We start from the raw sequence: 55,873 nt of genomic DNA, 5'->3' as shown, positions 1-55,873 counted from the left end.
CGAGGAGAAATCTTTCGGGTAGAAGTAGATGACTTTCCACTTGCCAGGGAAAGTGCTTTCGGTGATGTCTTCGAAGGCGGAGACGCCGTTTTCTTCTGCCAGGGTAAAGCCAGGCTTGACGCCGGTAATGCGGAACGAGTCGAGTTTGTCGCCGATGGTTTTCATCAAAATCTCCCAGGAGTCCCTGAGCGCCAGAATGGCGCTCTCTGGAAGCATTCTACGCGAAGCCGGGCAGGTCTCAGGCTTGTGGGGGACGCGGCAATTCAATACGAACCAGCAGGCCCGAAGGGGTGTTCTGCAGCAGGTTCAGGCGGCCGCCGATCTGGCTCAGCAGGCGCTCGACAATGGAAAGACCCAGGCCGGCGCCGCTGACACCGGTGCGGGCGCTTTCGCCACGGGAAAAGGGCCGCAGCATTTTGGCGCTGTCCGACACCGGAATGCCGGGGCCGTGGTCGGAGACGTCGATACGCAGCCATTTGCCATGGATGCCCGCGGACAGATGGATATGCGCGCGCTTATCCTCGGACAAGCCATAGCGTCTGGCATTTTCGATCAGATTGGTAATGATGCGCTTGAGATCGAAGTCTGAAATACGGGCGTAGAGGTCTGGGGCGATGTCGGCCTGCAGCGTGCCGCCCAGGGCTTCGGTGTGGCTGCGCTCACGCTGGTAGAGTTCCTGCAGGACATCGGAGACTGAGGTGACTTCCTGGCCGGATGTGCCCGCAGGCCGGGCGTAATCCATGAGCTGGCCGATGCAGCGCTCTATCTGGCCGAGATCCTGGTCGATGTTCTGCAGTGTGTCCTCGGACACGCCGCTCATCTCTATTTCCAGCCGCAGCCGCGCCAGCGGCGTGCGTAGATCATGCGACAGGCCCGCCAGCATCAATTCCCGGTCTTCTTCGCTTTGGCGCAGTTCGTAGGCCATGCGGTTGAAGCTGGCATTGATGCGCCGCAGTTCTTCCGGGCCGCCTTCCGGCAAGGGCAGGGGCGTCGAGCCCCGTGTCAGTTCCTGTACTGCCTTGGCGAGCCGGGAAAGTGGCCGGTTGACGAAGCCCACGCTGATGGCGGCGCCAATCAGTGACAGGATCAAGGCGGTAACGCCCCAGCCTATCCATTCCATGCCGCCGGTCAGGCCGAACTGGTCGCGTTCGAAGACCAGCCAGTAGTCCTCGCCGTCGATACGAAAACTGACCCAGATGCCGGGGATGTTGTTGACCGAGCTGGCCAGGCGGATGTCTTCGCCCTGGCGATTGCGGATCAGCGTGGCGACGCGGGTCCAGTAGTCATCATGGGGCAACGCCTGGATGTCATCCTGCTCGGTGCGTGGATAGACCTGCAGGCCTTCGTTGGTCGCCAGGTCAAGCAACAGGCGACTGCGCGAATCCGGGGCGGAGTAAATCAGCGCGGCGCGTGTGATATTGACGGAAGTCATGACCCGCTGCGCCATTTGATAGGCGCGGGGGCCGATTTCCATGCTGAAGAAGACTTGCAGCCAGGCCAGCAAGCTGGCGATCATCAGCGTACTGAGCAGCAGGAACGTGCGGCCGAACAGCCCGAGCCGGAACAGTCGCGTCCAGCGGGACTGTTCAGCGTCGCGGGCAGGTTGTCGGTTCGATGTGTGCGTGTCAGTTGCCGCCATCGGGGACGAAGACGTAGCCCAGGCCCCAAACTGTCTGGATGAAGACGGGTTTGGACGGGTTCGGTTCGATCAGCTTGCGCAGGCGTGAAATCTGCACATCCAGGCTGCGATCGAAGGCTTCGTATTCGCGGCCGCGGGCCAGTTCCATCAGCTTGTCGCGTGACAGCGGTACTTTCGGGTGGCGCGCGAACACTTTCAGAACCGAAAATTCGCCCGTGGTGATAGGCACGGTTTCACCGCTGCGCATCAGGGTACGGGTGGAAAGGTTCAGGGTGTAAGGGCCGAACGCGACGGATTCGTTCTCCTGGCTGGGAGCGCCGGGGTGTTCTTCCGCACCGCGGCGGCGCAGGATCGCATTGATGCGGGCCAGCAATTCGCGCGGGTTGAAAGGTTTGGACAGATAATCATCCGCTCCCATTTCCAGGCCCAGGATACGGTCGATTTCTTCCGCCTTGGCCGTCAGGATGATGATGGGCGTGTTGTCATGTGCACCACGCAGCCGGCGACAGATGGACAGGCCGTCTTCGCCGGGCAACATCAGGTCGAGTACCAGCAGATCGAAGTGTTCGCGTTGCCACAGACGCGCCATTTCCTTGGAATCTTCAGCCACGAATACATTGAAGCCTTGTTCCGAAAGGTAACGGCGCAACAGATCACGCAGGCGTGGGTCATCATCGACAACCAGCAGTTTGCGAGGAGTAGGAGGCGTTTGTGGTGTAGGCATGTCGTAAATGTAACAGCGGGCTAATAGGGGGCCAAAGGGGCTTACTTCAGGTTACATAAGTGTAAGTTTCGCCACAAATGGCTGCTGAGCATATCCCTATATAGAACGCCTGGCGCGCCAGTGGTTCCATATCTGCGCTTGTGTCGGGTGAACATCAAGGGCGTGGGCATGCCCGGCGGGGGCAATTCCATCTGCCCGTTTCCGGGCTGCATTCCTTACAATCCTGGCATGGACATCAATCTGATCAGTTTTGAAACCTCCGGGCCGCGCTGCAGCGTGGCATTGCTGCGCGCTTCTGCGGGGGCTATCCGTAGTATAGCGACGCGCAGCCATGATGGGGGCCAGGATCACGGCCAGCAGATCCTGCCGCTGGCCAGCAGCCTGCTGCGCGAAGAGGGGCTGACGGCGGCAAATCTGCATGGCGTGGCATTCGGCCAGGGGCCTGGCGGCTTCACGGGTTTGCGCGTGGCCTGCGGCGTGGCGCAGGGGGTGGCCTATACCTTGAATGTGCCGGTCTTGCCGGTGGTGTCCAATCTGGCCGTGGCCGCTGCCAGTGGCGCCATGCCCGGCCAGCTGGTCATGACGGCCCTGGATGCACGGATGGAAGAGGTCTATTTGGCAGTCTATCGGGCACCGCGCCAGGCTGGCGCGGCCTGGCAGGAATTGCTGGCGCCGCAGCTGGTGGCGGGCCGGGACGCCTTGCCTTGGGTGGAAAGCCTGCTGCCCGGCTGGCTGGCGGGCCAACCGGCAGATGCAAATGAATGCCTGCCGGTGTGGGCGGGCGATGGCTGGCTGCTGGCAGGGGAAGATGCGCGTTTTCAACCTGGGCAACTGGCGCTGCGCCCGGATGCGGATGTCGTGGCGCGCCTGGGGCTGGAGGCCTTGTTGCGAGGTGAGGGTCAGCCGGCACAGGAAGCGATGCCGTTGTATGTCCGGGATAAAGTGGCGTTCACCACCGCCGAGCGCGCCAAGGGCGATGGGGGCAACCCCAGGGCAGCGGCGCCCATTTATGTGCAGCTCATGAGTGCGGCGCATCTGGATAGCGTCGTGGATCTGGAAGCGCAGGTGCAGCAGCATCCCTGGACGCGCCGCAATTTCGAAGACGCTTTGGCGGCGGGTTATGACGCCTGGGTGCTGTGCGAAGGCGAGGCCGTGGTGGGGTTCTATATCGCCATGCTGGCGCCGGATGTGTCACATCTGCTGGCCGTTGCCGTCGCGCCCGAGCGTCAGAGGCAGGGGTGGGGCTGGCGTCTGCTGGAGCATTTTGCGCAGCGCGCCGCCGAAGCCGGGCTGGAGGGCCTGTTGCTGGAGGTCCGGCCTTCCAACACGGGGGCGCTGTCCTTGTACCGCCGTTTTGGTTTCGAGCAGATCGGCGTGCGCAAGGCCTATTACGAGGCGGGTGATCGACGCGAGGATGCCTGGGTGTTCCAGAAACAGTTGCCGGCGCAGCAGGCAGGGGGCGCAGCGTGATGACAGAGCAGGCAGTGCCGGTATCGGCCATGCAGCGGCTCTGGCTCAAGGAAATGGGCGTAGGCCGCTGGCTGTTGCCCGAGCCGCCGCGCCCTGTGGCGCCGGCAGTGAATGCCGGCATACCGGTAGCGCCGGAGACAGGAGGGCGGCTGCGTCCCGAGGCGGATCCCGCCTCGCCGCGCGGTGCGGTCAGCGATGCGTTGGCGGCGCTGGCGGCTGGCCGCGACACGCAAACGGGCGGAGCCCGGCCACAGCCGGCTGCGGCACAACCGAAAGCGCCATTGCATGAGGTGTCGGGGCAGGGGGCGGCAGGCAAGCCCGCCGCTGCGCCGCCGGGACGGGCGATGGGCGCCGCGTTGCGCGAGTCGGCACCGACAGAGGCCGCCGCACCCGCTGCGGCAGTGCTACGCGGGCCTTTGGCGCCGGATATGGCTGGTCTGCGCGAACAGGTCCTGGCTTGTACGGCATGTGATCTGTGCCAGACGCGCCGTCAGGCCGTGTTTGGCGATGGCGCGTTCCCCGCGCGCTGGATGGTTATTGGCGAAGCGCCTAGCGAACAGGAAGACCGGCAGGGTTCGCCTTTTGTCGGGCGTGCCGGACAGTTGCTGGATGCCATGCTGGCCGCCGTCAACCTGCAGCGCGGGCGTGAAGTGTTCATCGCCAATGTGATCAAGTGCCGACCGCCGGCCAACCGTAATCCCCGGCCGGAAGAAATCGCGGCCTGCAGTCCGTACCTGATGAAGCAGATCGAACTGATTCAGCCAGAGGGAATATTGGTGCTGGGCCGTTTTGCCGCCCACACGCTGTTGCAGACCGAGGCCTCTATCGGCAACCTGCGTGGTCGCGTTCATACCTGGCGTGATGGCAAGGGCAGAGAGATTCCGCTGGTGGTCAGCTATCACCCGGCCTATTTGTTGCGCAGCCCGCATGCCAAGGCGGCCGCCTGGCAGGATCTGCGCTTGGCTGCCGCCCAGGCGCAACCGGCCTGAGCATTGCACAGGCCGGCCGCCTGCCGGGCAGGCGGCCCTGGGCTTACTTCAGCGCCTGGCCGTGTCCGGTCTGGCCGATCTGGGATTCCAGGGTCGGATCACGGCGCAGCATCAGCCTGCAGGCCACGATAATCAGCGTCATCAGGCCGAAGACGGCCAGGCCGAAGATGGTGATGATGGTATTGATATGCAGCTGGAGCTTCAGCAGCAGCGTGTAGAGCGCCACCATGAACAGGATATTGATCTGTTCATTGAAGTTCTGCACGGCGATGGAGTGGCCGGCCGACAGCAGCACGTGGCCGCGATGCTGCAGCAGGGCATTCATGGGCACGACGAAATAGCCCGCCGCAGCGCCGATCAGGAACAGCAGGGTATAGACCGTGTAGGGCGAGCTGACCATCGGCATGCAAAGTACCAGCAGCCCCATGATGGCGCCCAGCGGCAGGACAACCAGTGATTTCTGCAGCGACAGGCGGCCTGCCAGAATGGCGCCGACCACGGTGCCGAAGGCGGAAACGCCCATCAGAATGGATGCCTGATCCAGACGCATGCCCAGGTGGGCCGCGCCCCATTCGATCACGATCAGTTGCAGCGTGGCGCCGGCGCCCCAGAACAGCGTGGTGATGGCCAGCGAAATCCGGCCCAGTTTGTCGCGCCAGAGAATCCCGACATAGCCAAAGAAGGTACGCATCAGGACTGAGACCTGGCGCGGCTGTTTGGGGTAGTAATAGCCGGTGTGCGGGATCAGCAGATTGCAAATCGCAGCGCCGATGTAAATGAAGACGATACAGAAAATAGCGGCTTCAGCGGGCGTGGAGAGGAAGGCGCCCAGCGGCGTTTTGGTCAGCAGCAGATTGGAAACATGCGGGGAAATCAGGGCGCCGCCCAATACCGTGCCGATGATGATGGAGGTGACGGTCAGCCCTTCGATCCAGCTATTGCCTTTGACCAGCAGCGAGGGCGGCAGCATTTCGGTGACGATGCCGTATTTGGCGGGCGAGTAGGCCGCGGCCCCGATGCCGACCAGCGCATAAGCGCCGCAAATCAGCCAGGTCTGTTGTACGGAAGAGAGGCCAAAACAGGTATAGGCCAGCATGATGACGCAGCCCAGTGTTTTCAGCGCATTGGTCATCAGCATGACCCTGCCCTTGGGAACCGAGTCCGCGAAGGCGCCGACGAATGCGGCCAGCAGGACATAGGCCAGCGCGAACCACCATTTCAGCATGGGCGCCATCCAGTCCGGGCCAGATAGCTCCTGAATCAGAGCGAGAGCGGCAATGAAAAGCGCGTTGTCGGCCAGCGATGACAAAGCCTGCGCGGCCATGACCAGATAAAAGCCTCTTTTCAAGCAACTGCTCCCGAATGTGTAAGGTAGTGGTGCCAATGAACGTCAAAGTGTAAACAAATGCAGGTTTGCTCGCTGCGTGTTTTTTATCTGGCGAGGTATTTTTCTGGGTTTGCCACAGGGCGAAAGTGTGCGCCGCAGGGCAAACCGAAGGCCTGGCATATGGAATTTCCCGTCCGTTCGGTAAAAGAGTATAGCCCCCATGAAGTGCATGGGTTTTAGGCCGGCTGGGCATGCGGCCGGGTCGGGTTGCATCGCGGGACGCTGGCGGCAGTGCTTTTACCCGGGATTTTTTCGATGGGTGGGGCCGGTGGGCGTGGTGCGGACGATGGCTGCGGGGGCGGGAGTCCTCATCCGGTAAAAGAGCGTAAATGTGCCGGGCAGGTATGGATTTGAAGCAGGTGCCGCAAGGGGCTGCGTTATCATTGCAGATTGATTCCATGACCTTGCCGCCGTTGGGCGGTGCAGGGCGCTGGAGAACACAATGACCTGCTTCTGGCTTTCATAACGTGCGTCTTACGCAGATCAAGCTTGCCGGCTTCAAATCCTTCGTTGACCCGACGGTGATTCCGGTCCCCAGTCAATTGGTGGGCGTCGTCGGGCCAAATGGCTGTGGCAAATCCAATATCATCGACGCCGTGCGTTGGGTGTTGGGCGAGACTCGTGCTTCTGAATTGCGTGGCGAGTCCATGCAGGACGTCATCTTCAATGGTTCGGGCCAGCGGCGCCCGGCCGGTCGGGCTTCGGTGGAGCTGGTGTTCAGCAATGACGCCGGCCGTGCCGTCGGCCAGTGGAGCACTTACGCCGAGATCGCCGTGCGTCGCGTCCTGACGCGTGATGGCACCAGTAGCTACTTCATCAATAACCAGCAGGTGCGCCGGCGGGATATTCATGACCTGTTCCTGGGAACCGGCCTGGGGGCGCGAGGTTACGCCATCATCGGCCAGGGCATGATCAACCGGCTGATCGAAGCCAAGCCCGAAGAACTGCGGGTCTATCTGGAAGAGGCGGCCGGGGTCTCGCGCTACAAGGAGCGCCGGCGGGAAACCGAAAATCGCCTGGCCGATACTCGCGAAAATCTGACTCGGGTGGAGGATATCCGCCGCGAACTGGATACCCAGCTGGAAAAGCTCGAAGCGCAGGCCGAGGTGGCGCGCCATTACCGCGCGTTGCAGGAAGAGGGGGAGCGCAAGCAGACCTTCCTCTGGTACGTACGCGAACAGGCGGCGCGTGACGAGCAGCGGGCCCGGGCGCACGAGACCGAACAGGCCCAGAATGAGTTGGAAGCGGCCATTGCCGCGCTACGTGCCGGGGAAACCGACCTCGAAAGCCGGCGTCAGGCCCATTATGCGGCCAGTGATGCCGTGCATGCCGCCCAGGGCAGGATGTATGAGGCCAATGCGCAGGTCAGCACGCTGGAAGCGGAAATTCGTCATGTGGTGGATTCCCGCAATCGCTTGCAGGCCCGGCAGGCGCAATTGCAGGCGCAAATGGAAGAATGGCAGGCGCAGCGTGAGCACTGCGAAGGCCAGATCGCAGCCACCGAAGAGGAACTGGAAACCGGTGCCGCCCTGACCGAAGAGGCGCAGATTGCCGCCGTCCAGGCTCAGGATGAACTGCCGGAGATCGAGCGTCAGGTGCGTGATGCGGCCTGCCGCCGTGATGGTTTGCGGGCCGAGTTGTCCAAATTGGAACAACAGCTGGCGCTATCGGCACAGGCGCAGCGTGATGCCGACCGTCAATTGCAGGATCTGGCCGTGCGCCGTGAGCGGCTGGAGCAGGAGTCGCGTGGCCTGGAGCGGCCCGATCCGCAACGCCTGGAGCAGCTGCGCGGCGAGTGCGAGGTTCTGGAAGGCAGCCTGGAGGAAGCGCAGGCCGTACTGGCGGAGCTGGAAGTGCGCCTGCCTGAGGCCGATGCTGCACGTATCCAGGCGCAGACGGGCGCACAGCATGAGGCGCAGGCCTTGGCACGCCTGGATGCCCGGCATGCTGCCTTGAGCAAACTGCAGGAAGATGTGGAAAAGCAGGGAGCGCTGGCACCCTGGCTGGCCAAGCATGAACTCGATCGCCTGCCGCGCTTGTGGCGCGAATTGAAAATCGCGCCGGGTTGGGAGACTGCATTGGAGGCCAGCCTGCGCGAGCGCATGGCCGCCTTGCCGGTCAGCCGCCTGGATTGGGTGCGGGCTTTCGTCAACGATCCGCCGCCTGCCCGGCTGGCGTTCTATCAGTTGCCGGCGTCTCCCTCGGTGCCTATGGCTGCCGAGGCTGGGCTCACGCCCCTGGCATCGCTGCTGCAGTTGTCCGATCCGATCTTGCGGGCGTTGGTGCAAGACTGGCTGCAGGGCGTGTACACGGCCGATGACATGGAACAGGCGTTGGCACGGCGTAGCGCCTTGCCGGCAGGCAGTGTGCTGGTGTTGCGCAGTGGCCATATGGTCGATGTCCATGGAGTGCGCTTTTATGCCGCAGACTCCGAACAGGCCGGTATGTTGGCGCGCCGTCAGGAACTGGAGAATCTGCAAAAGGAAGCCAGGGCCCAGCGCTTGCTGGCGGATGCGGCCAAGGATCGCGTGGCGCAGGCGGAGGCAGTCTGGCGCCAGGTGGGCGAATCCATGGCGCCCGCCCGCCAGCGGGTGGCCGAGGTGACTCGCCGGCTGCATGATGTGCAGCTCGAATACACACGGATGCAGCAGTTGGCAGCCCAATCGGGCGTCAGGGCTGCGCGCCTGCAGGAAGATCTGGCGGAGCTGGCGGCTTTGCAGGAAGAGTGGCGCGGTGCGCGGGCGCAGGCCGAGGAGCGCTTCGAAGGTCTGGACGAGGAACTGGCGGAGCAGCAGTCGCGCTATGCCGACCTGGAAATTGCCGATGAGGCGCTGGTCGCCCGGGCTGATGCAGCGCGCGCCCGGCTGCGCGATCTGGATCGGCGGGCCCAGGAAGCCCAGTTTGCCGAGAAAGGCCTGAAAGCTCGCCTGGAAGAGTTGCGCCGCAATCTGCACGTGGCCGCCGAGCAGGTGCGGCGCGCTGGCGTCGAGCAGGAGCAGTTGCAGCAGGACCTGGCGGTTCTGGATGCGTCGGCGGCGCAAGCCGGTTTGCAGGATGCGCTGGAAGCGCGCGCGGCCGCCGAAGAGGAACTGACCCGGGCGCGTATCGAACTGGATAATCTGGCCGGTATGTTGCGTTCGGCCGATGAGCAGCGCATGGTGCGTGAGCGGGCGCTGGACCCCTTGCGCCAGAAGATCACGGCACTGCAGTTGCAGGAACAGGCGGCGCGTCTGGCCGTCGAGCAGTTCGCTGAACAATTGGATGCGCGCCAACTGGTGCGTGAAGCCCTGGCGCGCGAGTTGGACGAATTGCCGCCGGATTGGCGCAAGGGCAGCTGGCTGCAAAGTGAAGTCCAGCGCATTTCGCGTCAGGTCGATAGCCTGGGAGCGGTCAACCTGGCGGCGCTGGAAGAATTGACCACGGCTCGCGAACGCAAAACTTTCCTGGATTCGCAGCATGCCGATCTGCTGGAAGCCATAGAGACTCTAGAGGATGCCATTCGCCGCATCGACCGTGAAACGCGGCAACTGCTGCAGGAAACTTTCAATATTGTGAATGGTCACTTTGGAGAGCTGTTCCCGCGCCTGTTCGGCGGTGGCGAAGCGAGGCTGACCATGACCGGCGACGAAATCCTGGATGCCGGCATTCAGGTGATGGCCCAGCCGCCGGGCAAGCGCAACAGCACCATTCATCTGTTGTCCGGGGGGGAGAAGGCGCTGACGGCGACAGCACTGGTATTTGCGCTTTTCAAGCTGAATCCGGCGCCGTTCTGCCTGCTCGATGAGGTGGATGCGCCCTTGGATGATGCCAACACCGAGCGCTATGCCAATCTCGTCAGCAGCATGAGCGATCAGACCCAGTTTCTTTTTATTTCACACAATAAGATCGCAATGCAGATGGCAAAGCAGTTGGTCGGCGTTACCATGCAGGAACAGGGGGTATCGCGTATCGTGGCGGTAGATATCGACCTGGCGGCCAAGTGGGCCGATGGGACGGCATAGCATGCAGGCACGGTCTGCCAGGGCGGGCGGCGGACAGGGCGGAAATGAACATCATCCGGCACGGGTGCCGGATGCAGGATAGACGCCGGAACAGGCGTGGAGTTTGGAATGAGTGATTTACAGATTGGTTTGATCATCCTGGGGCTGGTGCTGATCGGCGTGCTGTTGGCGTTCAATTGGTGGCAGGATCGCCGCGTGCGCCGTCGCATGCAGCAGCAGTTCCAGCCGCCTGCGCACGATCCGTTGCTGGACGCGGAGCAGGGTGCGCGGTCGCAGACCGAGCCCGTCCTGAGCCAATCTGCTGTTGCACCAGGCACCGAACGGCGTGAGCCCGGCATGGGCGGCGATACGCCTGCCGCGGAAGAGACGGCAGCGGCTGCACCCGTGGCCCCGGCAGCGCCGGCGGCGATGGTCACTGCACGCGGCGCGGCAGATGTCCCGGCCGATAGCGCCACCGAAGCCCTGATTTCCATCAGTTTTGCCGCACCGGTATCCGGCGCTGATCTGCTGGGCGCCGTGCATCCCTTGCGCCAACAGGCGCGCAAGTCGCTGCGTTTCTTTGCATTTTCGGCGCAAGGGACATTGCGCCAGCATCTGACCACCCAGGATTCCTACGCCTCACTGCATATTGCCGTGCAACTGGCCAACCGGGCCGGAGCCATCAGTCAGGCCGAGTGGCTGCAAATCTGGTCGCGGGCGCAGGATGTCGCCAAACGCTGCAATGGCAAGGTATCGGGCCCGGAACAGGCAGCGGTACTGGAGCAGGCAGTGCAGCTGGATCGCGTGGCCGCTGCGCTGGACGCGGAGCTGAGCGTGACGCTGGCGCTCACCGAGCCGCGCCCGGCAGCAGAGGTGCTGGCTGTGGCGCATGAACTGGGTTTCCAGTCTGCAGGCGGCGTATTGGCCTGGATGTCCGAGCAGGGATTGGTGCGCTTCACGCTGGCGCGTGGCGACGGCGCGTTGTTTGAAATGGGGCAGGCGCCGTTGGCTCATTTGAGCCTGCTGCTGGACGTGCCGCGCAGCCCGGCCGATGAACATGCCTTTGGCCGCATGGTCAAGGTAGGCAGGGATCTGGCTGCGCGCCTGGATGCGCACCTGATCGACGACAATGGCCGGCCGCTGGCGGACGGGGCCGAGAAGGTGATAGATCAGCAATTGGTGCGTCTGTATGCCCAGTTGGATAAAGCAGGTTTGACGGCAGGAAGCGCGCGGGCGCTGCGGGTGTTTTCGTGAGTTTGGATTTGAGTTTGGAAGCGGCCCGAGAACGGGCCGCAGTATTGCGCAGGGAAATCGAAGGCCATAATTACCGCTACTACGTCCTGGATGATCCCAGTGTGCCGGATGCCGTCTATGACGGCCAGATGCGCGAGCTGGAGGCCCTGGAGGCCAAGTGGGAAGTGCTCAGGACACCGGACTCCCCGACCCAGCGGGTCGGGGCTACGCCGTCTGCGGCCTTCGGCAGTGTGCGGCATGCCGTGCCCATGCTGTCGCTGGGCAATGCCTTCAACCAGGAAGAGGTCGAGGCTTTCGACCGCCGTGTCACGGATACGCTGCGCGATGCCGGTCAGCTGGGCCTGGCAGCAGAAACCGAATATTTCTGTGAGATGAAGTTCGATGGCCTGGCCATCAGCTTGCGTTACGAAAAGGGCGTGCTTACCCAGGCGGCAACACGCGGCGATGGCTATGAGGGCGAGGATGTGACGCATAACGTGCGCACTATCCGTGCCATCCCGCTGCGTTTGCGGGCGACGGACAAACCCGTGCCGGATGTCTTGGAAGTGCGCGGCGAAGTGCTGATGTTCCGTGCCGATTTCGAGCGCCTGAACCAGGCTCAACAGGCACGCAACGAAAAAGTCTTCGTCAACCCGCGCAATGCGGCTGCCGGCAGTTTGCGGCAGCTGGATTCCAGTATCACCGCCAAGCGCAATCTGCGTTTCTATGCCTATGGCTGGGGCGAGTATCGTGCTGCCAGCAGCACGGCTGCCGAGGCTGGCGCCCAAGGGCAGGCCGGTATCAGCGGCGATTTGTTTGGCGCCGTGTCGGAGACGATGGCAACGCCGTCCCAGGAGGCCCTGCCTGCCAGCACGCATAGCGGCATGCTGGCCTGGCTGGCTGAGCTGGGGCTGCCGGTCAATCAGCAGTACAACCGGACCACGCGCGGGGTCGCGGGCCTGATGGCGTTCTATGCCGAGATCGGCGCCGAGCGTGCCGGGCTCAAATACGATATTGACGGCGTGGTTTACAAGGTCGATAACCTGCGCAGCCAGCAGACGCTCGGTTTCGTGGCGCGTGCACCGCGTTTTGCGTTGGCGCACAAATTTCCGGCGGAAGAGGCGCAGACGCGCTTGCTGGATATCGAAGTGCAGGTGGGCCGTACCGGCGCCATCACTCCGGTGGCGCGTTTGGCGCCAGTTTTTGTCGGCGGGGTGACAGTGACCAATGCCACCCTGCACAATGAGGACGAAATTCGCCGCAAGGATGTGTTGATCGGCGATACAGTGATCGTGCGCCGTGCGGGAGATGTCATCCCCGAGGTGGTGCGGGCCTTGCCTGAATTGCGTCCGGCCGATGCCTGCGCCTTTGTCATGCCGACGCATTGCCCGATTTGCGGCTCGGCGATCGAACGGCCCGAGGATGAAACGATCGCTCGTTGTACCGGTGGCCTGTTCTGCGCGGCGCAGCGCAAGCAATCCCTCTGGCATGCGGCCAGCCGCAAGGCGCTGGATATCGGCGGCCTGGGGGAAAAACTGATCGAGCAACTGGTCGATGACGACCGCGTGCACTCGCTGGCGGATTTATTCAGCCTGCGCGCCGAATTGCTGGCGTCCTATGACCGCATGGGAGCGAAGTCCGCTGCGAATCTCGTGGCGGCGATCGAAGCGGCGCGGCATCCTACGCTGGGGCGCCTGATCTATGCGCTGGGCATCCGGCACGTGGGGGAAACCACGGCACGTGACCTGGCACGGCACTTCGGCAGCATGGAAGCCTTGGTGGCTGCAGATATGGAAGCCTTGCAGCGGGCGCCGGATGTCGGCCCGGTTGTGGCGGCTTCCGTGCGTCGTTTCTTCGATGAACCGCATAACCGTGAAGTGTTGGAAGCGCTCAAGCGCCATGGCGTCGAGCCGCAGCCGGAAGCCGCGCCTGTTTCGACGGGGCTAACGGGTAAAACATTTGTTCTGACCGGCACCTTCCCGCGCTGGACGCGGGAAGAGGCCTCGCAACGCATCATTGCCGCCGGAGGCAAGGTCAGTGGCTCGGTGTCACGCAAGACCAGTTATGTCGTGGCGGGCGTAGAGGCGGGCAGCAAGCTGACCAAAGCCAGGGAGCTGGGTGTGGCGGTGCTGGATGAAGACGAACTGCGCGCCATGTTGGGCGAGCCCTGAGACGCTTTGCATTTTTTGCAGGGTGCATGGGAAGTGGGGCGGCCCGGGCCGCCCCGGCGCAGGATTTAGCGAATATGATCACGATTCAGGGCCGGTCTCCGGCGCGCAAGGAGTAGAAATGAAACGCATCGCGGCTTTGTTTTCGGTGTTGTTGAGCGCGTTGTTGCTCAGCGGTTGCGGCTATAACGCCATCCAGGCAGCAGATGAAAAGGTCAATGCGGCATGGTCTGAAGTGCTCAACCAGTATCAGCGCCGCGCGGACTTGATTCCCAACCTGGTCAGCACCGTACAGGGGTATGCGACCCATGAGCGCCAGGTGTTGACGGAAGTGACGCAGGCGCGTTCGCGTGTCGGTTCCATGCAAATTACGCCGGAGATGCTGGAGGACCCTGAACAGATGGCGCGCTTCCAGGCGGCGCAGTCTGAACTGACGTCCTCGTTGTCGCGTCTGCTGGTGGTCGCTGAAAATTATCCGGAGTTGAAGGCCGACGCCGCATTCCGCGATTTGCAGGCCCAGCTCGACGGCACGGAAAACCGTATCGCCGTTGCGCGCAACCGGTATGTGCAGGCTATCCAGGACTACAACGTGCTGGTGCGCCAGTTCCCGGCGGTGATCACGGCCAAGCTGTTTGGCTACAACACCAAGGCCAATTTCAGCGTGGAAAATGAGGCGGATATCTCGCGCGCGCCGACGGTCAATTTCGGGACGGCCCCGGCGACCGCACCGAACCCGGGAGCAGCGCAGTGAAAATGCTGGCGCTTCCTGCGGCTGGCGGCCTGCTCCGGCGATTGATCGCCGTGTTGCTGCTGCTTTGCGGTGGGGCCTGGCCCTTGGCGGCTTCCTGGGCGGAAGATGTCGCGATTCCGGCGCTCAGCGGACGGGTGCTGGATCGTAGCTCGACCCTGAGCGGGGAGCAGCAGCGGGCCTTGACGGACAAGCTGGCGGCGCTGGAGCAGGAAAGCGGCGCACAGATGGCCGTGCTGATTGTTCCCACGACAGGGGATGACAGCATCGAACAATATGCGGTGCGGGCATTCGAAACCTGGAAGCTCGGCCGCAAGGATGTCGATGACGGCATACTGGTCGTGGTAGCCAAGGACGACCGCACAATGCGTATCGAAGTGGGCTATGGTCTGGAGGGCGTGGTCACCGACACCCGGGCCAGCCGCATCATCCGTGAGCAGATGGCGCCGCGCTTTGCGCAAGGCGATTTCGCCGGCGGTCTGCAAGGGGCGGCAGAGCAACTGGCCTTGCTGGTGCGTACCGGTGATCTGCCCGCGCCTGAGGCACAGGCAGATGCGGCGGATACCAGTGATAGCGATGCCGGATGGGGCGTGGGGCTGCTGGAAAGCCTGATCTTGCTGGTCATCCTGGTTTTCAAGGCAGTGCCGGGTCCGATTGCCGGCGTTGCCATTTATTTCCTGACGGGCAGTCTCTGGTGGGCGGTGGGCTCGGCCGTGCTGGTCATGGTGCTCAATCAAGTGCTGCATCGTTCGCAAGGTTCGGCCGTACGGCGCGGCAACGTCGCCCGTGGCGGTTTTTCCTCGGGCAGCTGGGGCCGGGGTTCCTCAGGCTCCAGTCGTGGTGGTGGATTTCGGGGCGGTGGTGGCCGCAGCGGAGGTGGCGGTGCATCCGGTCGTTGGTAAATTCCTGCGTACGACAGGCTGGAGCAATCTGCACGGCCGCTGGCTGTTGTCGCGCCATTTCACGCCTGCCGTACTCAAGCAGCTGGAAGAGCGGATCAGCGCCAGCGAAGCCCGTCACGCTGGCGAGCTGGTGCTGGCCGTGGAGCAGGCCTTGCCGGATTCCCAGCCTGACAGCGCGGCGCGTGCCCTGGAGGTTTTTGGTCGCTTGCGCGTCTGGGATACCCCCAGGCGGACAGGAGTGTTGCTGTACCTGTGCCTGGGCGATCACTGCATCGAGCTGGTGGCTGACCGTGGCGTGAACGTGGCCAAGGAAGACTGGAATATGTTGTGCGCGAGTCTCCAGGCGTATCTGGCGCGCGGGGATTTTATCGCTGGCCTGGAAATGGCGATTGCAGGGATAGAAACTCGATTGGAATACAGTTGCCCGGCGTCGGATCGTGAGGACCACGAGGGCCTGCCCAACGCGCCAGTCATGTTATGAGGCCGCCGGGGCCGGCAATGACAAAAAAACCGGTTGCGGCGAGCCGCAACCGGTTTTTCATTTGGACTGCAACCCGGCTCAGTTTTCCTGAATCTTGGCTTTTTCCACCAGGTTTTGCTGGTAGTTGGACAGCGCTTGCTGGCGCAGCATCTGTTCGATCTGCGGGCGCACCTGCTCCAGCGGCGGGAAGGCCACCGGGCGCACGTCTTCCAGTTCGATGATGTGCCAGCCGAAGTCGCTCTTGACCGGCGCAGCGCTCATCTGGCCCTTTTGCAGAGCGGTCACGGCGTCAGCGAAAGGCTTCACGTAGTTGGTCGCAGCACCCCAGCCGAGGTCGCCGCCGCGCTGGGCGCTGCCCGGGTCGCGCGAGTGCTTCTTGGCCAGATCGGCAAAGCTGCTTTTCTTGTCTTTCAGTTGCTTCAGGACGTCCTGGGCGGTCTTTTCGTCTTCGACGAGGATGTGACGCACCTTGTATTCCTGCTGGTTGCCCTGCTCGGCCTTGACCTTGTCGTACTCAGCCTGGATGGCCACATCGGTCACCGGGTTCTTTTCCAGGTAGTCGTCCATCAGGCCGCGGACCAGGATGCCTTGGCGGGCCAGTTCAATTTCGGTGATGATTTCCGGCTTGTTGCCGACCTTGGCATTTTCGGCTGCTTGCACCAGCACTTGGCGATTGATCAGTTCCTGCTTGACTTGGTCACGCAGTTGCGGGGAGTCCGTCGCGCCCTGGCCGACCAGCAAGGAGATGAATTGGTCGAAGTCTTGCTGGGAGATGGGTTTCCCGTTGACGGTCGCGATGTTCTGGGCGTAGATCGGCGCCGAAATGGCGGCTGCTGCGAGCAGTACGGCAAAGCGTTTCATGAAGATCCTTTCAGGAGGCCTGCGTTTCCAGCGCAAGCGCGTGGATAGGGTGCGGAATCAAATCGCGTAGGCGATCATACACGAGGCGATGGCGCGCCACGTGGGAAAGCCCGGCAAAACCTGCAGCTGCGATTTTTACCCGCAAATGCTTGGCGCCACCCTGCGCTCCGGCATGGCCGGCATGCAGATGCGACTCATCGAGTATGACCAGCGTGGAGGGGCTCAGTTCCTGCAAACGTTCCGTCAGCAGTGCCTGAAGTGTTTCAAAATCCGCCATATCAATAATTCTCGTCGTTGGCGGCACCTTTGCCGCTGCCCGTACCGGCTTTACCGCCGTTGCCCGGCGCGCCTTCCTGCATGTGGCGGCCCAGCCAGATGGATTGGATGACAACAAAGACCAGCATCAGGATCATCAGGCCGAAGACCTTGAAATTGACCCATTGGTCTTCGGAAAAATGTCCGGAAAACGCCACGTAGAGATTGAGTGCGCCAGCGATCAGGAAGAACAGGATCCAGCTGGCATTCATCTTTTCCCAGGCATGGTCGGGCATGGACACTTTTTCGCCCAGCAGCTTTTTCAGCAGGTTCTGCCCGCGTATCAGGCGTGCGCCCAGCAGGGCGGCAGCAAACAACCAGTAGAGCGCCGTCGGCTTCCACTTGATGAAGGCCGGGTCGTTCAGCCAGAGCGTTGCACCGCCGAAAATGACAATGATGCCCAGTGTGAGCCATTGCATCGTTTCAATGGGCTGGCGCCGCGCGCGCATCCAGAGAATCTGCAGGACGGCAGCAATGACCGCGACTGCTGTTGCTACCTGGATATCGGCAAAGCGATAGGCCACGAAAAACAGCAACAGGGGGAAGAGATCAAACAGGAATTTTTTCATGCTGGAGGGCGTGCGTTCAGGGCTCGCGAATTTCGGGTTCGAAGGTCAGGGCGAGGGAGTTGATGCAATAGCGCCTGCCGGTAGGGGGCGGGCCATCAGGGAAGACATGGCCCAGATGGGCATCGCAGATATTGCACAGGACTTCGGTGCGTATCATGCCATGGCTGGTATCGAGTTCTTCCCGCACATATTCCGGCACGATGGGGTCGAAATAGCTGGGCCAGCCACAGCCGGCATCAAATTTGGTATCCGACGCAAACAGCGCCGTGCCGCAGCAGACGCAGCGATAGATACCCGGTGTGGCGGTATCCCAGTAGCGCCCGGTAAAGGCACGTTCCGTTGCCTTGCGGCGGGTGACGGCGAATTCTTCAGGGCTGAGCTGCTCGCGCCACTCTTCCTCGGTTTTATGGACTTTCTGCATAAACAGTGAGTGATCGGCCAGGTAAATGAAAGCCGCATGAACGGCTTTGGGGAACGCATGGTGCATAATCGCCCACCATGTTAATCGAGTTTGAAAACGTCGGCGTCGAAACCCCCTCGGGCTGTGTGCTGGACGGTCTGGATATCGCCTTGTCGGAGCGCCGCATTGGCATTGCCGGCCCCAATGGCGCCGGCAAGAGTACCTTTGCGCGTCTGCTCAACGGCTTGCGCCTGCCGACGCGTGGCCAGGTTCGTATCGACGGATTCGATACCCGGCGCCAGACCGCTCAGGTGCGCCAGCGGGTAGGTTTCATGTTCCAGAATCCGGAAAACCAGATCGTGTTTCCGGTGGTCAGCGAGGATCTGGCATTCAGCCTGCGTGCCTCGGGGCTGGATGCGGCCCAGCGGCAGGCGCGCATCGAGGCGCAATTGGAAGATCTGGGCATTGCGCATTTGCTGGAGCGTCCGGCGCATGCGCTGTCTGGCGGTGAGCGGCAACTGGTGGCGCTGGCGGCGGTCTTGCTGATGCAGCCGGCGCTGGTGGTTTTCGATGAGCCGACCACGCAGCTGGATCTGCGGCACCGCAATCGGTTTGCCGCCTTGCTGGCGCGCTTGCCGCAGCAGGCGGTGGTCGTCAGCCATGATCTGGAACTGTTGGAAACCTGCGAACGGGTGTTGGTCATTGTGTCCGGCCGGATTGCGGCGGACGATACGTCCCGGGCTGCGCTGGCCTGGTACCGCCGGCATTGCGGGTGAGGCGGGGGCGAGTCATGCACAGGGACAGGCGTAACAGAAGCGGGCGGCGTCTCTCGGGGGTGGCGGCATGATGCTATCCCTGTATGTCCCGGGCGACAGCTGGCTGCATCGTTTGCCTGCGGGCTGGAAACTGGGCGGACTTTGCCTGGCGGGCCTGCTGGTCTATTTCATCCACCAGCCGGTCTGGCTGACGGTGGTATTGGCGCTGGCGGCAGGGTTGCTGTGGCGTTCGGGCGCGGGTTGGCTGCGTATCTGGCGCCAGGGCCGCGGCCTCCTGTTCCTGATTCTGCTGTTATGCGCTTTCATGGCAATTTTCGATAGCCCGGCACGGGCCGGGGGCGCCGCGCTGCGGGTTGCGACAGTCTGCATGCTGGGGATGGCCGTGACGTTCACGACACGCAGCGGCGACTTGCTGCGTGTCGTTGAGCAACTGTTGCAGCCCCTGCAACGCCGGGGCTGGGTCGATGCCGGCCGGGTCGCTCTGGCGATCGGGCTGGTGTTGCGTTTCGTACCGGAAATTCTGCGGCAATACGGCGAACTGCGCGAGGCGCAGCAGGCGCGGGGCCTCAAAGCCAATGCATTGGCCTTGCTGGTGCCATTGATCGTGCGCACACTGCGTCGCGCCGATGAAATTTCCGATGCCATAGATGCCAGGGATAGCGGAGGCCGGCAACCCTAGGCCAAGGCATGCGGCCCATGAGTCGCGGCCTGGCGTAGAACACCCGGCCTGCGGGTTCTTCACTAAAATGCACCAGCCGGCAGGCGCTTGCCGGGGATACGGAGAAACTGTTTTGCTGAAGACCAAAGATCTTGTGCTGGTGGCGCTCTTTGCCGCCATCATTATTGTGTTGGGCGTGATGCCGCCCATTGCCTTGCCACTGGTGCCCGTCCCGTTGACCCTGCAAACCCTCGGGGTGATGCTGGCAGGCCTGATGCTGGGGCCCTGGCGTGGCTTGATGGCCGTGGCGCTGTATCTGTTGCTGGCGGCTGCTGGTTTGCCTGTATTGACAGGCGGCCGTGGCGGGCTGGGGGCCTTTATGGGCCCCAGCGGCGGATTCCTGCTGGGCATGCTGGTGGGCAGCTGGGTGGTGGGTTATCTGGCCGTGCGGGCTGCCTATCATCAGAAAGAACTGTTGCATGCTGTCTCGGGCTATGCGCTGTCGGCCTTCATCGGCGGCGTGCTGGTGGTCTATCTGTTCGGCGTGCCGGGCATGGCGCTGACGCTGGGCATGAGCTTGCAGCAGGCCTTGATGGCAGCCCTGATGTTCCTGCCAGGCGATATCATCAAGGTATTGATCGCGGCCTGGCTGACTTTCCGCGTACGGCGCATCTATCCGCTCTGAACAAGGCAATGCGGCTGGCAGCGGAATCATGCCGCGGCCAGCCCGTGACACGATCCTGGGCTAGACGCCCAGGCGCTGTATGAGCGCTGTTTCGCGGGCGCCGAGTTCTGCCGCCGAGAAATGATCGACAATGGCGCCGTTTTCCATCACGTAGAAGCGGTCTGCCAGCGCGGCGGCGAAAGGAAAATTTTGCTCGATCAGCAGCATGCTGTATCCCCGCGTTTTCAAGGCGGCGATGCTGGCAGCCATGGCTTCGATGATGACGGGGGCCAGCCCTTCAGAGACTTCATCGAGCAACAGCAGGTTGGCCTGGGTGCGCAGGATGCGGGCCAGCGCCAGCATCTGTTGTTCGCCACCGGAGAGCCGGGTGCCTGGCGTCTGGCGTCGTGCTTCCAGATTGGGGAACAGCTGGTAGATATCTGCCAGTGTCATGGCCTGCCCGCCGGGAACCGGCGTGTCAGGCGGCAGCAGCAGGTTTTCTTCGCAGCTCAGGCTGGCGAAGATGCCGCGTTCTTCCGGGCAATAGCCCGCTCCCAGGCGAGCAATGCGATGAGGGGGCAGCCCGATGGTTTCAGTGCCATTGACCTGTATCGAGCCGCTGCGCCGGACTCTCAGGCCCATGATGGCGCGCAGGGTGGTCGTACGGCCGGCACCGTTGCGGCCGAGCAGCGCGACGGCTTCCCCCCTGGGAACCGTCAAATTCACGCCGCGCAGCACATGGACATTGCCATACCAGGCATGCAGGTCTTTCAGAACAAGGGCGGGAGTGTCGGTCATGGCAATTCCTGGGCCGGCGGCAGATCCGGCGCGTCTGGCATCATAGACGGAAACCGGTGCTGCGCAGCGCCGGGGCTGGGCCTGCTCGTGCGATCCGGCTGCCGGAAGCCGTGCTAAGCCGCCGTCTTTTCCTTGAAGTCGCACAGGTCGGCGACACCGCACTGCGGGCATTTCGGCTTGCGTGCGACACAGATGTAGCGGCCATGCAGGATCAGCCAGTGATGGGCATCCTGTTTGTATTTACGCGGAACGACCCGTTCCAGCCGCTGCTCCACGGCGACGACATCTTTGCCTGGAGCCAGTCCGGTGCGGTTGGAGACGCGGAAGATATGCGTATCCACAGCGATGGTGGGCATGCCAAAAGCAGTGTTGAGTACCACATTGGCAGTTTTTCGCCCTACGCCAGGCAAGGATTCCAGGACGGCGCGATCCGGCGGCACTTCGCCGCCGAAGCGTTCCAGCAGGATGCGGCTGGTTGCCACGGCGTTCTTTGCCTTGGTTCGAAACAGGCCGATGGTCTTGATGTACTCGGCCAGGCCTTCTTCCCCCAGTGCCACCAGCCCGGCCGCTGTGCCATGGTCGGGGAAAAAGCGCCGGGTGGCGATATTGACGGATTTATCCGTTGCCTGCGCGGACAGCAGAACGGCGATCAGCAACTGGAAATTGCTGCCGTATTCAAGTTCGGTCGTGGGGTGCGGATTGGCTGCCTGGAAACGGGCGAACATTTCCTCACGCTGGGCCTGGTTCATGGCGTGTCGCCGCTTTGCGTGGCGGGCGCGCCGCGGCGGGCGCGGGCTCGCGCCAGGACATCGGCAATCACAGCGCGCTTGCGGGTATCGGTGCCGGCATTGCCTGCCGGGGCCGGTACGTCGGATGACGGATGCGCTGCCGTGGCGGCGGTGGCGGGAATAGGCGGCAGGGCCGGTGCCTGCTGGCTGGCCTGGCGCAGGCGCTGGCGGCGCGTCTGGCTGGCTTGATGGCGCTGACGCGAAATATCTGCATCGTTGCGTTGCCAGTCGCGTCCTGCCGGTACCATGGCGATGCAATCGACCGGACAGGCGGGCAGGCAGAGCTCACAGCCGGTGCACCAGTCTTCCAGCACCGTGTGCATGCGTTTGTTGGCGCCGACGATGGCATCGACCGGACAGGCGGCAATGCACAGCGTACAGCCGATACAGTGTTTTTCCTCTATCACGGCCAGATGGAAGCCATTGAAGTCGCCACAGGACGGATCCAGCGGCAGCGCCGGGCGGACGAGCAACTGCGCCAACGCTTCAACGCCAGCCGTGCCGCCGGGCGGGCAGCGATTGATTTCTGCTTCGCCCGCGGCGATGGCGTCCGCATAAGGGCGGCAGCCGTCATAGCCGCATTGCGTGCATTGCGTTTGCGGCAGCAGGGCGTCAATGCGTTGGGCCAGCCGCGCGCCGGACAGGGAATCGGACATAATGAAGGCAGAAAAATAAGCAGGTCTGGCACCTGGCGGCGCCAGCAGGATTACCAGTAGTTTTCGACAGCCAGATTGCCGGCGTTGCCCCGGCGGCCAGGGGCGAAGCCGCGTGCCGACAGCAGTTTGCGAGTATCGGCCACCATCTCGGGATTGCCGCACAGCATGATGCGCGAGCGGGCCGGATCCAGGCTGATGCCGGCAAGCTGTTCGAGCCGGCCATCTTCGAACAGCTGGGTGAGGCGAGCCTGGGGATGGTCCGCGAAGGCTTCGCGGGTGGGCAGCGGCAGGTAGCGCAGCCGGCCGTCATAGCGGCGAACCAGCGCTTCGATTTCTTCGCGATAGGCAAGTTCGGCCACTTCGCGCACGCCATGCGCCAGAACGACACGCGGAAATCGTTGCCAGAGCAGCGGGTCGCGCAGCATGGACAGATAGGCGGACAACCCGGTGCCGGAGGCCACCAGCCAGATGTCTTCGCCATCGACAAAGCGGTCCAGGGTCAGAAAACCGAAGACGGTACGGTCGATATAGAGGCCGGCGCCAGGCGCAAGCTCGGCCAGCCGGGTGCTGAAGTCGCCCTCCGGCACCACGACGGAATAGAACTCCAGCTCGGCTTCGTCGGGCGCGGAGACCATGGAATAGGCGCGCCAGATGGTAGGCGCCGCATCGGCGGCGTCTTCGGCGGGCAAGCCCAGGCGGGCGAACTGGCCCGGCAGGAACTGAAAACCTTCCGGACGGCTGACCCGAACGGAAAACAATTTGCCCGGCATCCATTCGGTGCGGGACAGCAAGGTTTGCCGGGTGTATTTGTCAGCGTCGGTACTCATGGCTTTCCTGGTTGGCCAACGCCTGGAATACGCCAGGGTCAGCGTTCCAGGTATTGAAGTTTATCGGTCTTGCCGTTCCATTCGTCGGCGTCCGGCAAGGGTTCCTTGGCCCGGCTGATGCTGGTAAAGACCGGAGCCAACTCCGCATTCAATTCAATGAATGCCTGTTGATCCTCAGGGACGTCTTCCTCGGCGAAGATGGCATTGGCTGGGCACTCTGGAATACAGACGGCACAGTCGATACACTCGTCCGGGTCGATGACCAGGAAATTGGGGCCTTCACGGAAGCAATCGACAGGACATACGTCAACGCAATCGGTGAATTTGCATTTGATGCAGTTTTCGGTAACGACGTGAGTCATGCTGGCAGATGCGCTCTGGGCGCGTAAAGTATCGGCAAATAGGGCACAATTTTAGCGAATTGTGGCCGTCTCAGCCGTAATTACCCCTACCTGCACATGGTACTTGTGCTAATGTTGAGAAAAATTCTCATGCAGCCATGATTATTAAATCTTTACTCGATACCGACTTATACAAATTTACTATGATGCAGGTGGTCCTGCATCATTTCCCTGCCGCCCAGGTCGAGTATCGCTACAAGTGCCGCACCCAGGGCGTGGATCTCGTTCCGTATCTCGACGAAATCCGCGCTGAAGTGCGCGCGCTATGCGCGCTGCGCTTCACTGAGGACGAATTGGCCTATCTCAGCGGCCTGCGTTTCATCAAGAGCGATTTCGTCGATTTCCTCGGGCTGTTCCATCTGCCGGAACGCTGTATTCACATTGAAAAAGGTGAGCAGCCGGGAGAAATTGCCATTACGGTGCGCGGTCCCTGGCTGCATACCATCCTATTTGAAATTCCTGTGCTGGCGATTGTCAACGAGGTGTATTTTCGCAACACTCGCCAGCAACCGGACTGGGAAGAAGGGCGTCAGAGGCTGAAAGACAAGATCCAGCTGGTGCGCGATGCGTCCGATCTGGCGAACTTCCGTGTCGCGGATTACGGCACGCGGCGCCGTTTTTCACGCGTCTGGCACGAGGAAGTGCTGCAGACCCTGCAGGCTGGCCTGGGGCGCCATCTGGTCGGCACCAGCAACGTCGATCTGGCCATGCGCAATGGCCTGACGCCTTTGGGCACCATGGCGCATGAATATCTGCAGGCCTGCCAGGCGCTGGGCCCGCGCCTGCGCGATTCCCAGGTGTTCGCACTGGAAACCTGGGCGCGCGAATACCGCGGCGACCTTGGCATTGCCTTGTCGGATGTTTATGGGCTGGAAGCGTTCCTGCGCGACTTCGACATGTACTTCTGCAAACTCTTCGATGGCGCCCGCCATGATTCGGGCGATCCTTTCGAATGGGGCGAGCGCCTGCTGGCCCATTACCAGGGCAACCGGGTCGATCCGCGCGACAAGACCCTGGTGTTTTCGGATTCGCTGGATTTTCCCAAGGCCATCGAGTTGGCGCGCCGTTTCGAGGGGCGCTGCAAGGTGTCTTTCGGCATCGGTACCAACCTGACCAATGATCTGGGTTATGCGCCTTTGCAGATTGTCATGAAAATGGTGCGCTGCAATGGCCAGCCGGTCGCCAAGGTCTCTGATGCGCCGGAAAAAACCATGTGCGATGATCCTGCCTATCTGGCGTATCTGCGCCAGGTATTCAATTTGCCGCCGGTCTGATTTTGCATGACCGGTGTTTTACTCTAGGAAATAAAAATGTCGGATATCAAACGATTCAACGTGGGCAAGCGCCTGTCGGATATGGCCGTGTACAACGGCGTGGCCTACCTGGCTGGCCAGGTGCCGGACGATACCACCCAGGATATCGTGGGCCAGACCCAGCAGGTGCTGGCGATCATCGACACCCTGCTCCAGGAAGCCGGTACCGATAAGTCGCGCATCCTGTACGCACAGGTTTTCGTGGCCAACATGAAAGAGTTCGATGGCATGAACCAGGCGTGGGACGCTTGGGTCAGCGGCATTCAGGCGCCTCCCCGCGCGACGGTCGAAGCCCGTTTGGCCAATGCCGACGTCAAGGTTGAAATCGTTGTCACGGCTGCGTTGAAGTAATGCGGTTGCGCGGGTCCTGCCGGTAGTAGCGGCTGAGCTGCTCATACCAGGCCGGCATGGCCTGCGCCAGACGCCATGGATCCACGAAAAAGGCCTCGGAACTGACTGCGAAGAACTCCGCTTCGTCAGTGGCGGCATAGGGATCCAGCGGCAGCGTCTCATACCAGGCATCTGCCTCCGGGCTGTCCGGATCCAGGTCTGGCGGAAGTGTGGTTTCGATCTCATCGAGCTGGACGCGCAAGGCTTCCAGCGCTTCCGTCAGGATCTCGCGCCAGCGGCGCGGCGCCAGGCCTGCGTGTGCTTCCAGCCAAGGCGTGCCATCGGCATCGCCGGCGTACAGGTCGAGCTTGTGCGCGAACTCATGAATCACCACATTGAAGCCGGGGCTGCCGGGCGCGACGGTGTCGTCCCAGGACAGCAGAACCGGGCCGCCATCCCAGGCCTGGCCGGCCGCTTCTTCCATGTATTCGTGCACGACGCCGATGGCATCCGCGTCCTGGCGCGGAATCAGAAAACCGCTGGGATACACGATGATTTCGTCCCAGCCGGCATAGAGCTCCACCGGCAAATGAAGGATGGGCAGGCAGGCTTGAGCTGCGATGGTCAGGCGGATTTGGTTGTCGATGGACAGACCCTGGGCGCCGTTGATGGTTTTGCTGGCCAGCAGCCAGGCAGCGCGTTGCAGCAATTGGGCGCGTTCCTGTGGGTCCAGCGTCGCCAGATAGGGGGCAGCCTGCAGGGTGGCCTCCCAAAGTTCGGCCGGGATTCTGGCCTGCATGCGTTCGGTGGCGCCGCGTGATGCGCCGGAGCCGGTCAACCAGCGGAACATGGGTCAAGCGTCCTGAGTCAGTGTCAATCGTTCCTGGGCATGCCTGGGGCATCCAGGGGCGCGGTGGATGTGCTGGCCATGGGTGGCACGACGGCAACAGGATGAATTGTTGCATGTCTGGCAGGCATTTCGTCCTGGACGCATCATGATGGCGCATATACCGTTTTCTCGTTTGAATGTCGATTCCGCCTGGTGTAGAGTGTCTGCTCCGATAATGGCCCGCGAGGTTCGCGGGCTTTTCGTGTTATTTGCCTCGATGGCGCCTTATGAAGTTATCTGACGATCCACCCGCTGATTCTCTCTCCGATGCCGACTGGCAGGAACGCGTGTGTGCCGGTCTGGATGAGGCCGGGCGCGATCTGGTGCTGCGCGCGCGCGACTGGGCGGCGCCGCATCTGCAGGGCGAAATCGCCATTTCCGGCGAACCGGTGGCGCACCATGCGGCCGGCGCCACGCGTATCCTGGCCGACTTGCAGACGGATGCCGAAGTCCGCGCCGCCGCCTTGCTGGGCGCATTGCCCGATACCATTGCCACGCGTGACGAAATGATCGTCAAGGCTTTCGGGCCGGCCATCGGGCGTCTGGTTCAGGGGAGCCGGGCGCTGTTGCGCCTGACTGCCGCTACGCGGGATTCCAGCGACAGTGCGGCGGATAGCGGTGCGCAGAAGGAGATGTTGCGCAAAATGCTGCTGGCCATGGCGGCGGATCTGCGCATCGTCTTGATGCGGCTGGCCTCGCGTTACCAGACCTTGCGTTGGCATGCGGCTTCCAAACGGCCCTGCACGCGGGAGTTTGCGCGTGAAACGCTGGATATCTACACGCCGCTGGCCAATCGCCTGGGTATCTGGCAGATCAAATGGGAAATGGAAGACCTGGCCTTCCGTTTTCTCGATAGCGACAAGTACAAGGAAATCGCCCGGCTGCTGGAAGAAAAGCGTACCGAGCGCGAAGCCTTCATTCGCAATGCCATCGAGCGCATTCATGCGGCGCTGGCAGCGGCTGGCGTAGAGGCCGACATCAGTGGCCGGCCCAAGCATATCTACAGCATCTGGAACAAGATGCGCATCAAGCGGCTGGCGTTTTCCCAGCTCTATGATCTGCGCGCCCTGCGCGTGATCGTCGAAGACGAGCGTGCCTGCTATACCGCGTTGGGCGTCGTGCAGGCGCTCTGGTCGCCTTTGACCGACGAGTTCGACGACTACATTTCGCGCCCCAAGCCCAATGGCTATCGTTCTTTGCATACGGTATTGATCGACGGCGATGGCCGGCCCTTCGAGGTGCAGATCCGCACCCGGGAAATGCACAACCATGCCGAATTCGGCATGGCGGCGCATTGGCACTACAAGGAAGCGGGCAAGCGGGGCGGGCAAGTGGCGGCCTCCAGCGCGGAAGACCGCCAGGTATCCTGGCTGCGCCAGCTGCTGGCCTGGAATGCGGACGTTTCGGCGGGTGGCTCCGAAGCCCCGGATGCCGCTGGCAAGGGCGGGGGACGTATTTATGTCCTGACGCCGCAGGCGCGTGTGATCGAATTGCCGGAAGGCGCCACGCCAGTGGATTTCGCCTACAGCCTGCATACGGATCTGGGGCATCGTTGCCGTGGCGCGCGCGTCAATGGCCAGATGGTGCCGCTCTTGACGCGCCTGGCGACGGGGCAGACAGTGGAAATCATCGCGGCCAAATCCGGCGGGCCCTCGCGGGATTGGCTGAACCCCCAATTGGGCTACCTGGCCAGTTCGCGTTCGCGCAGCAAGGTACGCCTGTGGTTCAACGCCATTGAATTGCAGCAGCGCATCACGCAAGGCCAGGCGCTGGTGGAAAAGGAACTGCAGCGCCTGGGCAAGACGGCGGTGAATCTGGAGCAGTTGGCGCAGCAGCATGGCTTCGCCAAGGCCGATGACCTGTACATCGCCGTGGCGAAGGATGAGTTCAGCCTGCGCCACCTGGAGGCCGGCTTCAACGGCCCGGTCGAGCGCGATGAACCTGGTCTGGTGGCCAGTGGTAAATCCACCCATGCGCCAGGCGATAAAACCGGTGTGCTGGTGGTCGGTGTGGATTCGCTGCTGACGCAGCTGGCGCGCTGCTGCCGTCCGGCGCCGCCGGATATTATCCAGGGCTTCGTCACACGCGGCCGGGGGGTATCCATCCACCGCGAGGACTGCCCCAGTTTTGCTGCATTGGCAGCCCGGCACCCGGAGCGGGTCATTGATGTGGCCTGGGGCGGGCGTGCCGACGACGCGCGCTATCCGGTGGATATCATCGTGCGTGCGCAGGATCGCTCCGGCCTGTTGCGGGATATCTCGGAAGCATTCGCCAAGTTGCGGCTGAATGTGACCGGTGTGAACACGCAAAGCCGCCAGTCGCTGGCGCACATGATCTTCACGGTGGAGGTCGTCGATGGCGAGCAGTTAGGGCGTGCCATCCACGTGCTGAATGAAGTGCCTGGCGTTTTGACCGTGCAGCGCCGCTGAACCCTGGGGCACCTTTTTCCGCGAATACGAAGGCCGCGCCCGGATGCCGGGGGCGGCCTTCGTGTTTAGGGCGTATCAGCCTTGCTCAGGCCAGGCCGTGCTGTTGCACCAGAATGTGCGATTGCATGCCGCCATCGACCGGCACATTGACACCGCGCATCCAGACCGAACCGCTGCTCAGCAGGAAGGCCACGACCGGCGCGATATCCGAAGGACGGCCCGGGCGGTCCATGGTTTTCATGTCTTCTTCTGCGCGGGCGCCCAGGGTTTCGATGAAGTCGCCCAGAATCGGGGTATCGACCGGGCCGGGGCTGACGGCATTCATCCGGATGCCGCGATCCCGCCAGGTCCAGCGGTTTTGCATGGTCCAGGTGATCAGGGCTTCCTTGGAGAAGAAGTAGCTGCGCGCGCCGCTGATGTCGTGGTGTTTGCAGAAGTCTGCGACACCATCGAAGTCCAGGGTTTCGCTGGCACGGATGGCAGGAATGGCATCTGGCCAGCCGATACCGGCCAGCGAGGCCAGATTGACGATGGCGGCATTTTGCGCGAGCTTGGGCAAGACGCCTTGCGTCAGGTATTTCAGGCCCACGAGGTTGACGCGCAGCACTTGTTCAGCCGGCCGGGTGGGCGGCAGGCCGGTGATATTGGCCAGGCCATCCAGTTGCGCGGGCAGTTGCGCCACGAGCGCGTCGATAGAGGCGCGATCCCCGAGATCGGCCTGGATGAATTGTGCGACCTCGACCTTCGGCGGGTTGATATCCACGCCAATGACGCGCGCGCCCTGGGCTGCAGCGACTTTGGCGGTTTCCGCACCGATACCGGACGAGACGCCGGTGATCACCAGGGTTTTATCTTGCAGCATAACGGTTCCTTTTGACTGATCTCTCAGGGACAGCCCGGTGCTGGCAGGGCAGGATGAGTTGCCTGAGCCATGCGTACCGGGCCAGTCGCGTGCATCACATTTAGAAAGGATAGTGGCGCGGCGTGGTCTGTACTGTGATCCAGCGCAATTCGGTGAATGCCTCGATGCCGGCTTTGCCGCCGAAACGGCCATAGCCCGAGTGCTTCACGCCGCCAAAGGGCATTTGTGCTTCGTCGTGCACCGTCGGGCCGTTGATGTGGCAGATGCCGGCTTCGATACGGGCAGCAATTTGCCAGGCGCGGGCGACATCGCGGCTGAAGACGGCAGAGGACAAGCCGAATTCGTTGTCATTGGCGATGGCAATGGCTTCTTCGTCGCCATTAGCGCGCACGATGGCCTTGACCGGGCCGAAAGTCTCTTCGTTGTAAATGCCCATTTCCGGTGTGACATGATCGAGCAGGGTGGCTGGAATCAGGGTGCTGTCGGCCTTGCCGCCGCAGACCAGCTTGGCGCCTTTGGCCAAGGCGTCGTCGATCAGGGCATTGCAGCGCTCGACCGTGCTTTGATCTACCACCGAGCCCAGCACCGCAGGTCCTTTGCGCGGGTCGCCCAGCGGCAGCGACTGCGCCTTGGCAGCCAGGCGGGCAACGAACTCGTCGCCGATGGCATTGTCCACGATGATGCGTTCGGTGGACATGCAGATCTGGCCGGAATTGGCGAAGGCGCCGAAGCTGGCCGCCTGTACTGCGGCGTCGATATCGGCGTCGGCCAGGACCAGGAAGGGCGCCTTGCCGCCCAGTTCCAGGACGGCGGGCTTGAGGTACTTGGCGCAGGTTTGCGCAATGATGCGGCCAACCCGGGTGGAACCGGTGAAATTCACCCGGCGTACGGCGGGGTGCGCCACGATGGCTTCGACCACTGTCCCGGCATCGGCGGGCGCGTTGGTCACGAAATTGACCACGCCATCAGGCAGGCCGGCCTCCTGCAAGGCTTCGATAATCAGGCCGTGTGTCGCCGGGCTCAGCTCAGAGCCCTTCAGAATGACGGTGTTGCCGCATGCCAGCGGCGTGGCGATGGCGCGCACGGCCAGGATGATGGGCGCATTCCAGGGGGCGATGCCCAGCACGACACCGGCGGGCTGGCGTACCGCCATGGCGAGGCTGCCCGGCACGTTGGAAGGGATCAGTTCACCGTTGATCTGCGTAGTCAGTGCAGCGGCTTCTTGCAGCATGCCGGCGGCCAGATGGACGTTGAAGCCGGCCCACATGGCAGAGGCGCCGGTTTCGCTGGCCATGGCGCGGGCGAAGGCCTCGCCTTTGGCTTCCAGCGACACGGCGGCTTTTAGCAGCAGGTTGCGGCGTTCGCCTGGGCCCATGGCGGCCCAGGCGGGGAAGGCGCGGGCGGCGGCTTCCGCCGCTGCATGGGCGTCCTCTGCGGTTGCGGCAGGCGCGCGCGTGGCGACGCTGCCGTCCAGGGGGTTGCGGCGCTCGAAGGTGGCGCCATTGGCGGCATTGCGGCGCTGGCCGCCGATCAGCATCTGGATGTCAGTGGTCATGGCTTGTTTCCTTTCTTTGTAATGGCGGCTGCCGCCTGCTGGGCGGGCAGTGCCGATGTCTCGCTCACGGGACGGCGGTGTTGCTGGCGGATCGCCTGCCTGTCAACCCGGACATGCCGGCTTTCTCTCGGCGATGCCTGTCACCGGGCCTGGTGACAGATTGATTCGGGGCCGCCAGGGCAATCCGAGGGCCATCCATTGCCTATCGTAAAACGGGGCATGTTCTTGCGCTTGCCTGAAAGTGCAGCGGACGCTTGCCTGATGATGCAAGGAAATCAGTGTTTTCCCTTGGTTGCGGGCATCCAGGCATGTCCTTGGCGGGCGGAATAGGGACGGATCCGTGGAAAACGGAAAAGCGGGCGAAATTTGGAGGGATAATGCAGGATCCAGTCAGACCCGGGAGGTTCGTCATGGCATCTACTCCGCTTGCCGGTCGCTCAGGCGCCCCATCGCTGCCCGCCGCCATAGCCTCCGCGCCGGGCCAGGGGCCGTCTTTGCGTCTGGATGGTGCGGGCAGTGCACCCGGCACGGTGCTGAGTACCGATGGCTTGCGCGCCGCAGAGACTGCACCGGCCTGGACGGAATGGATGGGGCAGTTGTTTCACGGGATAGAGTCGGATATCTACGGCGATGCCAGCTTTGAAGGCCGCGTGGCCACAGCCTGCGCGGGCGAGGTGGTGTTGACGCGCCTGCAGGCCAACCGGCATCGTGTCAGGCGGCGCGGCAGCGCGGCCTGCCGTCCGGAGGCGGACTATCTGAAAATCGTTGCTCCCTGGCAGGGAGAAGCGCTGGTCGAACAGTATGGACGCCAGGCACAGGTGCGCTCTGGTGGCTGGGCGATTTACGACATGACGCAGGGTTATGACATTTCCAATCCCCTGTATTCGGATCATTTGATCGTGATGGTGCCGCGTTCGGCCCTGGCCGAACGCGGTCTGGCGCTCGACGAGCTGATGGGGCGGGGCACGGGCGGCAGCGGCATCGCCAGGGTGGCGCTGGAAACCATGCGCAGCACCTACCAGGAATTGCAGCAGATGGCGCCTGCCACGGCGAGTGGCGCAGGCGCCGCCATCGCGGAACTGGTGCGCTTGTGCCTGCTGGAAATGAGCGGCGCGCAGACAGCGATCAGCCGCCAGGAAGCTTTCCGCGATGAAGTGCGGGCCTATATCGGCCGTCATCTGCGTGATCCCGGGTTGAATTTGGAGCAGATTGCGCAGGCCCTGGGTTGCAGCAAGCGGCATTTGCATCATGCATTCGCAGGCGAGTCGCAATCGCTGGCACATTACATCCTGCAGCGCCGGGTGCAGGCCTGCATGCGTGATTTGCGCGATCCGGCGCGGGCTAGGCAAACCATCACCGAGATTGCTTTTGCCTGGGGATTCAGCAACGGCGCCCATTTCAGCCGTGTTTTCCGTGATCATGCCGGTGTCTCGCCAAGTGATTTCAGGCGTCTGCATGCCTTGGGTTGAGCATCGCTGAACTCCGCGCCGGGCCACGGTTGCACCGGCATTCAGGCGGCTTGTGCCGGCCGTTATGGGGGGCAGGCGCTACAGCTCGGTTCAGCTCGGGTAAAATGCCCGATTGCTTATCGGATCCCGCCCAGAGTGGCGGGATATTGTTACAGGCGGGAGAATCCTGGTGAAACCTTACGATCTGCCGGATGCTGCGGGTCATTTCGGTCCTTTTGGTGGCGTATTCGCTGCGGAAACCCTGCGCTTTGCGCTGGATGAACTGACCGCGGCCTACGAGCGCTACCGCAAAGATCCGGAGTTCCTCAAGGAGTTCCAGAGCGAGCTGGCGCACTTTGTCGGCCGTCCTACGCCGGTGTATCACGCGCGGCGCTGGTCGGAACGGCTGGGGGGCGCGCAGATCTGGTTCAAGCGCGAAGACCTCAACCACACCGGCGCGCACAAGGTCAACAATTGCATTGGCCAGGCGCTGCTGGCCAACCGCATGGGCAAGCATCGCGTCATTGCCGAAACCGGTGCCGGCCAGCATGGCGTTGCCACGGCGACTGTCGCGGCACGGTATGGCATGGAATGCGTGGTGTACATGGGCAGCGAAGATGTACGCCGCCAGGCGTCCAATGTCTATCGCATGAAGCTGCTGGGGGCGACGGTGGTGCCGGTCGAGTCCGGGACGCGTACGCTCAAGGACGCCCTGAACGAAGCCATGCGTGATTGGGCCACCAATGTGGATCACACGTTCTATATCATCGGCACGGCAGCCGGCCCGCATCCTTACCCGATGTTGGTGCGCGATTTCCAGACCGTCATTGGCAAGGAGTGCCGCGAGCAGATGCCTCGCGATGCCGGGCGCCAGCCGGATGTGGTGGTCGCTGCGGTTGGCGGCGGGTCGAATGCCATCGGTATCTTCCATCCTTATATCGACGACGCGGCCGTGCAATTGGTTGGTGTCGAGGCAGCGGGTGATGGCCTGAACAGCGGCCGGCATGCGGCTTCGCTGGCAAAAGGAACGGTAGGCGTGCTGCACGGCAATCGCACCTATGTGCTGCAGGACGATGACGGTCAGGTGCTGGGCACGCATTCCGTCTCTGCCGGCCTGGACTATCCGGGCGTTGGCCCCGAGCATGCCTGGCTCAAGGACAGCGGCCGTGCCAATTATGTGGCGGTCGATGACGAAGCGGCTTTGCAGGCGTTCCACGACTGCTGCCGCATCGAAGGCATCATGCCGGCGCTGGAGTCATCACATGCAATTGCGCATGCTGTCGCCCTGGCACCTACCTTGCCGCGTGACAAGATCATCCTCGTCAATCTCTCCGGTCGGGGAGACAAGGACATGCATACCGTGGCCGAGCGCGGCGGTATCCAACTGTGACGGATTCAATCATGCAGAGTCATTCGCGTATTGACCGGGCTTTTGCCCGGACACGGGAAGCGGGCCGTGCCGCCCTGATTCCCTATATTCCTGCCGGCGACCCGGATGCAGAGAGCATCCCCGCGCTGATGCATGCGCTGGTCGAGGCCGGTGCGGACGTCATCGAATTGGGCGTGCCGTTTTCCGACCCGACGGCGGACGGCCCGGTTATCCAGCTGGCGGCCGAGCGTGCCATTGCCCAGGGTGTGGGTTTGCGCCGCACGCTGGAAATGGTGGCGCAGTTCCGCCAGCACGACCAGGAAACCCCGGTCGTGCTGATGGGCTATGCCAACCCGATCGAGCGCATGGGTGAGCTCGAATTCGTGCGCCAGGCCCAGGCGGCCGGGGTGGACGGCGTTCTGACCGTGGACTACCCGGCAGAAGAGATTGGTACCCTGGCGCAAGCCTTGGAAACAGCAGGGATTGCGCCGATTTTCCTGCTGGCGCCCACCTCCACCGAAGCGCGTATCCGCTCCGTTGCACGGGTGGCTCGTGGGTATGTCTATTATGTTTCGTTGCGCGGCGTGACGGGGTCTGGCGGTCTGGATGTGGCGGAAGTCGAGTCCAGGCTGGCGCAAATCCGTCGCGATGTGCAGATTCCCATTGGTGTCGGCTTTGGTATCCGCGATGCGGCGACCGCCAGTCGTATTGGCGGTTTCGCCGATGCGGTGGTGATTGGAACCAAGATCATCGAGGTCATGCAGCAGGCGCTGCGCGACCATGCCGACGATAAGCAGGCGGCAATTGCCGCCGTGGCGGACTGGCTGCGCGATATTCGTCGTGCGCTGGATACCGCCCGTCACTGAAACCTTCATTCCGGATCAACCGAATATGAGCTGGATCGAGAAAATCCTTCCCCCACGCCTGACCAAATCCCAGGACTCCGGCGCTCGCCGGGTGCCGGAGGGGCTGTGGGTCAAATGCCCGTCCTGCGAGGCCGTGCTTTACAACGAAGACTTGGCGGCCAGCCTGAATGTCTGCCCCAAGTGTTCCCACCACATGCGTCTGAGCGCGCGGGCGCGCATTGACTCCCTGCTGGATCTGGGCGGCCGCATGGAAATTGGCCAGAACACGCGTTCGGTCGATACGCTGAAGTTCAAGGACAGCCGCAAGTATCCGGACCGTCTGCAGGAAGCCATGAAGCAGACGGGGGAAACCGATGCGCTGATCGTCATGAGCGGCAGCATCCATGGTGTTGCGGCGGTGCTGGCCTGCTTCGAGTTTTCCTTCATGGCCGGTTCGATGGGGGCGGTGGTTGGCGAACGCTTTGCGCGTGGTGTGCAGGCGGCGCTGGATCAGCGTACGCCATTCATTTGCGTGGCAGCCTCGGGGGGCGCCCGCATGCAGGAAAGCCTGCTATCACTGATGCAGATGGCCAAGACCAATGCCATGCTGACGCGTCTGTCGGAAGCCGGCTTGCCTTTCATCAGTGTGCTGACTGATCCCACCATGGGCGGCGTGTCTGCCAGTTTCGCCTTCATGGGTGATGTGGTGATCGCCGAGCCCAAGGCCTTGATCGGCTTTGCCGGTCCGCGCGTGATTGAACAGACGGTGCGTGAAAAACTGCCGGAAGGTTTCCAGCGCGCCGAATTCCTGCTGCAGAAAGGGGCCGTGGATCGCGTGGTTGACCGCCGCCACCTGAAGCAGGAACTGGCAGACCTGCTGAGCCTGTTGACAGGTGTCGCCGTCGCAGAAAAAGCCTGATTGCAAGTCATTCGGGCTGGGCGGCGCTCTCTGGTCAAAGGGGGCGCCGCCCCTTTTTTATGACGGTTGTCATCCCGCGGGAGCGCGGATTGGCACAAAATGTTTCTTTTTTGAAAGTGCTTTGATCACAAGGCATGACGCTGCATCTGTTGGTTTCATGCGCCTTGTGTTCTCATAATGGTTTTCGCACGCTGTATGAGCGCCGTTTGGCATCGGGCGTGTATGATGCCGCGAGTCGTGGGGATTAGGGAGAAATCATGCGGATTCAAGAAGCTTTGGCGCGCCGCTGGCGCTATGCGTTGGCGGCCTTGCCCGTCGCTTTTCTGGCCTGTGTGCCAGCCACTCAGGCTGCCGAAGGTGGGTTGGGCTTGAGGGTCGGCATGGGTTCAGAAGCCTCTCGCGCTGAAGTTTTTTATCAGACGGAACCGTTCTGGTCGTATGAGCTGGGTGGCAACTGGGGCAAGCTGACCCTGGATGGGGAGTTCGGTGTTGCGTACTGGAAGGCACGTCACAATGATGAGCCGGGCAATGCCTGGCAATTTACCGCCACGCCCATGCTGCGCTGGTGGATGACACCCTCCTTCTATCTGGAAGGCGGGATCGGCGCGAGCGTGTTCAGCACGACCCATGTGGCAGGCAAGCAGATCAGTACGGCCTTCCAGTTTGCGGATCAGATCGGTATCGGTTTCCGTCCTGCTCCCGCGCATGACATCAGCCTGCGTTTTGCACACTATTCGAATGCCAGTATCAAGCGCCCCAATCCTGGGATCAACGCGCTGCAGCTGAATTACGTGTATCGCTTCTGAGTGCCATGTGGTCACGGGGTGACGGCGTTCATCCTGTTTGGCAGCATTTATGAAAAATCCCCTGGTGGGCTGTGAGCCCACCAGGGGATTTTTGTTGGCAGAGGTTTGTTTGCCCGCAGCACTCGGTCGAGGCTGCGGACAAGCCGTCCTTATTCCGCCGGTGCGTCTGCCGTTTCCACTTGCTGCAGTGCCACCGGAGCGGGAGCTGCCGCTGCGGCCCTGCGCGGACGGCCCAGTTTGACGGCTGGGGCGGCGCTGGCGGTGGAGGTAGCAGCGTCGCTGCGGGTCTCGACCCATTGCAGGCCAGCTGCGGCGATGACGGATTCCAGTGCCTGGGCACCATTGCCTTGGCCGTTGCTGGCGTTGGCGGACGGTGCGGGGTTGGCCGGCACCTGGATGGCTTGCTCGACCACCGTTGCGACCGTTGCGGCGCTTGCTGCGGGCGCAGGCTGGGGTTCGACCGTGCTGTCCTGGCGATCCTCGGTGGCGGCCTCAGCGGCAGCCTCAGTGGTTGCCGCAGCTGCCGTTGCCGGCGCTTCGACTGCCTGAATGTCGGCCACGGCTACCGTCGCGACGGCGGCTGAGGTTTCGACTTCAATGGTCGCCGTACTTTCCTGCGCGATGGCGACGGGCAGTTCGGCCTCGGGAGCGCTTGCCGGTACTGCCGAGACTTCCTTGGCGACGGCATCCTCTGCTTGGGCCGGGGCGGCGTTCTCGACGGCAGGGCTGGCCTGGGTCTGAGCTTCGGCTGCGACGGCGGCATCCGTGGGTTCAGGAGCCGTGGTCGCGTTGGCAGGCGTCTCGGTGGCGGGGCTGGCGACAACGGGCGCTGCCACTGCATTTTCCACGGCAACCGGTGCCGGAGCGGCACTCACAAGCGCGTCGGGCGTGGGTTCGCTGGCGACGTCTTGCTGCTCGGCCTGAGCGGGGGCGGCGACGGCTGCCGGTGCTGCGGCTTCGTCCTGAACTGCTGCCGGGGATTGCGTTTCAGCCTGGACGGCTGCAGCGGCGTTGGTAGCAACGGCGGCGCTTGCCACAATGGCTACGGGCGTCACGAGGTTCGCTTCGCCTTCGCCATCGGCCTGGGCCGTGCCATCATCATTGTTGTCGCTATCGAGCTGGGTGCCATTTTCGTCACCGCTCTGGCGACGACCGCGGCGGCTGCGGCGGCGGCGGCGCTTGCGCTCCGGATCCGCTTCGCCATTGTCGTCACCACCATCCTGGCGCAGGGCATCCAGATCCTGGCTGTCATCGCCGGCATCGGCGGCAAGCTCTGCCTGCGGTGCCGAGATCGGCGCAGCAGCGGCTTCTGCGGCGGCGGCAGCGCCGGCAACGGCTGCCACGGGCAGCGTGCCGACATTCGTTTCCGTTGCCTGGACGTCGCCGTTCAGCGCGAGTTCGTCGCGACGACCGCCACGGCTGCGGCTGCGGCGGTTGCGCGAATTGCGCGGCGTGCCGTCGTCGCTTTCAGCGGCGGGCGTTGCGGCGGGTGCATCCTGGTGGCGTGTGGCAACCTGGTGCTGGCGCACGGCGTCACGCGCATCGGTATTGCGTGGGGCACGCGGTTGGCGGCGTTCCTGTTGTGCGTTTCCGGCAGTGTTGCCGTTGGCTGCATCCGTGGCTTCCGGTGCGCGGCGTTCGCTGCCATTGCGGCGATTGCGTTGGCGGTCGCCATTTTGCTGACGGGAATCGGATTGGCGGCGCGAGGCGCTGTTGTCGCTGCGGGCGCTGGCCGGTTTGGCCTGGCTGGGCTGGGCGGCAGGTTTGCTGTCGGTCGGGCTGCCGCTGAACCAGGCAACGATGCGCTTGATGAAGCCGGACAAGCCTGCGCCGGGCGCATTGCTGGCCGCGACGGGAGCCGGACGCGGCGTATGCAGCGGTGCGGGCGTCTCGGGCGTGACGCCCTTCACCAGGGCTTCCTGGCGCGGTTTGGCAGTTTCTTCGCGGGCCTTCCAGACCGAGGTTTCGGCGGCGGCTTCAGCCAGCGTGAAGCTGGGTTTGGTTTCTTCCAGGCGCGGATCGTCGTGGCGCAGGCGCTCCAGGCTGTGGTGCGGCGTTTCCAGGTTCTTGTTCGGAATCAGGACGACATTGACCTTCAGGCGGGCTTCCAGCTTGGCGATGTCACCACGCTTTTCGTTGAGCAGGAAGGTGGCGACATCCACCGGCACCTGTGCATGCACGGCGGCGGTGTTGTCCTTCATGGCTTCTTCCTGGATCAGGCGCAGGATGTGCAGCGCGCTGGATTCCGCGTCGCGGATCACGCCGGTGCCGTTGCAGCGCGGGCAGGTGATGTGCGAGCCTTCGTTCAGGGCGGGGCGCAGGCGCTGGCGCGACAGTTCCATCAGGCCGAAGCGTGAAATCTTGCCCATTTGCACGCGGGCGCGGTCGAAACGGAGGGCATCACGCAGGCGCTGTTCGACAGCGCGCTGGTTCTTGCTGTCCTCCATGTCGATGAAGTCGATCACGATCAGGCCGCCCAGGTCGCGCAGGCGCAACTGGCGGGCGACTTCGTCGGCGGCTTCAAGGTTGGTGCGCAGCGCGGTTTCTTCGATATCGGCGCCGCGCGTGGAGCGGGCCGAGTTGACGTCCACGGCGACCAGCGCTTCGGTGTGGTCGATGACCACAGCGCCGCCCGAAGGCAGCTCGACGGTACGCGAATAGGCGGTTTCGATCTGGTGCTCGATCTGGAAGCGCGAGAACAGCGGGATATCGTCACGATAGCGTTTGACGCGATTGACGTTATCCGGCATCACGACGCTCATGAAAGCCGTCGCCTGATCGGCGATGTCGTCGGTGTCGATGAGGATTTCACCGATATCCGGCGAGAAGTAATCACGGATGGCGCGGATGACCAGGCTGGATTCCAGGTAGATCAGCACCGGCGCGGCGTTGTCGCGCGCGGCAGTGTCGATGGCATCCCAGAGTTGCTGCAGGTAGGAGAGATCCCACTGCAGTTCTTCCACGCTGCGGCCAATGCCGGCGGTGCGGGCGATGACGCTCATGCCTTGCGGAATATTGAGCTGATCCATCGCATCGCGCAGTTCCTGGCGCTCTTCACCCTCGACCCGGCGCGAAACGCCGCCGCCGCGCGGGTTGTTGGGCATCAGAACCAGATGGCGGCCTGCCAGGGAGATGAAGGTGGTCAGGGCGGCGCCCTTGTTGCCGCGCTCTTCCTTTTCGACCTGAACGATCAGTTCCTGGCCTTCGGCAAGTGCGTCCTGGATGCGGGCGCTGCGGACTTCTACGCCTTCCTTGAAGTAACTGCGGGCGACTTCCTTGAAGGGCAGGAAGCCATGGCGCTCTTCGCCGTAATTGACGAAGCAGGCTTCAAGACCGGGTTCGATGCGGGTAATGACACCCTTGTAGATATTGCCTTTGCGCTGTTCGCGGCCGGCAGTCTCGATGTCGAGGTCGATGAGCTTCTGGCCATCGACGATAGCAACGCGCAGTTCTTCCTGGTGCGTTGCATTGAACAGCATGCGCTTCATGAGTGATGTTCTCCGTTGTATGGCGAGCCGAAATCGACTCGTCACCTCGGGTCACTGGTGCAGCGGGCTGAAACGGGGGGCAGGCGGCACCGTGCGAACGGCACCGCTCTTTGGCGGTCAGGCCGGCACGGCACGCCTTGTAGGGGCGCGGGGTTCTGTTAGCAGTCGGGAAGTCAGGGGCACAATGGTATGTGTTGACGGATGGCGGTTGCTTTGGAACACAACAGCCTCCATTTCTAGAATGGCGGCTGGTGCAGGAAATGACGACTTGTTTTGCCTTTTCGCTTCAGGACGCATACGGATGCAACGGGCGCTCGTGCAAGGGCAGCCTTGTAGGCTTTTCCGAGCGGCGCCTCGGTTGGATCGGCGACCATGTGACCCCAAGGAGTGCCTGCTCTGGCAGTACAATGGTTTCACCGACGGAGACGCGGTTTCGTATCTCTACGTCGAGTGGCGGCAGGCACACCTTTTTTAGGGTGAAACGATTATATGCCGCTTTTCGCAATGCGCAAACAAATATAAATAATGTCAGAATCCCCAGTGGTGCGCCTCGTCGAGGTGGCCGAAGAACACGCAGGACAGCGCCTGGACAACTTTCTTTTGCGCCTGTGCAAGGGGGTGCCCAAGAGTCATCTCTACAAGGCCATACGAGGCGGTCAGGTGCGTATCAACAAGGGGCGCTGCGGCGCCGACAGTCGCCTGGAAATTGGCGATGTCGTGCGTATTCCGCCGTTCCGGTTGCCCGAGGTGCAGGCGCAGCCGCCAGTGCCGGGCTGCGAATTCCCGATTGTCTATGAGGACGAGGCGCTGCTGGTGGTCGATAAGCCGGCCGGGGTGGCTGTGCATGGCGGCAGCGGCGTTTCCTTTGGCGTCATCGAGCAATTGCGTGCTGCGCGGCCGCAGGCGCGTTTCCTGGAGTTGGCGCATCGCCTGGATAGGGATACGTCCGGTTTGCTGCTGGTGGCCAAGAAGCGCAGCGCCTTGCTCGGGCTGCATGAAATGTTCCGCGAAGGCCGGGGCCGCAAACATTATTTCGCGCTGGTGCATGGTGACTGGGTCAACGGTCGGCAGCATATCCGGCTGCCGCTGCTGAAATGGCTCACCCGTACCGGCGAGCGTCGCGTAAGGGTGGACGAAGCGGAAGGGCAGGCGGCTCACACCATCATCAGCCTGGAGCGCCGTTACGGGCAGCTGTCGCTGGTGGATGCCGAGCTGCGTACCGGACGCACGCATCAGATTCGTGTGCATTTGTCGGCCAGCGGCTTTCCTATCGTCGGCGATGATAAGTATGGAGATGAGGCGGCGGATGCCGCGCTGGCGTCCAAAGGGTTCCGGCGCATGTTCCTGCACGCCCATCGTTTAGATATTCCTCATCCTGTAACGGGTGAGTCGCTGCATCTGGTAGCTAAATTGCCACCAGAATGTGAGAATCTCCTTCGTGGGCTGGACAAGACGTCCAGGGCGGAAGGCGGGGCTGGCGAGGGCCAGCGGAACCGGCCTTCCCGAAAACCTTGAGGAGTCGCGGGATGCAGTATTCGGTGCTTGTATTTGATTGGGATGGAACCTTGATGGATTCCACCCCGAGCATAGTGACGGCCATTCAAAATGCCTGTCGCGATCTGGATCTGCCGGTGCCGCCGGCTTCCAGCGCCAGTTGGGTGATCGGCCTCTCGCTGGATGCCGCCCTGACAAAAGTGGTGCCGGATCTGCCGCCATCGCTGCTGCCGCGCTTCATCGAGCGCTACCGCATCCATTATTTGCTGCGCGACCCCGACTTGCGTTTGTTCGATGGTGTGCCGGAGCTGCTGGCCGATTTGGGCGGGCAGGGCGCCAGGCTGGCCGTGGCCACTGGCAAGAGCCGGGTGGGCCTCGATCGGGTCATTCGCGGTTTTGGCCTGGAAGGGGTGTTTGAGGCCACGCGCTGCGCCGATGAAACGCATAGCAAACCGCATCCGGCCATGCTGAACGAGCTGATGGAAGAACTCATGGTGGCGCCGGAGGAAGTCCTGATGATTGGCGATACCTCGCACGATATGCGCATGGCGGCTAACGCAGGCGTACATGGTTTGGGTGTCAGCTATGGTGCGCATCCCTTGCCGGAGCTGTTGGCCGGCGAGCCCCTGCACGTGGTGGATAGCGTGTCCGCGATGCGCGACTGGATCCAGCCACGTCTGCGGGCGTGAGCCAATGGCCCGGCGCTTGCCCGGGCCTTGAATTGAGGTTTTTATGGCTGTTGCTTCCGCCGCGCCTGCGGGCGCGGTTGCCGTGTCGCCTGCAATGCGCGGCATTCTTTGCCTGTTGACGGGCATCTTCTTCCTGACGATCAGCGATTCCCTGGCGAAATGGCTGAGCGGCAGCTATGCGCCGGTGCAACTGCTGTTCCTGCGTGGTTCGCTGGCCGTTCCCATCATGCTGGTGCTGATTCTGGCGGTAGCGGGCCGGCCTGCCCTGCGTACCCGCTATCCCCGCCTGCATTTATTCCGGGGGTTCCTGAATGTCATTTCTGCCAGCTTGTTCTATTACGGGCTGACGCGTTTGCCTTTGGCGGAAAATACCGCAATTGCTTTTTCTGCGCCGTTGTTCGTGACCTTGCTGTCGGTGTTCTATCTGAAAGAGCATGTGGATGCCAGGCGCTGGGTGGCGGTGGTGGCCGGTTTCGTCGGCGTGGTGATCGTCGTGCAGCCGGGCGGCCCGGCGTTCCAGCCGGCGGCCCTGTTTCCTCTGGCCACGGCATTCGGCTATGCCGTCATGATGGTCAGCGCAAGAGGCATAGGCCGCGAAGAGGGGCTGCTGACCACCATGTTCTATATTGCGCTGGCTCAGGTCGTGGTGGCCGGGGCTGCCGTGGCCTGGTTCTGGCAGCCTGTGACGCAGGATGTGCATTGGCTGGGGCTGACCGGCATGGCGGTTTGCAGCACGGCGGGGCTGGGGCTGATTACCCAGGCGTTCCGGATTGCCCCGGCGTCGGTCGTGGCGCCGTTCGATTACAGCGGGCTGCTGTGGGCAGGTATTTTTGGCTGGCTGTTCTGGGACGAAGTGCCTGGCTGGGTGGCTTGCCTGGGGGCGGTGTTGATTGCAGCCAGCGGTATCTATATTGCCTGGCGGGAGTCGCGCGCGGGTAGCCGTAACGCTGATCAAGCCTGAGATACCTGGCGCCGTGGGTGCCCAGGCCCAGGTTGATGGGCAGGACTGAGGCCCGGCAGAGGCGGGGGCATGTCTGTGCTGGGTGGCCGCCAGTCAGGCGGATGACAGCCGAAGTCTGTCATAGTGGCTGAAAGCCGAAAAGATCCGTTGGTTGGGCGCAGGGAGTGTCGCGCCCTGGTGTGTGGCGGGTCAAGCAATTGGCGGAGACAACTAAAGGATGGAGAGCGGTATGTCTGTGCAGGGGCAGGATGGCGGGGTCGGGCAGCATTTCTGGAAAGATGTATCACCCCCCAGCATCGTGGCCGGCGCAGTGGCGGTACTGGTGGGGTTTGCCAGTTCCGCTGTGATTGTTTTCGAGGCCGCGCGCGCCAGCGGCTATGACGAAGCAGGCATTGCATCCTGGATCTGGGCCTTATGTCTGGGTTGCGGCCTGACAGGCGTGGGGTTGTCGTTGCGTTACCGGCAGCCCGTGGTCACGGCCTGGTCCACACCGGGCGCAGCCTTGCTGGCCACGACATCGGGCCTGACCCCGGAATTGGCGGCCGGGGCATTTGTGATCTGCGGTGCCCTGATTTTCATTTGTGGCATCACGCGCTGGTTCGAGCAGGCCATGTCACGCATTCCACTCTCTCTGGCGGCCGCCATGCTGGCGGGGGTATTGCTGCGCTTCGGGATGGATCTTTTTCTCTCTATGCGCAGCGCTTTCGGGCTGGTCGGGCTCATGTTCCTGGCTTTTTTCATTGTGCGCCGGGTATTGCCGCGCTATGTCATCCTGGTGGTGTTGCTGGTCGGCGGCGTGTATGCCTGGCAGCAGGGAGACTTGCATTGGGAAAGGCTCAGCCTGACTTTGGCCATGCCGCAGTGGACGACGCCGGCCTTCAGCTTGGCAACGGCTATCGGCGTTGCCTTGCCGCTTTTCATGGTGACGATGGCTTCGCAGTATGTACCGGGTATCGCGACCCAGCGCGCCTCGGGTTATGACATCCCGATCTCTCCCCAGGTGAGCTGGACGGGGCTGGTGACATTGTTGCTGGCGCCTTTTGGCGGGTTCGCCATTGGCCTCGCGGCCATTACGGCAGCGATCTGCATGGGGAGCGATGCTCACCCTGATCCGCGCCGGCGCTATACCGCTGCGGTCGCCTCCGGCGTGTTCTATCTCGTTGTAGCCCTGTTGGGGGCGACTGTCGTGTCGTTCCTGGCCGCGCTGCCCAGGGAAATGGTGCTGGCCGTGGCGGGCCTGGCCTTGCTGGGCACCATGGGCAACAGCCTGACGCTGGCCATGCGCGACGAATTCCGCCGGGATGCCGCCATGGTGACCTTCTTGGCTACGGCATCAGGTGTCACGCTGTTTGGCATCGGGTCGGCGTTCTGGGGGTTGGTGGGCGGCGGCCTGGTCATGTTGTTGAACGGCCAGCGGCGGGTGTAGATCGTTGCGGCTGAGCGCAGGGGGGGGGCTCAGCGCAAGGCCTGCAATATTGCCGCCGTTTCAGCATCCGGCAGGCCGTCGCTGCGCGTGGGGCGGTAGTGCATCTGGAATGCGGCGATGGTTTTTAGGGTGGTTTCGTCAAATTTGCCGGTGCGCTCGATGCCGTAGCCGACGCGAGCCAGGTTTTCCTGAAACCAGGCGGCGTCGGGCAGGCCTTTTTCCTCGAAGGTGTGTCGGAAATCGTTTGCCAGTGCTTCGTCGTACCAGCGGCCCAGGCCGGCTTCGGCCAGGCGTTTCCAGGGAAAGAGCGGGCCGGGGTCTTGCTTGCGGGTGGGGGCGATATCGCTGTGAGCTACGATGTTCTGCGGTGCAACGCCGTGGCGTTGGGCAATATCCTTGACCAGCGCGATGATGGCCTGGATCTGTTCTTCGCTGTATGGATAGGGCCAGGCACGGCCGCCGCGGCCATCATCGACCCAGCCGGGGTTGACGATTTCAATGCCAATGGAGCTGCCATTGAGCCAAGTGTAACCATACCAGCTGCTGGCACCAGCGTGCCAGGCGGCCCGGTTTTCATCCACCAGCGCATAGACTTTGCCGGGCGTTTCATCGCTGACCAGGTAGTGACTGCTGACAGCGCCCTGGCTCAGCAGGTGCAGCGATCGGGCGCGGTCGGCCGCGGTGTAATGCAGGACGATGAAGCGTGCGCGGCTGCTGTGACTGACGGAGCGGTGGCTGTCATCCAGCATGTAAGGCTTGGGAGGCACGCTTGCGCAACCTGCCAGGGCCAGCATACCTAGCAGCAGGGCAGCGCCGCTGGTGCGGTGCCGCCTGCGTGTCATGGGTGCAAAGGCGGGCATGCGGGGGCCGGGTAGCAGAGTCATTTTCCGTGAGCCAGGAACAGAAACAGGGTGGGATGCTTGCCGAGGTCGGGCGGGGGTGTCTTGCGCCATTCTGCAATGGTTTTGGTGCACACCCATTCTTCGCTAGTGGTCAGCGCGCGGGCCAGGCAAAGCCTGGTATCCGGGCGCAGGGCCTGAAGCAGGGCATCAACCATGGCGGCGTTGCGGTACGGCGTTTCGATGAACAGCTGGGTTTGCGACAGCTGGGCAGAATTACGTTCCCATTGTTGCAGTGAGCGGGTACGCGAAGGGCCGTCTTTGGGCGGGTAGCCGTGGAAAACGAATTGCTGGCCGTTCAGGCCGCTGGCCATCAGGCCCAACAGCAGCGACGAGGGTCCGACCCAGGGGCGTACTCGCAGACCCAGTTCATGCGCGACGCGCGCGGCATTGGCGCCGGGGTCCGCGACTGCCGGGCAGCCAGCTTCCGATACCAGGCCGATCTCGCCGCCATTCTGGTAGGGTGTGAGCCAGGTGGCGATGGTGGTGGCCTTGGTCGAGGCGTCTATGGTGTGGATCGTGATCTCGCGCAGCGGCTTTTCCGCGCCGACCAGCTTCAGAAAAGCGCGAGCGGTCTTGGCGTTCTCGGCGATGTAGGTGTCCAGCCGTGCCGCCAGCGCGCGGGTTTCTTCCGGCAGCCAGGCGGCCAGGGGGGCATCATCGCCCAGGCCAACGGGGATCAGGTGCAGCGTGCCCGTGCTGCTCATGCCTGGGCTCCTTGCGTCGCGGACAGGCCGAAGTGCCGCAGCATGCGGCTGAGCGCGATCAGCGGCAGGCCGATGATCGCCGTGGGGTCGTCGCTGCGCATGCGTTCCATCAGGGTGATGCCCAAGCTTTCGGCTTTGGCGCTGCCTGCCGTGTCATAGGGCTGATCCGCTAGCAGGTAGGCGGTGATTTCTGCGTCGTCCAGCTCGCGGAAATGGCATTCGGTGATAACGTCGTCATGCAGTACCGTATGACCATCGGTAACGGCCAGGGCGGAGTGGAAGGTGACGATCTTGCCGGACAGGCGGCGCAATTGGGCCAGGGCACTGTCAAAATTGCCGGGCTTGCCGATGGGCTCCTCCCCGAGGGTCGCCACCTGGTCGGAGCCGATCACGATGCTGCCGGGCCGTTGTTGCGCACCTGCACGAGCCTTGGCGATCGACAGGCGCAAGGCCAGCGCCGCAGGCAGTTCGCCGGGCTGTGGTGTTTCGTCCACATCAGGAGAGAGTGTGTCGAAAGGCAGAGCAAGCCGCTCCAGCATGGCACGGCGGTAACGGGAGGACGACGCCAGTACCAGCGAAGTTAGGGTCGGCTGGGGGGCGTGGGCTGACTGAGAAGAAGGCATAAGCGAGTATAGAATTGACGGTCAATCGGCAATCACGGTATTATCGCCCGTTTCGCTATGTTTTGTTCCGTAGCGGCTTTCCGCTTTGCCGGGGGGTTACCGATTCCGGTGATGCCGGAGGTTCGGCCGGGGGCGTGCTTTTTGTGCGCCAGCCGAGATACTGACGGGGCAAGCGTATCAAGCAGGCGGCGGATCAAGCAGGTAACACATTCGCTTCGAGGGGCTGGACATGGGTGCTGTCGTCGATATTTTCGCGTTTGTGCGTACACGCCGTCAGACCCGGGGCGAGCAGCCTCTGGCGCGCTTCACGCGCCTGGTGTCGGATTTGCCGGAACAGCCCCAGGGCGAGGCCGGCATGGTGCGATGGCAGGCTGAAGGTGTTGCCGGCCGCCACGGTGAATCGTTGCTGCGCCTGCGGGCGCAGGCGCAGCCAGTCGTGATGTGCCAACGCTGTTTGGTGCCGTTTGTCTGGCCGGTCGATGTCGATACGCTGTTGCAGCCTGTCGCCGACGAGGCCCGGCTTGAAGGTGACGCCGAGTCGGATGATTCCGGCGATGACGGCGAAGAGGATGAGCCAGAGAAAATTTTGGGTTCGTCGCGCTTCGATCTGCTGGAGCAGGTCGAGGATGAGTTGATTTTGAGTATTCCCTACGCGCCCCGGCACGATGTCTGCCCGGACGCGTCGGCGGCGGGTGCCGGGGATGAGCAGGAAGCGCCCGCAGCAAAACGGCCTTCACCTTTCGCGGTGCTGGCCAAACTGAAAAAGTAAAGTGCCCTTGCCGGGGTGTCCGGCGAGGGGTTAGCGGTTAATCAGGCCGGCTTGTCGTACAATCCGTTCCGTTTTCCAGGAGTCCATCATGGCTGTTCAACAAAACAAAAAGAGTCCGTCCAAGCGCGGTATGCACCGTTCGCACGATTTCCTCACGAATCCGCCGACGGCGATCGAGCCCAACACGGGCGAAACGCATCTGCGCCACCACATCAGCCCCAACGGCGTGTATCGTGGCCGCAAGGTGCTGAAGACCAAGAACGACGAGTAATTCGACGATTCTCGGTCTGATGCAAGAACATGCCCGGCGATGTTCGCCGGGCTGTCGAACAAATAGCTGGCGATTGTGATACGCATCGCGATAGATTGCATGGGCGGCGATTTCGGCCTGCCCGTCACGGTACCGTCTGCGCTGGATTTTGCCAGCAGGTTCGCTGATGTCCATTTGCTGCTGGTCGGGCAACCCGACGCCGTATCGTCCGCATTGGCGGCCGATGCGCGTTCGCGTGCGCTCGCTGGTCGGGTGGAGGTCGTGCCTGCGACAGAAGTCGTGGCGATGGACGATCCCGTCGAAGTGGCCTTGCGCCGCAAAAAAGATTCCTCCATGCGCGTGGCCGCCCAGGCCGTCAAAGACGGACGGGCGGATGCCTGTGTTTCCGCGGGCAATACCGGCGCCTGGATGGCGATTACGCGCTACGTGCTGAAGACGCTGGATGGCATAGACCGTCCGGCGATTGCGACGTCCATTCCCAATCAATTGGGCCGGGCGACGATCATGCTCGACCTGGGTGCCAATGTCGATTGTTCTGCGGAACATCTGCTGCAGTTCGGCATCATGGGCGCAGCCCTGGCGCAGGGGCGCGATGCTTCGGCACGCCCCAGCGTGGGCCTGCTGAATATCGGCGAAGAAATCATCAAGGGCAATGACGTCGTCAAGCATGCAGCCGTGCTGCTGCGCGATAGCCCTTTGAATTTCTACGGCAACGTCGAAGGCAATGACATTTTCAAGGGCACGGTGGATGTCGTGGTCTGTGATGGCTTTGTCGGCAATGCCGTGCTCAAGGCCATGGAAGGCATTGCCAAGATGCTGGGCAGCATGATCCGCGAAGAATTCCAGCGCAATGCCTACTCCATGATGTCAGGCCTGATCGCCAAGCCGGTGCTCAACCGTTTCAAGGATCGTGTGGACCATCGCCATTACAATGGCGCAGCGTTGCTGGGCTTGCGTGGCGTTGTGATCAAAAGCCATGGGTCGGCGGATAGCTATGCTTTTGGCTTTGCGTTGCAGCGTGCGCGCGATGCCGTTGCCAAGGGCGTGCTGGAACGTACCGCTTCTTACATTGCACAGATGACGCAGCAGGGTGGTGAGTCCCTGGAAACGTCTAATTAATGGAAAAGCTATGCAATATGCCGTGATCGCCGGGACAGGCAGCTTCCTGCCGCCGCGCAGTGTTTCCAACGATGAGCTGGCGGCCGACCTGGCTGCCCGCGGCGTGGAAACCTCCGATGAGTGGATCGTGACGCGTACGGGAATCCGTCAGCGTCATCTGGCGGAGCGTGGTGTACGCACCAGCGAGCTGGCGACCCGCGCGGCGTTTGCCGCGCTGGAAAATGCCGGCGCCAAGGCTGAGGAAGTGGATCTCATCATCCTGGCGACCTCCACGCCGGATTTCGTTTTCCCCAGTACGGCTTGCTTGGTGCAGGCCAATATCGGCGCTGCCAATGCGGCGGCCTTCGATGTCCAGGCGGTCTGCAGTGGCTTTGTGTATGCCATGACGACAGCAGACGCCTACATTCGTGCGGGCCGTGCGCGCTGCGCGCTGGTGATTGGCGCGGAAGTGTTCTCCAGCATTCTGGATTGGAATGATCGCGGTACTTGCGTGCTGTTCGGTGATGGCGCGGGCGCCGTGGTGCTGCGTGCTGCCGATCAGCCGGGCATTCTGGCTGCGCATCTGCAGGCCGATGGCACGCAAAGCAAGATTCTGTGCGCTGCCGGCAATGTCGCCTATGGCGAAGTGTTTGGCGACCCCTTCCTGCGTATGGATGGGCAAGCCGTCTTCAAGCAGGCCGTCACGGTGCTGGACCGTTCTGCGCGCAATGTATGCGAACAGGCCGGCCTGAGCCTGGATGATATCGACTGGATGGTGCCGCACCAGGCCAATGTCCGCATTCTGGCCATGCTGGCACGCAAATTGGGCGTGTCGCAAGACAAGGTGATCATTACCCTTGACCAGCATGCCAATACTTCTGCTGCCAGCGTTCCGCTGGCCCTGGATACCGCGCGGCGCGATGGCCGCATCCAGTCTGGCCAGCACGTGTTGCTGCAGGGCGTGGGCGGCGGTTTCACCTGGGGCTCGGTGCTGGTGCGCATGTAATTGCTCCCAGACTTCATCACACAGGAGACGCATTGATGAAACTCGCGTTCGTCTTTCCGGGCCAGGGCTCGCAATCGGTAGGCATGCTTGACGCCTGGGCCGGCCAGCCCGATGTGGCTGCCGTGATGGCCGAAGCCAATGCTGCGCTGGGCGAAGACCTGGCTGCACTGATTGCCCAGGGGCCGGCTGAACAGCTGAACCTGACGACCAATACCCAGCCTGCCATGCTCGTGGCCGCAGTGGCGGCCTATCGCGCCTGGCGCGCTGCGGGTGGGGCGCAAGCGGCCGTCATGGCCGGGCACAGCCTGGGCGAGTATTCGGCTTTGGTCGCTGCCGGGGCTTTGTCGCTGGCTGATGCCGTGCCGCTGGTTCGGGTGCGGGCCAATGCCATGCAGCAGGCTGTGCCGGTAGGCGAAGGCGGCATGGCTGCCATTCTTGGCCTGGACGACGATACCGTACGTGCCGTGTGCCAGGAAGCCGCACAGGGCGAAGTGGTTGAAGCCGTGAATTTCAATGCCCCGGCGCAGGTGGTGATCGCCGGCCACAAGGGCGCAGTTGAGCGCGCCTGCGCGGGTGCCAAGGCTGCGGGTGCGAAGCGTGCCTTGCCCTTGCCAGTTTCGGCGCCTTTCCACTCCAGCCTGCTGCGTCCTGCTGCCGATGTGCTGGGCCAGGCATTGGCTGGCGTGACGATCAATGCACCGCTGGTTCCTGTCGTCAATAACGTCGATGTCGCTGTGGAAACGACACCGGAAGCGATCCGTGACGCGCTAGTGCGTCAGGCCTGGCATCCGGTGCGCTGGGTGGAAACCGTGCAGGCCTTCCGTGCCCAGGGTGTGACTCATATTGTGGAATTCGGGCCGGGCAAGGTGCTGACCGGGCTGGTGCGCCGCATCGAGCCTGAAATCACGGCCTTGTCGGTGGCGGACCCTGCCTCGCTGGAAGCGGCGCTGGCCGCGCTGGCAGGCGCTTGAGGATTGAGGAACGGATGATGGAACTGCAGGACAAGATTGCGCTGGTAACGGGTGCTTCCCGTGGCATTGGCCGCGCCGTGGCGCTGGAACTGGCGGCCCGGGGTGCCAAAGTGATAGGGACGGCAACCTCGGAAGCAGGTGCCCAGGATATTACGGCTGCGCTGGCTCCGCAGGGTGGTCGTGGCGTTGTGCTTAACGTCAATGATGCAGCGGCGTGCGCTGCGTTGGTCGAAGCGCTGACGGCAGAAGGCGGTGGCCCGCATATCCTGGTCAACAATGCGGGCATTACGCGTGATACGCTGGCCATGCGCATGAAGGACGAGGATTGGGATGCTGTGCTGGAAACCAATCTGACGGCAGTGTTCCGCATGTCGCGTGCGGTCATGCGCCCGATGATGAAGGCCCGTTGGGGCCGTATCATCAACATTACGTCGGTCGTTGGCGCCAGCGGCAATGCCGGGCAAGCCAATTACGCGGCCGCCAAGGCGGGCGTGGCCGGCATGGCCCGTGCGCTGGCGCGCGAGCTGGGCAGCCGTGGAATCACGGTAAACTGCGTTGCTCCGGGTTTCATCGAGACTGACATGACGCGTGCGCTGGGCGAAAATCAGACCAGCGCGCTGTTGTCGCAGATTCCCTTGGGTCGTTTGGGCGATCCGGCGGATATTGCCAATGCGGTGGCCTTCCTGGCCGGACCGCAGGCAGGTTACATTACGGGCAGCACGCTGCACGTGAACGGTGGCATGTATATGCAGTAATGCCGCTGTGCTGGCGGTGCTCCGGCCCCGACGCAAGGGGTGGAAAACCGCTGGCATTTGTCAGAGGCGTACGCCGCGCAGCAGCCCGTTGCGCGAGTACATGTTTTTTTGTCACGGCCGGTGTTTGAAAATTTTCACGCTTGGCTATAATTCGCGGGATTTTTCCCCATTTGGAGATCTGCATGGAAAGCATCGAACAGCGCGTCAAGAAGATCGTCGCTGAACAACTTGGCGTCAACGAAGCCGAGGTCAAGAACGAATCTTCCTTCCTTGACGACCTCGGTGCCGATTCGCTCGACATGGTCGAATTGGTCATGGCGCTGGAAGACGAATTCGAAACCGAGATCCCCGACGAAGAGGCGGAGAAGATCACCAACGTTCAGCAAGCCATCGACTACGTCAGCACCAACCTGAAGTCGTAATTCTTGTTGTCTGTAATGGGTATCGGGCGTGCCTGGCGCGCCCGTCCGTCAGGCGGTTACTGAAGACTAGCGACGAATTCCGATCGACCGGTCATCCTGGCTGATGCGGCGTTTGTCGTGGTCTGCAGGCCGCCTTTTCTTTGTCTGTTTTAGGAGTCACCCGTGAAGCGACGTGTCGTGATTACAGGCCTGGGTATCGTCAGCCCCGTCGGCAACGACATCGCTACGGCATGGGACAACATCGTCAACGGACGGTCCGGGATCGGGCGTATTACCCGCTTCGATCCGTCTGGTCTGACGGCCCAGATCGCCGGCGAAGTAAAAGATTTTGATGTCACGCAATACATTCCGTCCAAGGAAGCGCGTCAGATGGATACCTTCATCCATTATGGCGTGGCTGCCGGGGTGCAGGCGTGGCAGGATAGCGGGCTGGAAATTACCGAAGCCAATGCAGACCGGGTCGGCGTCATCGTCGGGTCGGGTATCGGTGGCTTGCCCCGTATCGAAGAAACGCAGACCGAATACCTGGAACGTGGTGCCCGCCGCATATCGCCGTTCTTCGTGCCGGCTTCGCTGATCAACCTGATTTCCGGGCAGCTGTCCATCCGGTTCGGCATGCGTGGCCCGAGCTATGCGGTCGTGTCCGCATGTACGACGGGTCTGCACAGCATTGGTGATGCCGCCCGCCTGATCGAATATGGTGACGCTGACGTCATGCTGGCTGGCGGTGCCGAATCCACGGTTTCGCCGCTGGGTATCGGCGGTTTCGCGGCCATGCGTGCCCTCTCTTTGCGCAACGACGATCCGGAAACGGCATCGCGTCCCTGGGATCGCGATCGTGACGGTTTCGTGCTGGGTGAAGGCGCGGGTGTGCTGGTGCTGGAGGAATACGAGCATGCGCGCAAGCGCGGCGCCCGTATCTATGGCGAGTTCGCCGGTTATGGCATGAGCTCCGACGCCTATCACATCACTGCGCCGAACCGCGAAGGCCCGGCACGCGGCGTGCAGAACGCGCTGCGCAACGGCGGCATCAATGCCGACGAAATCAGCTATGTGAATGCGCACGGTACCTCCACGCCGCTGGGCGACAAGAACGAGACCGAGGCACTGAAGCTGGCATTCGGCGATCACGCGCGCAAGCTCGTGATCAATTCGACCAAGTCCATGACCGGCCATTTGCTGGGTGCGGCAGGCGGTATCGAAGCCGTGTTCACCACGCTGGCCGTTTATAACCAGGTCTCGCCCCCGACGATCAATCTGTTTAACCAGGATCCCGAGTGCGATCTCGACTACTGCGCCAATCAGGCGCGTGAGCTCAAGATCGACGTGGCCCTGTCGAACTCCTTTGGTTTCGGTGGCACCAACGGCTCGATGGTCGTCCGCAAGGTCTGATATCGTGGACGCCGCCGGACAGGGCGTGCTGCTGGTGGCGCCCGGGAGCAGCAAGCGCCGTTGGGCGCTTGCCGGTTCCGTTAGCATTGCGTCAGGCGCCTGCCTGGCGCTGGTTCTGTCCTGGCATATGGCGGACACCTGGCTGGCTTGGCTGGCAGGGGTGTCCGCCATGTTTGTAATGGCCTGGCATGAGCATCGCCTGGTATCGCGCCAGGGTCTGCTGCGCGTCGATGCTCAAGGCAATTTCAGTGTGCGCGCCCGGTCGGGCTGGCAGAATGTAAGTTGCTGGTCGGTTCAGGCGTCGGCATCTTGCCTGGCCTTGCGCCTGGAAGGGCCGCAAGGCGTGCAGCATATGACTATCTGGCGCGACGCCGTTGAGCCTGCGGGCTGGCGGCGCTTGAATCTGCTGGCAGTGCGCCAGCAGTTCAATCTGGGCGAGCCGCGTCCGGGAGGAACTGCATGAGTGAAAAAGAGGTCGATAGCGCCCTGGTCGCAAGGGTGCAGCAAGGCGACAAGACTGCATTTGATCTGCTGGTGCGCAAGTACCAGCGCAAGATAATGCGGCTGTTGTCGCGCATGATCCGCGACCCGGCAGACCTGGAAGATGTTGCGCAGGAAACCTTTATCAAGGCCTATCGGGCCCTGGGTCAATTCCGTGGTGAGAGCGCTTTCTATACCTGGTTGTATCGTATTGCCATCAATACGGCGCGCAACTGGCTGTCGGCTTCCGGCCGGCGTCCGAGCGGCACCGGCGTATTGGAAAACGAAGATGGTGAAACTTTTAGTGAAACCGACAACCTAAGCGATATCAGCACACCGGAATCGGTGCTTGCCAGCCGCGAAATTGCCGCGACGGTCAATGCAGTGATCGAGGAACTGCCGGAGGAGCTGCGTACGGCTATCGTGCTGAGGGAAATCGAGGGGATGAGCTACGACGAAATTGCTCAGACCATGAATTGTCCTATTGGAACGGTAAGGTCGCGGATTTTCCGCGCACGGGAGGCAATCGCCGCCCGTTTGCGCCCGTTGCTGGATACGGATCAGGAACGGCGCTGGTAAGGAGCTAGCATGCAGTCAAGTACGCAAAGGCGAGAGGCCGAAGCGGATGCCCTGTCGCGCGAACAGGCATTGTCCGCTTTCATGGATGGCGAAGGCGGTGACGTCTGGCCAATGGAACTGGATACGCCCAAGGGGCGCCAGGATTGGGACGCTTACCATCTGATCGGTGATGTATTGCGCAGCCCCGGGCTGTCGATCCAGGTATCGGAAAAATGGCGGGTACGGCTCGCTGGCGCGCTGGAGCAGGAACCCACGCTGATGACGCCGCGCCGCAGCGGTCGTGTCTGGCGTTTCGGCCTGTCCGGGCTGGCTGCCGCTGCGGCCGTGGCCTCGGTGGCCTGGGTGGCGCAACCCTATTTCTCCACTGGCGGTTCGCCCGCACCGGTGTTGGCCGATGGCCGTTCGGTCGAGGCCCCCGCCTTGCTGGAGTATGTCGATGCCCACCGGGAGCTGGCGAATCCGGGCTCAGGTATCCGCCAGGTTTCCTTTGATGGCGGCCTGTGAGGCGGCCGATGCTGGGACGGGCAGCCATGAAGAGAGAAGCCGCGCAGGATGATCGGCAGCGCAAGCGGAGCTTGCTGGGCGTATTGAGTCTGGCCGGCGCGTTGGTGCTGGCAGGCCCGGTACAGGCCGCTCCAGCGTCGGCAGCGCTGAGCGAAGCCGACGCCAAGGCGTTGCTGGACCGTGTCCAGGCGGCGGCTCGGGACGAGGACTACAGCGGCATTCTGATCTATCAGCAGGGCCAGGCCCTGCAGTCGTCGCTGCTGGCGCATATCATGGATGGCACGGGCGAGCGTGAGCGCATGTATGCGCTGGATGGCGAACCCAGGGAATATCTGCGCCATAACGACGATGTGAGCTATGTGCTGCCGCAGCGCAAGCTGGTCAAGCAGGATTCCGGCAAATCCGGCCGTTTTCCCTCGCTCTTGCAAGGAGACGCGACGAATCTGCTGCAGCATTATGTGGTGCGTGTGGATGACAGCGGCCTGGCGCGTATCGCCGGACGTCCTTGCCAGGTTGCGCATATCGAACCCAAGGACAATTACCGCTATGCGCACCGGGTTTGCATCGACCAGGCTACCGGATTGCTCTTGAAGGCCCAGATTCTCGGGCAGGACGGGCAGGTGCTGGAGCAATATGCCTTTGCTGCGCTGGACACCGGTGCCGACGTCAATCCGGCCCGCCTGCGTGGCGAGGCGGTGGAGCCTGGCTGGGAAGTGCAGAGCAGCCACATGGCGCCGGTGGATCTGGCGAGCCAGGGCTGGCGCATTACGCCGCCGCCGGGCTTTGTGCCGGTGATGCAAGTGCAAAGAAATTTAAATCACCGTGAAACTGTTAGCCAGTTGGTGCTGTCAGATGGGTTGGCGGCTTTCTCGGTGTTTATCGAGCCGCTGCAGTCCTCGTCCCGTACCGGGCGCCCGGTACGCGAGCAGGCGCAGCGGGGCGCAACCCATATCCATGGCGTGCGCATTGCCGATTACTGGCTGACGGCGGTGGGCGAGGTGCCCGCCGATGCGCTGGCGCACGTGGTCGATGCAGTGGAATACGTGCCGGGCGCGCCGCAGTAAGAGACCTTAACCCTGAGTTCCTCCTTGGGCAGGAATGAGTATGGAGCAGAAGGCTATTATGCGTAGTGACTCTTTG

55 protein-coding genes and 1 pseudogene (2 of these 56 only partly in view) are annotated in these 55,873 nt (G+C 62.7%); 36 read left to right on the top strand and 20 right to left on the bottom strand.

All coding sequences use genetic code 11. The features are described 5' to 3' along the window. The 3 genes from ACNA1V_RS05200 to ompR form a co-directional block, all read right to left on the bottom strand. Positions 1–165: the 5' end (the start) of a peroxiredoxin gene (locus ACNA1V_RS05200; RefSeq protein WP_415832514.1), read on the bottom strand. The gene continues 375 nt to the left of window position 1, outside the view; 165 of the gene's 540 nt are visible here — the first part of the coding sequence; its start codon is at positions 163–165; its stop codon lies beyond the left edge, outside the window. 73 nt (positions 166–238) lie between these two features. After that, positions 239–1,639 carry an ATP-binding protein gene (locus tag ACNA1V_RS05195; RefSeq protein ID WP_462937397.1) on the bottom strand — a complete coding sequence of 467 codons (1,401 nt, stop codon included), beginning with the start codon at positions 1,637–1,639 and terminating at the stop codon, positions 239–241. Continuing rightward, positions 1,626–2,363: an osmolarity response regulator transcription factor OmpR gene (ompR, locus tag ACNA1V_RS05190; RefSeq protein ID WP_415832513.1), complete on the bottom strand. Its 738-nt coding sequence runs from the start codon at positions 2,361–2,363 to the stop codon at positions 1,626–1,628. Before ompR ends, ACNA1V_RS05195 begins: the two co-directional genes overlap by 14 nt. A 228-nt stretch (positions 2,364–2,591) precedes the next feature. Between ompR and tsaB the strand changes: the two genes are divergently transcribed. After that, the gene (gene tsaB, locus ACNA1V_RS05185; protein ID WP_415832512.1) at positions 2,592–3,833 is read left to right on the top strand and encodes a tRNA (adenosine(37)-N6)-threonylcarbamoyltransferase complex dimerization subunit type 1 TsaB; all 1,242 of its coding nucleotides are present in this window, start codon (positions 2,592–2,594) and stop codon (positions 3,831–3,833) included. Continuing rightward, positions 3,833–4,822 carry a uracil-DNA glycosylase gene (locus tag ACNA1V_RS05180; protein WP_415832511.1) on the top strand — a complete coding sequence of 330 codons (990 nt, stop codon included), beginning with the start codon at positions 3,833–3,835 and terminating at the stop codon, positions 4,820–4,822. Before tsaB ends, ACNA1V_RS05180 begins: the two co-directional genes overlap by 1 nt. Before the next feature lie 43 nt (positions 4,823–4,865). On the opposite strand, the gene lplT is transcribed toward ACNA1V_RS05180, so the two are convergent. Further along, the gene (lplT, locus tag ACNA1V_RS05175; RefSeq protein ID WP_415832510.1) at positions 4,866–6,170 is read right to left on the bottom strand and encodes a lysophospholipid transporter LplT; all 1,305 of its coding nucleotides are present in this window, start codon (positions 6,168–6,170) and stop codon (positions 4,866–4,868) included. A gap of 506 nt (positions 6,171–6,676) precedes the next feature. Here lplT and smc point away from each other — a divergent pair. The 6 genes from smc to ACNA1V_RS05145 all read left to right on the top strand — a co-directional run bounded on the left by smc (position 6,677) and on the right by ACNA1V_RS05145 (position 15,721). Next, complete coding sequence (gene smc / locus ACNA1V_RS05170; protein WP_415832509.1) at positions 6,677–10,210, top strand: chromosome segregation protein SMC; 3,534 nt, start codon at positions 6,677–6,679, stop codon at positions 10,208–10,210. A 108-nt stretch (positions 10,211–10,318) separates the two neighbouring features. After that, a complete protein-coding gene (locus ACNA1V_RS05165) occupies positions 10,319–11,443 on the top strand; it encodes a cell division protein ZipA C-terminal FtsZ-binding domain-containing protein (RefSeq protein WP_415832508.1) in 1,125 nt (374 codons plus the stop codon). Positions 11,444–11,445: 2 nt separating this feature from the next. Continuing rightward, on the top strand, positions 11,446–13,593 hold the full coding sequence (ligA, locus tag ACNA1V_RS05160) for an NAD-dependent DNA ligase LigA (protein WP_415832554.1): 2,148 nt from the start codon (positions 11,446–11,448) through the stop codon (positions 13,591–13,593). 118 nt (positions 13,594–13,711) lie between these two features. After that, on the top strand, positions 13,712–14,341 hold the full coding sequence (locus tag ACNA1V_RS05155; RefSeq protein ID WP_415832507.1) for a LemA family protein: 630 nt from the start codon (positions 13,712–13,714) through the stop codon (positions 14,339–14,341). A 2-nt stretch (positions 14,342–14,343) separates the two neighbouring features. Next, positions 14,344–15,240 (top strand): TPM domain-containing protein, encoded by an 897-nt coding sequence (locus tag ACNA1V_RS05150; protein WP_415832505.1) that lies wholly within the window; start codon positions 14,344–14,346, stop codon positions 15,238–15,240. Continuing rightward, positions 15,176–15,721, top strand: coding sequence for a TPM domain-containing protein (locus ACNA1V_RS05145; RefSeq protein WP_415832504.1), 546 nt, complete (start codon positions 15,176–15,178; stop codon positions 15,719–15,721). The genes ACNA1V_RS05150 and ACNA1V_RS05145 overlap by 65 nt, the downstream gene beginning before the upstream one ends. Before the next feature lie 78 nt (positions 15,722–15,799). Here ACNA1V_RS05145 and ACNA1V_RS05140 read toward each other — a convergent pair whose 3' ends face one another. From ACNA1V_RS05140 to msrB, 4 genes are read right to left on the bottom strand one after another with little or no spacing between them, the layout of a single operon-like run. Continuing rightward, positions 15,800–16,582, bottom strand: a complete 783-nt coding sequence (locus ACNA1V_RS05140) for a peptidylprolyl isomerase (RefSeq protein ID WP_415832503.1) — start codon at positions 16,580–16,582, stop codon at positions 15,800–15,802. 10 nt (positions 16,583–16,592) lie between these two features. After that, positions 16,593–16,859, bottom strand: coding sequence for a BolA family protein (locus tag ACNA1V_RS05135; RefSeq protein WP_415832502.1), 267 nt, complete (start codon positions 16,857–16,859; stop codon positions 16,593–16,595). A 1-nt stretch (position 16,860) separates the two neighbouring features. Beyond that, complete coding sequence (locus ACNA1V_RS05130; RefSeq protein ID WP_415832501.1) at positions 16,861–17,466, bottom strand: septation protein A; 606 nt, start codon at positions 17,464–17,466, stop codon at positions 16,861–16,863. 16 nt (positions 17,467–17,482) lie between these two features. After that, positions 17,483–17,887 carry a peptide-methionine (R)-S-oxide reductase MsrB gene (gene msrB / locus ACNA1V_RS05125; protein ID WP_415832500.1) on the bottom strand — a complete coding sequence of 135 codons (405 nt, stop codon included), beginning with the start codon at positions 17,885–17,887 and terminating at the stop codon, positions 17,483–17,485. 77 nt (positions 17,888–17,964) lie between these two features. Between msrB and ACNA1V_RS05120 the strand changes: the two genes are divergently transcribed. From ACNA1V_RS05120 to ACNA1V_RS05110, 3 genes are all read left to right on the top strand, one after another. Continuing rightward, entirely contained in the window at positions 17,965–18,642 is a 678-nt protein-coding gene (locus ACNA1V_RS05120) for an energy-coupling factor ABC transporter ATP-binding protein (protein ID WP_415832499.1), read from the top strand. Between the two features lie 67 nt (positions 18,643–18,709). Next, positions 18,710–19,321 (top strand): energy-coupling factor transporter transmembrane component T family protein, encoded by a 612-nt coding sequence (locus ACNA1V_RS05115; RefSeq protein ID WP_415832498.1) that lies wholly within the window; start codon positions 18,710–18,712, stop codon positions 19,319–19,321. Between the two features lie 115 nt (positions 19,322–19,436). Further along, positions 19,437–19,985: a biotin transporter BioY gene (locus ACNA1V_RS05110; RefSeq protein ID WP_415832553.1), complete on the top strand. Its 549-nt coding sequence runs from the start codon at positions 19,437–19,439 to the stop codon at positions 19,983–19,985. A gap of 60 nt (positions 19,986–20,045) precedes the next feature. Here ACNA1V_RS05110 and ACNA1V_RS05105 read toward each other — a convergent pair whose 3' ends face one another. From ACNA1V_RS05105 to fdxA, 5 genes are all read right to left on the bottom strand, one after another. Then, entirely contained in the window at positions 20,046–20,762 is a 717-nt protein-coding gene (locus tag ACNA1V_RS05105) for an ABC transporter ATP-binding protein (RefSeq protein WP_415832497.1), read from the bottom strand. Positions 20,763–20,875: 113 nt separating this feature from the next. Further along, positions 20,876–21,511 carry an endonuclease III gene (gene nth / locus ACNA1V_RS05100; protein WP_415832496.1) on the bottom strand — a complete coding sequence of 212 codons (636 nt, stop codon included), beginning with the start codon at positions 21,509–21,511 and terminating at the stop codon, positions 20,876–20,878. Beyond that, complete coding sequence (gene rsxB, locus ACNA1V_RS05095) at positions 21,508–22,206, bottom strand: electron transport complex subunit RsxB (protein ID WP_415832495.1); 699 nt, start codon at positions 22,204–22,206, stop codon at positions 21,508–21,510. The genes nth and rsxB overlap by 4 nt, the downstream gene beginning before the upstream one ends. Before the next feature lie 50 nt (positions 22,207–22,256). Beyond that, complete coding sequence (locus ACNA1V_RS05090) at positions 22,257–23,033, bottom strand: ferredoxin--NADP reductase (RefSeq protein ID WP_415832494.1); 777 nt, start codon at positions 23,031–23,033, stop codon at positions 22,257–22,259. A gap of 38 nt (positions 23,034–23,071) precedes the next feature. Continuing rightward, complete coding sequence (gene fdxA / locus ACNA1V_RS05085; protein WP_415832493.1) at positions 23,072–23,395, bottom strand: ferredoxin FdxA; 324 nt, start codon at positions 23,393–23,395, stop codon at positions 23,072–23,074. A 131-nt stretch (positions 23,396–23,526) separates the two neighbouring features. Between fdxA and pncB the strand changes: the two are divergent. Together pncB and ACNA1V_RS05075 are read left to right on the top strand one after the other, a co-directional pair. After that, positions 23,527–24,708, top strand: a pseudogene (gene pncB / locus ACNA1V_RS05080) (nicotinate phosphoribosyltransferase); the annotation flags it as partial. Between the two features lie 36 nt (positions 24,709–24,744). After that, positions 24,745–25,098, top strand: a complete 354-nt coding sequence (locus ACNA1V_RS05075) for a RidA family protein (protein WP_415832492.1) — start codon at positions 24,745–24,747, stop codon at positions 25,096–25,098. Here the strand turns inward: ACNA1V_RS05075 and ACNA1V_RS05070 are convergent. After that, on the bottom strand, positions 25,079–25,927 hold the full coding sequence (locus ACNA1V_RS05070; protein WP_415832491.1) for a M90 family metallopeptidase: 849 nt from the start codon (positions 25,925–25,927) through the stop codon (positions 25,079–25,081). The genes ACNA1V_RS05075 and ACNA1V_RS05070 overlap by 20 nt on opposite strands. Positions 25,928–26,193: 266 nt before the next feature. Between ACNA1V_RS05070 and ACNA1V_RS05065 the strand changes: the two genes are divergently transcribed. Then, a complete protein-coding gene (locus ACNA1V_RS05065) occupies positions 26,194–28,395 on the top strand; it encodes a RelA/SpoT family protein (RefSeq protein ID WP_415832490.1) in 2,202 nt (733 codons plus the stop codon). 85 nt (positions 28,396–28,480) lie between these two features. Here ACNA1V_RS05065 and ACNA1V_RS05060 read toward each other — a convergent pair whose 3' ends face one another. Together ACNA1V_RS05060 and ACNA1V_RS05055 are read right to left on the bottom strand one after the other, a co-directional pair. Then, positions 28,481–29,257: a coniferyl-alcohol dehydrogenase gene (locus ACNA1V_RS05060; RefSeq protein ID WP_415832489.1), complete on the bottom strand. Its 777-nt coding sequence runs from the start codon at positions 29,255–29,257 to the stop codon at positions 28,481–28,483. A 100-nt stretch (positions 29,258–29,357) separates the two neighbouring features. Then, entirely contained in the window at positions 29,358–30,812 is a 1,455-nt protein-coding gene (locus tag ACNA1V_RS05055; protein WP_415832488.1) for an aldehyde dehydrogenase, read from the bottom strand. Between the two features lie 587 nt (positions 30,813–31,399). Here ACNA1V_RS05055 and ACNA1V_RS05050 point away from each other — a divergent pair. The 5 genes from ACNA1V_RS05050 (at position 31,400) to ACNA1V_RS05030 (ending at position 36,199) form a co-directional block, all read left to right on the top strand. Then, on the top strand, positions 31,400–32,281 hold the full coding sequence (locus ACNA1V_RS05050) for a helix-turn-helix domain-containing protein (RefSeq protein WP_415832552.1): 882 nt from the start codon (positions 31,400–31,402) through the stop codon (positions 32,279–32,281). A gap of 169 nt (positions 32,282–32,450) precedes the next feature. Continuing rightward, a complete protein-coding gene (gene trpB / locus ACNA1V_RS05045) occupies positions 32,451–33,650 on the top strand; it encodes a tryptophan synthase subunit beta (protein ID WP_415832487.1) in 1,200 nt (399 codons plus the stop codon). Positions 33,651–33,661: 11 nt separating this feature from the next. Next, positions 33,662–34,495, top strand: a complete 834-nt coding sequence (gene trpA, locus ACNA1V_RS05040) for a tryptophan synthase subunit alpha (RefSeq protein ID WP_415832486.1) — start codon at positions 33,662–33,664, stop codon at positions 34,493–34,495. A gap of 25 nt (positions 34,496–34,520) precedes the next feature. Next, the gene (gene accD, locus ACNA1V_RS05035; protein WP_415832485.1) at positions 34,521–35,393 is read left to right on the top strand and encodes an acetyl-CoA carboxylase, carboxyltransferase subunit beta; all 873 of its coding nucleotides are present in this window, start codon (positions 34,521–34,523) and stop codon (positions 35,391–35,393) included. 257 nt (positions 35,394–35,650) lie between these two features. After that, positions 35,651–36,199: an acyloxyacyl hydrolase gene (locus tag ACNA1V_RS05030; RefSeq protein WP_415832484.1), complete on the top strand. Its 549-nt coding sequence runs from the start codon at positions 35,651–35,653 to the stop codon at positions 36,197–36,199. 149 nt (positions 36,200–36,348) lie between these two features. Here ACNA1V_RS05030 and ACNA1V_RS05025 read toward each other — a convergent pair whose 3' ends face one another. Then, positions 36,349–39,687 carry an Rne/Rng family ribonuclease gene (locus ACNA1V_RS05025; RefSeq protein ID WP_415832483.1) on the bottom strand — a complete coding sequence of 1,113 codons (3,339 nt, stop codon included), beginning with the start codon at positions 39,685–39,687 and terminating at the stop codon, positions 36,349–36,351. Between the two features lie 525 nt (positions 39,688–40,212). On the opposite strand from ACNA1V_RS05025, the gene ACNA1V_RS05020 reads away from it, so the two are divergent. From ACNA1V_RS05020 to ACNA1V_RS05005, 4 genes are all read left to right on the top strand, one after another. Next, positions 40,213–41,202 (top strand): RluA family pseudouridine synthase, encoded by a 990-nt coding sequence (locus ACNA1V_RS05020; RefSeq protein ID WP_415832482.1) that lies wholly within the window; start codon positions 40,213–40,215, stop codon positions 41,200–41,202. Between the two features lie 11 nt (positions 41,203–41,213). Beyond that, the gene (locus ACNA1V_RS05015; protein ID WP_415832481.1) at positions 41,214–41,870 is read left to right on the top strand and encodes an HAD-IA family hydrolase; all 657 of its coding nucleotides are present in this window, start codon (positions 41,214–41,216) and stop codon (positions 41,868–41,870) included. A gap of 43 nt (positions 41,871–41,913) precedes the next feature. After that, positions 41,914–42,831, top strand: a complete 918-nt coding sequence (locus ACNA1V_RS05010) for a DMT family transporter (protein ID WP_415832480.1) — start codon at positions 41,914–41,916, stop codon at positions 42,829–42,831. A gap of 229 nt (positions 42,832–43,060) precedes the next feature. Further along, the gene (locus ACNA1V_RS05005) at positions 43,061–44,257 is read left to right on the top strand and encodes a benzoate/H(+) symporter BenE family transporter (protein WP_415832479.1); all 1,197 of its coding nucleotides are present in this window, start codon (positions 43,061–43,063) and stop codon (positions 44,255–44,257) included. A 29-nt stretch (positions 44,258–44,286) separates the two neighbouring features. Here the strand turns inward: ACNA1V_RS05005 and ACNA1V_RS05000 are convergent, their stop codons facing one another. Genes ACNA1V_RS05000 through ACNA1V_RS04990 form a run of 3 tightly spaced genes read right to left on the bottom strand, consistent with a single transcriptional unit; the run spans position 44,287 to position 46,486 of the window. Then, the gene (locus tag ACNA1V_RS05000; RefSeq protein WP_415832551.1) at positions 44,287–45,099 is read right to left on the bottom strand and encodes an N-acetylmuramoyl-L-alanine amidase; all 813 of its coding nucleotides are present in this window, start codon (positions 45,097–45,099) and stop codon (positions 44,287–44,289) included. 38 nt (positions 45,100–45,137) lie between these two features. After that, positions 45,138–45,863 carry an SAM-dependent methyltransferase gene (locus tag ACNA1V_RS04995; protein WP_415832478.1) on the bottom strand — a complete coding sequence of 242 codons (726 nt, stop codon included), beginning with the start codon at positions 45,861–45,863 and terminating at the stop codon, positions 45,138–45,140. Further along, positions 45,860–46,486: a Maf family nucleotide pyrophosphatase gene (locus tag ACNA1V_RS04990; protein WP_415832477.1), complete on the bottom strand. Its 627-nt coding sequence runs from the start codon at positions 46,484–46,486 to the stop codon at positions 45,860–45,862. Before ACNA1V_RS04990 ends, ACNA1V_RS04995 begins: the two co-directional genes overlap by 4 nt. 229 nt (positions 46,487–46,715) lie before the next feature. Here ACNA1V_RS04990 and ACNA1V_RS04985 point away from each other — a divergent pair, with 229 nt between their 5' ends. From ACNA1V_RS04985 to ACNA1V_RS04925, 13 genes are all read left to right on the top strand, one after another. Next, positions 46,716–47,255, top strand: a complete 540-nt coding sequence (locus ACNA1V_RS04985; protein ID WP_253099639.1) for a YceD family protein — start codon at positions 46,716–46,718, stop codon at positions 47,253–47,255. Positions 47,256–47,343: 88 nt separating this feature from the next. After that, complete coding sequence (gene rpmF / locus ACNA1V_RS04980; RefSeq protein ID WP_415832476.1) at positions 47,344–47,526, top strand: 50S ribosomal protein L32; 183 nt, start codon at positions 47,344–47,346, stop codon at positions 47,524–47,526. Positions 47,527–47,601: 75 nt separating this feature from the next. Next, complete coding sequence (plsX, locus tag ACNA1V_RS04975) at positions 47,602–48,645, top strand: phosphate acyltransferase PlsX (RefSeq protein ID WP_415832475.1); 1,044 nt, start codon at positions 47,602–47,604, stop codon at positions 48,643–48,645. A gap of 10 nt (positions 48,646–48,655) precedes the next feature. Then, on the top strand, positions 48,656–49,630 hold the full coding sequence (locus ACNA1V_RS04970) for a beta-ketoacyl-ACP synthase III (protein ID WP_415832474.1): 975 nt from the start codon (positions 48,656–48,658) through the stop codon (positions 49,628–49,630). Between the two features lie 35 nt (positions 49,631–49,665). Next, complete coding sequence (gene fabD / locus ACNA1V_RS04965) at positions 49,666–50,601, top strand: ACP S-malonyltransferase (protein WP_415832473.1); 936 nt, start codon at positions 49,666–49,668, stop codon at positions 50,599–50,601. Between the two features lie 14 nt (positions 50,602–50,615). After that, positions 50,616–51,356 (top strand): 3-oxoacyl-ACP reductase FabG, encoded by a 741-nt coding sequence (fabG, locus tag ACNA1V_RS04960; RefSeq protein WP_415832472.1) that lies wholly within the window; start codon positions 50,616–50,618, stop codon positions 51,354–51,356. 182 nt (positions 51,357–51,538) lie between these two features. Continuing rightward, the gene (acpP, locus tag ACNA1V_RS04955) at positions 51,539–51,778 is read left to right on the top strand and encodes an acyl carrier protein (protein WP_415832471.1); all 240 of its coding nucleotides are present in this window, start codon (positions 51,539–51,541) and stop codon (positions 51,776–51,778) included. 162 nt (positions 51,779–51,940) lie between these two features. Next, positions 51,941–53,170 carry a beta-ketoacyl-ACP synthase II gene (gene fabF, locus ACNA1V_RS04950; protein WP_415832470.1) on the top strand — a complete coding sequence of 410 codons (1,230 nt, stop codon included), beginning with the start codon at positions 51,941–51,943 and terminating at the stop codon, positions 53,168–53,170. Between the two features lie 4 nt (positions 53,171–53,174). Continuing rightward, the gene (locus tag ACNA1V_RS04945) at positions 53,175–53,633 is read left to right on the top strand and encodes a protein YgfX (RefSeq protein ID WP_415832469.1); all 459 of its coding nucleotides are present in this window, start codon (positions 53,175–53,177) and stop codon (positions 53,631–53,633) included. After that, entirely contained in the window at positions 53,630–54,229 is a 600-nt protein-coding gene (rpoE, locus tag ACNA1V_RS04940; RefSeq protein WP_415832468.1) for an RNA polymerase sigma factor RpoE, read from the top strand. The genes ACNA1V_RS04945 and rpoE overlap by 4 nt, the downstream gene beginning before the upstream one ends. Positions 54,230–54,238: 9 nt before the next feature. Continuing rightward, positions 54,239–54,733, top strand: coding sequence for an RseA family anti-sigma factor (locus ACNA1V_RS04935; protein ID WP_415832467.1), 495 nt, complete (start codon positions 54,239–54,241; stop codon positions 54,731–54,733). A 26-nt stretch (positions 54,734–54,759) separates the two neighbouring features. Beyond that, positions 54,760–55,797 (top strand): MucB/RseB C-terminal domain-containing protein, encoded by a 1,038-nt coding sequence (locus ACNA1V_RS04930; RefSeq protein ID WP_415832466.1) that lies wholly within the window; start codon positions 54,760–54,762, stop codon positions 55,795–55,797. Between the two features lie 58 nt (positions 55,798–55,855). After that, on the top strand, positions 55,856–55,873 hold the start of the coding sequence (locus ACNA1V_RS04925) for a DegQ family serine endoprotease (RefSeq protein ID WP_415832465.1). The gene runs 1,467 nt beyond the window's last position; only the first 18 of its 1,485 coding nucleotides appear in the window; its start codon is at positions 55,856–55,858; its stop codon lies beyond the right edge, outside the window.

The organism is Kerstersia similis (assembly GCF_965139615.1).
GTDB lineage: Bacteria > Pseudomonadota > Gammaproteobacteria > Burkholderiales > Burkholderiaceae_B > Kerstersia > Kerstersia similis.
Note: the sequence above shows the minus strand (reverse complement) of the source record. Positions and strands in the feature narration are given on the sequence as shown.

Bases quoted from the DNA above. Each gene is read 5' to 3' on its own strand.
- ACNA1V_RS05135 (WP_415832502.1), bottom strand. From the start codon at position 16,859: ATGGCGGATTTTGAAACACTTCAGGCACTGCTGACGGAACGTTTGCAG.
- ACNA1V_RS05070 (WP_415832491.1), bottom strand. From the start codon at position 25,927: ATGTTCCGCTGGTTGACCGGCTCCGGCGCATCACGCGGCGCCACCGAA.
- tsaB (WP_415832512.1), top strand. From the start codon at position 2,592: ATGGACATCAATCTGATCAGTTTTGAAACCTCCGGGCCGCGCTGCAGC.
- ACNA1V_RS05065 (WP_415832490.1), top strand. From the start codon at position 26,194: ATGAAGTTATCTGACGATCCACCCGCTGATTCTCTCTCCGATGCCGAC.
- ACNA1V_RS05105 (WP_415832497.1), bottom strand. From the start codon at position 20,762: ATGACCGACACTCCCGCCCTTGTTCTGAAAGACCTGCATGCCTGGTAT.
- ACNA1V_RS05140 (WP_415832503.1), bottom strand. From the start codon at position 16,582: ATGAAACGCTTTGCCGTACTGCTCGCAGCAGCCGCCATTTCGGCGCCG.
- ACNA1V_RS04970 (WP_415832474.1), top strand. From the start codon at position 48,656: ATGCAATATGCCGTGATCGCCGGGACAGGCAGCTTCCTGCCGCCGCGC.
- ACNA1V_RS05130 (WP_415832501.1), bottom strand. From the start codon at position 17,466: ATGAAAAAATTCCTGTTTGATCTCTTCCCCCTGTTGCTGTTTTTCGTG.
- rsxB (WP_415832495.1), bottom strand. From the start codon at position 22,206: ATGTCCGATTCCCTGTCCGGCGCGCGGCTGGCCCAACGCATTGACGCC.
- ACNA1V_RS05165 (WP_415832508.1), top strand. From the start codon at position 10,319: ATGAGTGATTTACAGATTGGTTTGATCATCCTGGGGCTGGTGCTGATC.
- fabG (WP_415832472.1), top strand. From the start codon at position 50,616: ATGATGGAACTGCAGGACAAGATTGCGCTGGTAACGGGTGCTTCCCGT.
- fdxA (WP_415832493.1), bottom strand. From the start codon at position 23,395: ATGACTCACGTCGTTACCGAAAACTGCATCAAATGCAAATTCACCGAT.
- ACNA1V_RS05020 (WP_415832482.1), top strand. From the start codon at position 40,213: ATGTCAGAATCCCCAGTGGTGCGCCTCGTCGAGGTGGCCGAAGAACAC.
- ACNA1V_RS05120 (WP_415832499.1), top strand. From the start codon at position 17,965: ATGTTAATCGAGTTTGAAAACGTCGGCGTCGAAACCCCCTCGGGCTGT.
- ACNA1V_RS04990 (WP_415832477.1), bottom strand. From the start codon at position 46,486: ATGCCTTCTTCTCAGTCAGCCCACGCCCCCCAGCCGACCCTAACTTCG.
- trpA (WP_415832486.1), top strand. From the start codon at position 33,662: ATGCAGAGTCATTCGCGTATTGACCGGGCTTTTGCCCGGACACGGGAA.
- ACNA1V_RS04930 (WP_415832466.1), top strand. From the start codon at position 54,760: ATGAAGAGAGAAGCCGCGCAGGATGATCGGCAGCGCAAGCGGAGCTTG.
- ACNA1V_RS05180 (WP_415832511.1), top strand. From the start codon at position 3,833: ATGACAGAGCAGGCAGTGCCGGTATCGGCCATGCAGCGGCTCTGGCTC.
- rpmF (WP_415832476.1), top strand. From the start codon at position 47,344: ATGGCTGTTCAACAAAACAAAAAGAGTCCGTCCAAGCGCGGTATGCAC.
- ACNA1V_RS05000 (WP_415832551.1), bottom strand. From the start codon at position 45,099: ATGACACGCAGGCGGCACCGCACCAGCGGCGCTGCCCTGCTGCTAGGT.
- msrB (WP_415832500.1), bottom strand. From the start codon at position 17,887: ATGCAGAAAGTCCATAAAACCGAGGAAGAGTGGCGCGAGCAGCTCAGC.
- accD (WP_415832485.1), top strand. From the start codon at position 34,521: ATGAGCTGGATCGAGAAAATCCTTCCCCCACGCCTGACCAAATCCCAG.
- ACNA1V_RS05150 (WP_415832505.1), top strand. From the start codon at position 14,344: ATGCTGGCGCTTCCTGCGGCTGGCGGCCTGCTCCGGCGATTGATCGCC.
- ACNA1V_RS05015 (WP_415832481.1), top strand. From the start codon at position 41,214: ATGCAGTATTCGGTGCTTGTATTTGATTGGGATGGAACCTTGATGGAT.
- ACNA1V_RS05090 (WP_415832494.1), bottom strand. From the start codon at position 23,033: ATGAGTACCGACGCTGACAAATACACCCGGCAAACCTTGCTGTCCCGC.
- rpoE (WP_415832468.1), top strand. From the start codon at position 53,630: ATGAGTGAAAAAGAGGTCGATAGCGCCCTGGTCGCAAGGGTGCAGCAA.
- ACNA1V_RS05115 (WP_415832498.1), top strand. From the start codon at position 18,710: ATGATGCTATCCCTGTATGTCCCGGGCGACAGCTGGCTGCATCGTTTG.
- ompR (WP_415832513.1), bottom strand. From the start codon at position 2,363: ATGCCTACACCACAAACGCCTCCTACTCCTCGCAAACTGCTGGTTGTC.
- fabD (WP_415832473.1), top strand. From the start codon at position 49,666: ATGAAACTCGCGTTCGTCTTTCCGGGCCAGGGCTCGCAATCGGTAGGC.
- ACNA1V_RS05060 (WP_415832489.1), bottom strand. From the start codon at position 29,257: ATGCTGCAAGATAAAACCCTGGTGATCACCGGCGTCTCGTCCGGTATC.
- acpP (WP_415832471.1), top strand. From the start codon at position 51,539: ATGGAAAGCATCGAACAGCGCGTCAAGAAGATCGTCGCTGAACAACTT.
- ACNA1V_RS05030 (WP_415832484.1), top strand. From the start codon at position 35,651: ATGCGGATTCAAGAAGCTTTGGCGCGCCGCTGGCGCTATGCGTTGGCG.
- ACNA1V_RS05050 (WP_415832552.1), top strand. From the start codon at position 31,400: ATGGGGCAGTTGTTTCACGGGATAGAGTCGGATATCTACGGCGATGCC.
- ACNA1V_RS04985 (WP_253099639.1), top strand. From the start codon at position 46,716: ATGGGTGCTGTCGTCGATATTTTCGCGTTTGTGCGTACACGCCGTCAG.
- ACNA1V_RS05010 (WP_415832480.1), top strand. From the start codon at position 41,914: ATGGCTGTTGCTTCCGCCGCGCCTGCGGGCGCGGTTGCCGTGTCGCCT.
- ACNA1V_RS05055 (WP_415832488.1), bottom strand. From the start codon at position 30,812: ATGACCACTGACATCCAGATGCTGATCGGCGGCCAGCGCCGCAATGCC.
- ACNA1V_RS05155 (WP_415832507.1), top strand. From the start codon at position 13,712: ATGAAACGCATCGCGGCTTTGTTTTCGGTGTTGTTGAGCGCGTTGTTG.
- ACNA1V_RS05195 (WP_462937397.1), bottom strand. From the start codon at position 1,639: ATGGCGGCAACTGACACGCACACATCGAACCGACAACCTGCCCGCGAC.
- ACNA1V_RS04935 (WP_415832467.1), top strand. From the start codon at position 54,239: ATGCAGTCAAGTACGCAAAGGCGAGAGGCCGAAGCGGATGCCCTGTCG.
- nth (WP_415832496.1), bottom strand. From the start codon at position 21,511: ATGAACCAGGCCCAGCGTGAGGAAATGTTCGCCCGTTTCCAGGCAGCC.
- ACNA1V_RS05075 (WP_415832492.1), top strand. From the start codon at position 24,745: ATGTCGGATATCAAACGATTCAACGTGGGCAAGCGCCTGTCGGATATG.
- ACNA1V_RS05005 (WP_415832479.1), top strand. From the start codon at position 43,061: ATGTCTGTGCAGGGGCAGGATGGCGGGGTCGGGCAGCATTTCTGGAAA.
- ACNA1V_RS04995 (WP_415832478.1), bottom strand. From the start codon at position 45,863: ATGAGCAGCACGGGCACGCTGCACCTGATCCCCGTTGGCCTGGGCGAT.
- ACNA1V_RS05025 (WP_415832483.1), bottom strand. From the start codon at position 39,687: ATGAAGCGCATGCTGTTCAATGCAACGCACCAGGAAGAACTGCGCGTT.